Below are 57,671 nucleotides of genomic sequence, written 5' to 3' on the forward strand. Positions count from 1 at the left end.
GGCCATTGCCCAACACGGTAGATGATTTGCAAAGAGTCTTGCAACTTAACTATTCCAGCCCGGTGATGCTGGCAACGGATGCCGATAAGACTGCGCTGTTAGCCCTGTTACGCCTTCCGGCAACCAGTTCTGCGGCAGAAGTAGAATCGGGACTCCACCAACTCATCAGCGTGTGCCGCATGCTATGTAAAAATGGCTTTTCCAACACAGTATAGTTTTGAACGGGCGTTGAGAAACAGGGAAGATCAACGGGCGAAATTAGCACGGATACCCTTGCCCGATGCCCCACTACAGGCGGGCATCGGTGATCATCAGGCTGGCGATTTCACCCTGAAATCCGCAAAAAACGCTGTGGCGTATCACCCAGCAAACGGCGGAACATGGAGATAAACGCGCTGGGACTTTGATAGCCGAGCTGACTGGCAATGCGTAGTACCGGTTGTCCCTGTGCCAGTTGCACCAGCGCTTCTGATAATCGCAATTGCTGCCGCCATTGCGTAAAGGTAATACCGGTTTGATCGCGGAACAGACGCGCCAGGGTACGCGAGCTGGCCCCAACGCGATTGCCCCACTCTTCCAGCGTGTCACTACTGGCCGGAGTTTGCAGCAACTGCTGGCAAATGTTCATCAGACGACGATCGGCAGGTAACGGCAACACACAGACCGCCCCTTCGGGTGCGCGATGGATTTCATCCAGCAACAACGGTGTAATCAGTTCCACCCGCAACGGATCGGGGTTAGATTGTTGTTCCATCTCCACCAGCGTCTGCATTAACGCCTGGAGCAAGGGCGAAATCATCATGCTGCGAGCTTCCGGCCAGAAGGTGCAAGCCACCACCGGTTCCAGATACAGACTCAGGCTGCGAATATCGCTCAGTGCCGTTAACGCATGAGGTAAAGTCCCCGGCAGCCACAGCGCCCTGCCCGGTGTTAATGTCCATGATGCGCTGTGCGTCTGCACCCGCATCACTCCCTGCAAACAGAGCACCAGCTGCGCCACTTCATGGGCATGCCAGCGCTCCTCACGCCCCGCGTGATAATGCATTTCCCGTGTGGTTAATAAGGGTAAGGTCGGGCTGGCATCGGTTAGCCGTGGTTTGTTCAACACCATCACATCCAATCCTGTCAGATTGCCGATTGCTGTCCGCTTTGCGTTATTGAACCAACCAATCGCGCGAAGCCGCCAGCGCGGCGCTATCAAATAAAATAGTAATGATTATCATTTGTATCACTATTTATGGCCGTTGGACTATATCGGGGATAAAAATCTTGCGTCATCGCACTTTTCAACGCACACCACTGAACGCCTTACTGCTGGTGTTGTTCAGCAGCACACCGGCATTGGCGGCTGATAACAATAATAATTCGCATGACAATACGCTGACCGTCACCGCCAATAACGTGGATACCGATGGCGGTGATGCCGACAGCTGGAACCAGGTGGCGAAAAAAGCGGATTCTGCCACCAAAAGCAGCCGCCCGTTAATCGAAACACCTCAAAGCATCTCGGTGATCACTCAGGCGCAGATGGCTTCCCAGGGTGCACTGAACGTGGCCCAGGCGTTGCGTTATAACAGCGGCATCGGCTCCGAAGGCGGTGGCGCAGATTACCGTTTCGATGATATCTACATTCGTGGTTTCGCGGCTGACGAGTTCCTGGATGGCCTGCGTCTGCCTACGGTGACTTACTGGTCACGTCCGAGTTTCGATACTTTCCTGCTGGATCGCGTCGAAGTGGTCAAAGGCCCGGACTCAGTGACCTTTGGTCAGGCTAGCCCGGGCGGCGTGGTTAACCTGGTGAGCAAACGTCCCACCGCCGAACCTATCCACCAGATTTTTGTCAGCACCGGTAGCCATAATCTGTTTCAAACCGGGCTGGATCTCTCCGGCGCGCTGGATAATGACGAACACTGGCTGGGCCGTATTACCGGCACCTGGTCTCGTAACGACACCCAGGTCGATTACACCAAATATAAACACTATGACATCGCCCCGGCGCTGACCTGGCAGCCCAATGACGACACGCGTCTGACGCTGCTCGGGCAGTTCCGCAAAGATCCCTACGCCGGGTTTTATAACCAGATGCCGCTGGAAGGGAGCTTAATCCACCTCGCGCAGGGCAATTACTCCGACAGCTTCTACGGCGGCCAGCCGGGCTTTGATTACTATCGTCGCGAGCAGGCCAGCATCGGCTATGACTTTATGCATAAGTTCGATGACAGCTGGAGCCTGCACCAGAACCTGCGTTATCTGCACACCAGCAGCGATTACCAGATGGTCTACCCGACCAATACTGTGGTTGATGGCTCGGCGACGGTAAGCCGTGACAGCATGCGCGTGATCGAATCCTTCAATGCGTTTGATGTCGATACTAACCTGCAAGGCAATCTGTATACCGGCCCGGTTAACCATGCGGTGACGGTGGGCATGGATTATGTGCACGACGATTTACGTCAGAACAGCGGCTACGGTACTGCGTCTGATATCAGCTATCTCAACCCGGATTACAGTACGCCGGTTGCAAGCCCGTCGATTGATAACCACAGTCGTTCTTTTATGACCCAGCTGGGTTTTTACCTCCAGGACAGCATGAAGTGGAACCACTGGATCCTCAATCTCGGCGGACGTTATGACAAAGCGCAAAGCCGCGCGCAGAACTGGGTCACCGATACCCGCACCGAGCTGAACGACTACGCCACGACCGGTCGCGCCGGTCTGATGTACCATTTTGACAATGGGATTGCGCCCTATATCAGCTATGGCACATCGTTCCAGCCGCAGTCCGGCACCTCCTGGGCGGGCGATCCCTTTAAGCCGACCAAAGGCAAACAGTCGGAGGTGGGAATCAAGTATCAACCGAATGGCTTTAACGCGTTGTTCAGCGCAGCGCTCTATGACCTGCGTCAAACCAATGTCCTGACCGCCGACCCGGAGCATGCTAATTATTCGGTGCAAACCGGCGAGATCCGCTCTCAGGGATTCGAGCTGGATGCGAAAGCGAACATCACGTCACGCTGGCTGGTGAATGCCTCGTACGCGCTGACCAACCCGAAAGTGATCTCGGCTAACGATGATACCGAGGGTAAACAGCCGGTAGCGATCGCCCGGCAGACTGCCAGCCTGTGGACCGAATACGCCTTACCGGGGGTGCTTGATGGCGTCACCATCGGCGGTGGCGGACGCTACGTTGGTACCAACTACGCCACCACTGACAACAGCCTGAAAGTACCGGCGGTGATGATTTATGACGCGATGATGCGTTACCGCTGGCAGGACTGGCAGCTGGCGCTGAATCTGCAAAACCTGACCGATAAACAGTACATCAGCAACTGTAACGATCTCGGTTGCCACTTTGGCCTGCGGCGGCAATTGATCGCCACGGTAAGCTATCAGTGGTAATTAGCCGTCGGCAGGTAATCCAGGGCGCGCTGGCAGGCGCTGCCCTGTTTTCGTTTCCGTTGCTGGCCGCAACCCGGCCACGTTGGGTGATCCTCGACTGGGGATTAACCGAAATGGCGCTGCTGCTCGGCGTCACGCCGGTGGGGGTCGCCGCGCCAGATTGGTATCGCCGCTTGTTCAGCCAGCCGCCGTTGCCCTCCCAGGTGACCGACGTTGGCCTGTTGTTTCAACCCAACTATGAAACCCTGTTTGAACTGCATCCCAGCCAGTTGCTGGTCACCCCCGCACATCGTATGGCCGAAGCGCAGTTGTCACGCATCGCGCCGTTGCATTACTTCCCAATTTATAGCCCCCATCCCTGGCAGCAGGCGCAGCAGAATTTGCGTGCTATGGCACAGCTGGCGGGAGAGGGGCCCCGGGCGGACCTGGTGATGACCACCCTGCTGCAGCGGCTCGACCAGGCCCGGCAACGAGCCGCACAATTTCAGCCACGGCCCATCTACCTGCTGCATCCGCTGGATACGCTGCATGTGCTGGCGCTCGGCCCGGGGAGTTTGTTTAACGACATGCTGAGATTGCTGGGGCTGGATCATCGCCCCCCCTTCGCCGTCGGCCCACAGGGCATGGCAACGCTGGAGCTGGAACAACTGGCACAAATGCCGCCCGGCTGGCTGGTGCTGCTGCCTTCCTGGCCGGAGGTGGACCTGACACCGGTCATTCACTCCCCGCTGTGGCAGACCCTGACGCGCGTTGGCCACCGGTTGCGGGTAATGCCCGATGGATTATCCACCGAGGGCGGTGTGCTGACGGCGGTACGTTTTGCCGAGAGTCTGGTCAGCGCGTTACAGGAGGCAAACGCATGATGACACGCCATCCCGCCCTGCTCTGCACCCTGCTGTTCGCCACAGCGATGCTCCTCAGCCTGCAACAACTCGGCCAGCAGCTGGCATGGCCAGATATCTGGCAGGTGCTGCACGGTTCAGCCAATCCCAGCCTGGCGCAGCAGATCTTTAGCCAGATGTGGTTACCGCGCCAGGGAATGGCGTTGCTGTGCGGGCTGGCGCTGGGTTTTACCGGGGTGGTGATGCAACAGGCGCTGCGCAATCCGCTGGCGGAGCCCTTGACACTGGGCATCGCTTCCGGCGCCACGCTGGCGCTGTCGCTCGCTTCCCTGGCTGGCCCGGCATGGCTGCTGGCAGGACGTGAATGGATCGCGCTGAGCGGCGCATTGCTGGCCTTTGCTGTGGTGTTCCTGCTGAGTTTTCGTCAGGGTTTTACCCCGCTGGCACTGACGCTGGCGGGCATGCTGGTCAATCTGTACTGTGGCTCCGTCAATCTGCTGCTGACGATCATCTATGACCGTTCGCTGGCGGCGGTATTTATCTGGGGCGGTGGTGCCCTAACCCAGCAAAATGCCAGCCCGTTTTGGTGGCTCTTGCCGAGAGTGCTGCTGGCCGCCTTGCCGATACTGCTGATCCTGCGGCCTCTGCGGCTGCTGGCACTGGATGAGCGGGTAACCCATTCAATAGGCATGCCCGCCGGGCTGGTGCGGGGCATCGCACTGCTGTCAGCGCTGGTGATCAGCAGCCTGGTGATCAGCGTGGTCGGCGTGATTGGTTTTATTGGCCTCGCGGCACCGCATCTTGCCATGCTGGCGGGCGCAAAACATCTGCGCCAGAAACTGATTTGGTCGCCGTTGCTGGCTGCCGGGTTGCTGTGGCTGACCGATCAGGGCGTCAGCCGTCTGAACGGCATCGGTGGTTTGCTGCTGCCAACCGGTATGATGACAGCGCTGGCGGGTGGACCGTTGCTGTTGTGGTTTTTACCCCGGCTGCGTCATATCTTTCAACCCGACGTCAGTGAACCTTCTCAGGCGCCCTTTCCCACCCATCGCATGATCCTGCTGCCGGTGATCGCGCTGTTTTTTCTGCTGCTGGCGGTGTCGCTCGATTTTGCGCGTGGCATTCACGGCTGGCACTGGAACTCGCTGGCTGAACTCCATGCCCTGCTGCCATTCCGTCTGCCACGTCTGCTGGCAGCACTGTCGGCAGGCGTGCTGCTGGCGGCGGCTGGCGTAATCATCCAGCGGGTCAGCCGTAACCCGATGGCCAGCCCGGAATTACTGGGCATTGGCGCTGGCGCCTCACTGGGTATCACCGTACAACTGTTGCTCTGGCCGCTGGGTGGCATCATGCTGATGCTGGCCAGTAGCGCCATCGGCGCATTGCTGACGCTGGCGCTCACGCTGTGGCAGGCGCGCCATTACGCTCTCAATCCGCAACGCATGTTATTAAGTGGCCTGGCTATCACCGCGCTGTTTCAGTCAGTCGCCGCTATCGTAATGAGCAACAACGGCATGGCGGCAGCGATGCTGCGTCAGCTGATGACCGGTTCAACCTACTACGTCAATGCCAGTACCGCGGCAATCGCGCTGATGCTGGCGCTGCTGTTGCTGGCACTGACCCCGCTATTGCGCCGCGCATTGCTGCTGTTACCGCTGCATACGGTATCGTCCTCACTGGGACTTAACGTCATACAGGCGCGCCTGCTGCTGATGGTACTGGCGGCGGCGATGACCGGCGTGGCGACGTTAATTGTCGGCCCACTGTCCTTTATCGGCCTGCTTGGGCCACAGCTGGCACGGCAGCTGGGCGCACGCCGTCCGCTCGGGCAACTGATACTGGCGGTGCTGATTGCGGCAGTACTGATGATGCTGGCTGACTGGGCAGGCAGCAATCTACTTTATCCACGACAAATTCCGGCCGGACTGATGGCAACGCTGATCGGCGGCCCGTGGCTGGCGCTACTGCTGTGGCGTCCGTTGAATAGTACAAACTCATAGGAGATGAGGTGGCGATTTACCTGATGTTACTGCGCACCACCGGTGCGTTATTTTTTGTGGCGCTGGGCTGTAGCATAGTGGGCGGTTTAAGTAACGCGGCGCTGCTGGCCTTAATCAACCAGGGGCTGAACGCCACGGACGCGCAGCGCCTGCAACTGGCGTGGCAATTTGGTCTGCTGGCGCTGCTGATGCTCGGCACGCGAACGCTCAGTCAGTCGCTGTTTATGGCGATGGGCCAGCGCAGCAAAGCCCAGCTGCGACGCATGCTGGTGCAGCAGGTGGCGGATGCGCGCTATGCCGATCTGGAGCTGCACGGCATGCCGCGCGCACTCAGCATCCTGACCCAGGACCTGGATCAGGTAGTGATCTTTTTCGTTTCGCTCCCGGCTTTTGTCATGTCGCTGGCGGTAATCATGGGCTGCATGGCCTATCTGGGTTATCTGTCTGTCACCGTGATGGGGATTGCGATTGTTACCGTGCTGATTGGCTCCCTCGGCTACAGCTGGGTGCATCGCCGTGCGTTGCAACTGATGCGCCAGTCGCGCCAGCGGGAAGAAACCCTGACCGGCGATGTCAATGCGCTATTCAGCGGAGCCAAAGAGTTACGACTGCACGCCGCGCGCAAGCAGGCGTTTCTGCATAATCGATTGTTCACCACTATTGAGAAAGTACGCGTCGAGCGCACGCGCGGTTATGTGTTGTATTCCCTGGCGAATATCTGGGCCAGCGTTTTTTTCTTCGCGTTTATCGGTGTGGTGATGTTTCTGCTGACCCGCGTGCTGGACTTGCACGGTGCGGTGTTGTCGGGTTTCGCCATGGTGTTTCTTTATATGATTGTGCCGATTGAAAGCGCGCTATCCACCCTGCCCTCGCTGACCATGACCCAGGTTGCCCTGAAGCGCATCAATGCGATGCAGCTGCAATTGCCGCCCGAGCAAACCCACATCGACGCCGCCCCGCAGGAATTTCAGCGACTGGAGCTGCGCGATCTGATCTACCATCATGGCGCAGCGCAGGGTTTTCAGGTCGGACCGATTTCGTTGCAGTTAACCGCGGGGGAACTGGTGTATCTCACCGGCGGTAATGGCAGCGGCAAAACCACACTGGCCCGGCTGATTACCGGCTTATATCAACCTGATGGTGGCGAGTTGCTGTTGGATGGTGTTGCCATCACCGATGCCAGCCGCGCGCGCTATCGGCAGCTGTTCTCGGCGGTATTCAACGATTTCCACCTGTTCGACGATCTGCAGGGGATTGATGCCGCACGCTGGAATGATGAAGCACAACAGCTACTGGAAGCATTGCAGCTTAACCACAAAGTCACGTTACAGGATGGGGTGTTCTCCACACTGGCGCTCTCTACCGGGCAGCGCAAACGGCTGGCGTTGCTGGTAGCGTGGCTGGAAGATCGGCCATTTTATCTGTTTGACGAATGGGCAGCCGATCAGGACCCGGCGTTTCGCGAGGTGTTTTATCACCAGCTGCTGCCCGCGCTGAAAGCGCGTGGCAAAACCGTGCTGGTGATAACCCATGACGATCGCTATTTTCACCTCGCCGATCGCTGCCTGAAGCTGGAGCTGGGCCAGCTACTTAACGCTTAAGCCGCCCGGCCGCTTTTTCGCTCGCCACCCGGCGGCGGGCGATAAACTCCGCGATTTGCTGCTGCGCTTCAGTGAGTCTCTCTGCTGAAGCGCTGCGCGGTGAACCGCTGTGGAACGGCGGGGCCGGGTCGTACTCCATCTGCAACTGAATATTTTCCGCCGCTGCCCGCCCCAGCAATTCTTCCGCCACCGTCAGCGCAAAATCGATGCCGGAAGTCACCCCGGCACCAGTGATGCGGTTACGGTCGCGCACCACCCGCTCCTGCACCGGCGTTGCCCCAAACAAGCTCAATTGATCGAGCGATCCCCAATGGGATGTGGCGCGATAGCCCTGCAACAACCCCGCCGCACCCAGCACCAGCGAACCGGTGCAGACCGAGGTCACCCACTGCGCCTGTTCCGCCATGCGCCGCACAAAATCCAGCGTTTCGTCATCTTCCATCAGCGCAATTTGGCCCGGACCACCGGGGATACAGATCAGATCCAGCGGTGGGCAATCCGCAAACGTCGCCGTCGGCATGATGGCTAAACCCCGGTCGGACATCACCGGCTGGCGATCTTTCCACACCAGGTAGTTATTAACGCCAGGCATCCGCACGAAGACTTCCCACGGGCCGGTAAGGTCGAGTTGCGTCAAAGAGGGGAAAAGCAGCAGACCAATATTGAAAGGGGTGGACATCGCCATTATCAGCTCCTGTTGGGAATCATCGGCTTATCATGGACTTATTTGGGGGAAGATGCATCTGCATCCTAAGCAGCAATTGATGGGGTTGCTGCCATGTACGATACTTAGTACTATAGATAGCGTGATTGCGAGCAGGGAAGCTCTAATAAAATCAACAAGGAAAAGTTATGACAAATTACGTCTTAAAACCGTTCGACAGGAACCTTAAAGGTGCTCAAGTCGACAACGGGAAGTTATGCAAAGCTGCAAAGGAAGTTATGGCTGGTCACTATGAGGCCAATCTGGGTGGGGATGTTTATAAAAAACGTATCCCATTAACCCGGGGGAAAAGTTACGGTGCACGCGTAATCATCGCGTTTAAGTCAGGTCAGGATGTATTTTTTATGAATGGCTGGGTTAAAAGCGATGTGAAGAAGAACAGCAAGGAAATTCCGGATGATGAACTTGCGTTCTATAAAGCTATTGCATTGCAATTGATGAGTATGACGCCTGAACAGGCACTGAGAGCCATAAAGGCAGGGAAAATGAGAGAGGTTAAGTGTGATGGTGAATCATCTTAAAGACTTGCAGGAAATTGCTCACGATTTCAACGAAATCGGCGTGGTTTCTGATGAGCTGGTAAAACATATCGATGCCCGCGTCCAACTGCGAGAACTACGTGCCAGTCTGCCAGTTGTTCAGGATATGAATGGCGAAGAAATACGCTCCTTACGTGACCGTTTCCACTTAAGCCAGGCCATGCTGGCGTTGTACGTGAATATGTCAGTTGTGACCATTTCAAAATGGGAACGAGGTGAGAAAAAACCCAATGGTGCGGCGCTTCGCGTACTCAATACCATTGCAATAAAGGGGCCGGATGTCTTCGCTATCTGATTAAAAGCCCCAATAAATGGGGCTTTTTTTACCTCCGCGTTAATTCAGCACCGGTTTCCCCAGTGGCTGCGTGGGGCGTTCTGCCAGTGCAAACAACGCTTCAACCCGCGCTTTCTCTTTGGCATCCACCGGTACCAGCACGCCGCAGGCGACAAACACCAGCAGATTACCTGCCAGACCGACAATACCGCTGGTCAGCGAGCCGAGGGCCGGAATGTCATCAGGGAAGAAAACCGTCAGCACGATGGCGATGATAATGCCGGTCATCATGCCGAGCAGTGCGCCCTGCTTATTGCCAAAGCGACTGAAGATGCCAAAGAACAGAGGCACCGCCAGCTGGATAATCCCCTGGTAAGAAATCTGTGCCAGCAACTGCAAACGTGAATAGTTAAAAGTGAAATACGCCAGCAGCGCTGCCGCGACAATAAACACCACCATGCCCGATTTAGCCAGCACCGTTAACTGACGATCGCTGCGCGGTTTGTTCCAGGTGGCAAGGTCATTGGCGAATTGCGTACCGCATACCTGCACACATCCATCGACATGGCCGATGCTCGCCGCCAGCACAATCACCAACGCTAACGCCAGCAGCCACGGGCCACCCTGATCAAACAAGGCAGTGAAGAAACCGTTCTGTGGGTTGGCCTGTACATTCGGATCCTGGCTGACCGCCGTAGCAAACAACATCAGGATGGCGTAGAAACCGCCCACCAGCAGAATGGTCAGTAACGTGCCCTTCTTCACCGCCTTGATACCGCTGGCGGTGTAGATACGCTGGAAGCTCATCGGCCAGCACATCGACCCCACCACGCCGGTGAAAATCAGGCTGAACATATACCACGAACCGTAATGCGAACCTTCGGCACCCGGAATCTGTAACATGGCTGGCGGCAGCGACGATAGCTGGCCGAAGCTGTGATCGCCGTTGAACAACAGCACCACACACACCAGCGCGCCCAGGCCATAAGCGATAATACCCTGGTACATATCGGTCATGATTAATCCGCGCATCCCCATACTTACCGTCCAGTACTGGCGTACCAGAATCAGCAGTACCCCCGCGATCAAACAGGTGGTGACGCCCCAGCGACCAAAGCTGGCAAACTCCACCAGCAATGCCAGTGCCTGAATGCCCATCACTACCCACGGAAACACGCAGATGATGCCAATGATCGATGCCACACGTTTCACAGCCGGACTGTTGTAGCGCATCCCCAGCAAATCGGGCTGCGTGGTCAGGTTAAAGTGCTGACCCCATTTCCAGGCGCGGCGTGCCATCAGATACATCGCAGTGACGCCGAGCGTGGAGTATACCGCGCCGTAGAAGCCAATCACGCCGCTAACAGAGAGCGCAAAAAACGCGGTAAAGGTCGCCCCCGGCCACCAGGAGTTGGTGTAACTCATGGCGATATACCAGGGACCGTAAGAGCGCCCGCCGACCGCATAGTCAGAGAACGAGGTGCTTTTACGGTTGGTGGCATAGAGTACGGCAATCATGATCGCCAGAAATAAACCAATCATGCCAAAGGTAATTAAATAATGCGGTTCTGCGGCGCTAATTTTCATGATACTTCCTCATCCGCGGGAATTTCGCCAAATGCACATTCAGCGAGATACATCACCCATAATCCGACGCCAAGAAATACCGCAATAGCCAGCCAGTAAATAATCGGCAACGGAATACCCAGAAATAATACCCCACTACCACTGACACTTAAATATAACGGCGGACAGAGCGCCAGCAGTAATAAAGCCAGCAGATAGATGGCAAAGATTTTATTTTTAATACGAATGCGATCGCGCAATTGTTGCGCCATGATCATGGTACTCATAACCCCCTCCGGAATTTAGAATGATGGTGTTCGCACTCCTTTACCTGCTGTCAGACAGCCTTTCCCCTGTGGTGTGATTCGATAAAACTTACAATGCGCGCAACCAGTTTTCCCAGTCGGGATGATTTAATACACTGCGGGCGCGCAATTCTTTCCAGCGACCATATTTCGAGAAATCAAAATCAATATCCGCTACCTGATGTTGAATAATCGCCCAGGTTGACCACTTCATATCTGCCAGATATTTGTGGATCTGTACGCGGGCAAATATCGCGTTATCCACTTTACCGAAATAATCCTCCAGCAATTCAAGTTCAATTTGTGGTGTAAAAAACATTTCGCCAAACCATAACGCCAGTTCATAACACCGGTCATTATTCGAGGCATACTCGAAATCAACCAGACGAATTTCATCACTGGCATTCAGCATAAAATTCCCCGCCAGCGTGTCATTCATGCAGGGCACGCTATCCAGTCCCGCCGCTTCCAGCGCCTGCTGCGCACGTTGCGCCTGCTTATGCAGCCAGACGGCATCCGCCGAAAAGGGCGCTTTAAGCCCCTGTACCTGTTCAATATGTTCATTCAGCATATCGAACACGGTTTTGTTCTCGGTCAGTCGCGGCTGGTCATTAAAGCTTTTCAGCGCATGCAACGCACGGTGGCGAATGGCCGGTTGTTGAAAATCGAGGTTGGATGAAGCACGCCAGCCGTCAATAAACTCGAATATCTCCACACCTAACTCGCGCAGATAAGCCACCACCGGCACGCCATAACCGGTTTGTGCCGCCTTGACGCTGGCCTCGTGTGCGGTGTCTCGATTTATAAACCGCTCGGTGCCTTCACCGGGAATTTTGACGAAGTAAGCCGTGGGCGCGCCCGCAACCGCCACATGCCAGTTCGCGTTCGAGATTCCCCCGTGTACCGGGCGATAGTGGATGGTTTTGTTTTGCCAGCCAGGCATCGCAGCAATCGCCTGCTCAAGACGTTGCTCCTGCCAGCTTTCGGCTTGTCCGGGTTGTTTACTCATCGGGATTGCTCCGCTGTCAGGGTTAACCAACGTTCGAATCGGGGATCGCGCGCACTCTGACGGCAGCGCAGCAGCATCCACTGGCCGAGCTTGGCAAACTCCAGCCCGCGCGCGCTGGTGTGGCCGTTCAGCATTCCCCACAGCGTCCAGTGGTAATCATCCACCAGCGCGTACAGGCGGCAGCGCGCCACATCAGCTTCGCTGCATTCACCGCGCCAGGCGCGGATCGCATCGCGCCAGCGATCGTCAGTGGGTAATTGTTCATGAATTAAGGTGGCGATATCGTGCCAGGCATCCCCCTGCGCGGCGTAATCGAAATCCAGCAAACGCCAGTCACCCTTGCTGTTGACCATCCAGTTGCTGGCAATCGGGTCGCCGTGAATCAGCACCGGCGTAAATGGCGCAGCCAGCAGTGCCTGCCAGGCCAGATCCACGCATTCACCGAGCCATACCATCTCTTCCGGCAAGGCAATGTTCGCCTGCCCGATTTGCTGGCGCAGTCGCAGCATGTCCTGCTGACGCGTACGCTGTGGCAGCGGTAACGCGGCATCATGTAATCGGTCAAGGGTGCGGGTCAGGGCGTCGAACTGCGCCGGGTCGCTAAAGCTCGCCAGTTTGGCCCAGCGAAAATCGGCATCCAGCGCGGCGAAGATCAATACCCCAGCCTGTTCATCGGCATGACACAGCGCCGGGGCAATACCCAGCTCACCGGCCTGGCGACTGATTTCAGCACTGCGGCGGACATCCAGCAGCGTGCGTTGATCGTCGTATAACACTTTGGCGTAAAAGTGTTGCCCGGCGCTCTCCAGTCGGAATCCTGCCCACTCCGTCGCCAGACGATGTGGTGATGCCACCCCGGCGCAACCTGGTTCGACAACAAAGCGCTGGCCGGGTTGCCATGCCGCCAGGACCTGTTCTAAGCGCGTCATCATGCGGTTTCCTCCGGGACGGGTTGCAGGATGAGATCACTCAAAAGCGCCATCAGCAGATCCAACCCACGATGCAGATCCTCAGTGGCGGTAAATTCACGTTCGTTATGGGATAACCCGCCCGCGCTCGGTACAAACAGCAGCGCGCTGGGACAGTGATAACTCAGGCTGATGGCATCATGCCCGGCGACACTACGCAGCGGCATGGCGCTCAGGCCAAGGCGATCTGCCTGCTGTAGCGCGCGTTGTGCCAGTCCGGCATCCAGCTGTTGCCGCGCACGGAATTGCGCCCGATCGAGGCTGACATCGGTAGAAGTAGCCTGAGCAATCGATTGCATCTGCTGGCTGAAGCTGTCGCGTAATTGATGCAACAAAGCCTCATCAGCGGAGCGAAATTCGATGTAGACCGTGGCTTCAGACGTTACCACGTTGGGAGAATTGGGGGTGGTTTCGAGACGCCCCACCGAGGTGTGCAGAATTTCTCCGTGACGATCGGCCTCAGCACGCACCGCAACAATGGTCTGTGCCGCCGCCAGCAACGCATCGCGACGGCGACTCATCAATGCCGGGCCGGTATGGTTTTGCTCACCGCGAAACGTCACCTGCCATTTCAGTGCCGCCCAGGTTTCTGTCACCACGCCAATTTGCTTGCCCTGAAACTCAAGGTGCGGCCCCTGCTCCACATGCAGCTCGAGGTAAGCGCGCAACGGCAAAGCTGGTAACGTTTCACCACGATAGCCAATGTCTGCCAGCGCGGTAGCCAGCGTAATGCCATCGGCATCGGTACAGGCCAGCGCCTCATCCAGCGTTACCGCTTTAGTGAAGACCGAACTGCCAATCAGGCTCGGCTGAAAACGCGCGCCTTCTTCATTGGTCCAGTTGACCACCGCCAGGTTGCATTGCGCATCAGCGGGATGGTCCCGCAACTGCCGCGCCAGTGCGGCAAGCGTGGCGGCTGCCCCGGTGACGCCGTAAGCACCATCGAAACGACCACCGAGCGGCTGGCTGTCGAGATGCGATCCACACAGCAGCCAGGGGGCTCCCGGGCGCAGCGTCATCAGACCAAAAATATTACCGATTTCATCAATCTTTACGTCAAAACCCTGTTGGGTCAGCCAGGTGCAAAAGGCATCGCGCACCTGTTGATCTTCGGCGCTGGCCGTCAGACGATGCAAACCGCCTGCTGCCGTGGCACCAATGCGGCTGCTGGTGGCAAACAGCGCATCAAATGCCTGATAGTCGCGTGAGGTCATCCGCGGCAGTGCCGGGATGGAGGATGTTGACATGTGCGTTCTCCAGACTCGCTACAAAAGCTGCCGGTGGCGGCGCATTGGTCACTAAGGTGTCGACCGCGCTGAACGGCAGCGTATTAACAAAGGTACGCAGTCCAAATTTGCCTTCATCCGCCAGAATCACACTCTGGCGGCAATGCGTGCTCAGCACACGCCGTAATAACGCCTCCGGCTCCTCGTAGTCCATAAAGCCGTTGTCCCGATCCACCGCACCAATGCCCATAAAGGCGATGTCGTAGTGAAACTGCCGGGCAAAATCCAGCGTATGGGGGCCAATCAGTGCGTTATCGTTTCGCCGGACGCGCCCTGGTGTTAGCGTCACAGCATTCTCGCTCTGCTGCGTCAGCAGCGTGGCAATATCCAGTGAATTAGTAATAATCTTCAGTCGCGCAAAACGCGTCAGCTGCTGCGCCAGCGCCAGTGTCGAAGTGCCGGTATCGAGGAACAATGCCATCCCCTCCTCAACCAGTTCACTCGCCAGTTGCCCCATACGCACTTTGGCGCGTGGTTTGATGCGGCTGCGAATTTGCAGCGGCTGCTCTTCGCTGGGTACGGGCAAAATTGCGCCACCGTGCACCCGTCGCAGCACTCCCTGCTCCTCCAGATACTTTAAATCGCGGCGGATGGTCTCTTCCGATACCACAAACTTCTGCGCCAGTTCGGTGACGCGCACACGTTTATCGTGACTCAGTACCCGTTTGATCTCATCGAGTCGCGGCTGATTGATCATACTTACCCTTCTGTTTCTGCGGGGAAAACCGCAGTATACCTGTACCCTGACGCGGTTTTGCGCGATAAATCGCGCCGCTACAATACTGGCTGATGCTGATCCCATGGCATCAACGCTTCCAGTGCCGCGCAGAACTGCAATACATCCCCTTCGGCATAACGACGTCCGATCACCTGTAATCCCACCGGCAAACCCTCCGGGGTGAAGCCGCACGGCACCGTCGCAGCCGGATTGCCGCTCAGATTGAAAGGCCAGGTAAACGGCGTCCAGCGCGCCCATTCCACGCCACTGTCCCCCTCCTGTTGCCCTTGCGGGACGTGGCGGTCAGCGGCAAAGGGCAGAATCGGCAGCGTGGGCGTAATCAGTAAATCCACCTCGTCAAACAGCGCATGGACCTGGCTGGCAAATACAGCGCGCTGCTTTTGCGCGTTCAGGTAATCAGCCAGACCGATACGTTGCGCCCGTTCGATTAAGGCAGCGAAGCCGGGGTCCAGCTGGTCAAGTTGCTGCCGGAGTGCCGCGCCATAAGCGATACCGCGGCCTCCGCTCCACAAGGTATCGAAAGTGTCGAACGGGCTTTGCCAACTGAGCGGTTTAACGGTCAGCGCAATCGGCAGCGCATGTGCCATCTGTTCAACGGCCTGCTCAACACAGGCGGCAATGCGGGCATCAACGGGCGTATTAAACAGCGTCGGGCTGTAGTGCACCCGCAGGGGCGGCAGTGGTGCATCGCAACGTTCCAGCCAGCTTTCGGTTTTCGCCGGTAACGCCTGATGATCGCGCGCATCCGGGCCGGAGAGCAGATCAAACAGCAGCGCGCTGTCACGCACCGTGCGGGTCATCGGCCCGGCATGGCTGAGCATCTCCGTCGCGGACCACGGCCAGGTAGGAATACGACCCAGCGATGCCTTAAGGGCAAAAATGCCGCAAAACGCACCGGGAATACGTACCGAGCCACCGCCATCCGACCCCAGTGCCGCAGGCACCATACGTGCCGCCACGCTGATTGCCGAACCAGAGCTGGAGCCGCCGCTGGTCAGTGACGGATCCCACGGGTTACGACCATGACCATACACGCGAGAATAACTGGAGCCGGTCCAGCCAAATTCAGTGGTGGCGGTTTTACCGATAATGATCGCCCCCGCTGCTTTTAAGCGCGCAATAATCGGCGCGTCGCTATCCGGGACATTATCCACTGCGGTGAGGGAACCTTTGCAGGTCCGCAATCCGGCAGTGGAAAACAGATCTTTAATACCGAATGGCACACCATGCAGCGGACCGCACAATTTTCCCTGCTGGCTTTCACGGTCGCAGATCTCCGCTTCTGCTAATGCCTGCTGGTAATAGACATCACCGAAGGCATTCAATGTGGGATTGTGGTTTTTAATCTGCTGCAAACAAAACTCCACCAATGCCACACTGCTGCATTCGCCCTGACGAATCTGTGCCGCTGCGCTTAATAAATCCGGCATAACCTGCATGTTTACGCTCTATCCATCCGACCAACTGTTGAGCTGATAGTGGCATAGCTGTAGAGAGATGCAAGACCGGTTTATGTTGTTAATGTGGGATATGTTGTATTTATCCGAAGTGAGTGATAGGAAAGCGTGATGATGGGAGAGAGCATAAAATGTCAGAAAAATGACACAAGGTTGAATATTTAACTACCGGAATGACCGTTGCTGGTAGGGTCAGCAGTTTTTGCGCTGATCGAACGATGAACGCGCGGAACGTGCGACAACCCACAAATTGCCCCCTCTCCGCGCACAGTGATAACAAAATCGTTTGACCAAAAAATCGCCGTGCCCGATTACAACCAGCCAGAACGTTTCAGTCGCCACCACATAAAACCACAGATCATAAAGGTCACCAGTAGCGCTATCGGATAACCGAAGTGGGTATGCAGCTCCGGCATATCAGAGAAGTTCATGCCATACATACTAAAAATGATGGTAGGCACAATCAGCACTGCACCCCATCCGGCCAGCTTCTTGTTCACCTCACTTTGCTGCACCGATACCAGCGCCAGGTTTACCTGCATAGCGCTGGTGAGCATTTCGCGCATATCTTCGGCATCGATCATCACATGATGCGCATGGTCCTGGACATCACGCAGATAAGCGCGCAGATTTTTTGGGATCAGATTTTCGTGGAAGCGCACCAGCTGTGGGCAAATTTCGGTGACCGGCATCGCCGCATTGCGCAGCGACAGCAACTCGCGCCGCAGATGATAAACCTCTTCCAGCGTATCGCGATGAAAACGGGTGGTGAACATCTGGTCTTCCATTTCGCTGATGCGTTTACTCAGGCTGGCGGTAATTTTGGCATAGTTATCAACAATACAGTCGAGGATGCAATACATGGCGTAACCTGGCCCTTCGCTCATCATCGCCTGGTTTTTTTCTGCACGCGCGCGGATGCCGCCATAGCCATCGGTAGAACCGTGGCGCACAGTGATCAGAAAGTTTTTGCCCAGGAAGAAGTGCGTTTCACCAAAGGTGATACGTTGCTGGCCATCAAGATGCGCGGTTTTGACCACCACAAACACCGACTCACCATACTGCTCAATTTTCGGGCGCTGATGCGCCACCAGCGCATCTTCAATCGCCAGCTCATGCAGGCTGAACTCCTGTTGCAGCGTCTGCATAAAGGCGGCATCTGGCTGATATAATCCCAGCCAGACAAAGGTGTTGTCTTCTTTCAGCACCTCACTGATGTCGGCAATGTTGACATTCTCTTCACGCTTGCCGTGGCGATAGACCACGCAGTTAATCACCATCTTATCCAGATCCTTCTTTTGCTGATGTCCTGTAATCATAGTCTTAAAGGTCATATTTCATCTCAACACAGGGTAAAGCCGCACCGGCCAGCGCCGAGTGATACAGGCTTTCTTTCACCACGCTAAATCCGTGACGCAAATAGAACTCCCAGGCGTTGGGGGTTGCTGCCAGCGTCAGCTGGCGAAAACCACGCTGACGTGCTTCCCGCACAATCGCCTGCATAATGGCACTGGCATAACCTTTGCCGTGGCAGGATGGCAACGTGAAAATGGCTTCAACGCTACCATTCGCCAGATCGAGAAAACCGGTGGCGGCAACGCCATGCAAAGGGTCTTCAACCACAAAGAAAGGATTGCCGCGAATGGCTTCAAAGTATCCTTCTGGCAATGCGTCGGGGGTCCAGGCGGCAATCACATCGGCGGAATACACGGCCTGGCAACCGTGACGAATCGCGAGGTTACGAATACGCCACAGCGCGGCAGCTTCATCAGGACGAGCTAAACGAGGTGTCATGGTTTCTCCTGCTGTGCTTATAATCCAGAAACGCGATCAGGAAGATAATTAAGGTGAGTTAGATGCAACTGTTCTCGGCACGGCTGTTTTTGCGCCCGGTTGAAATGCGCGATCTGCACACTCTGTTCGCCATTTATGGCGATCCCGGCACCAACATGTTTAATCCAACCGGCCCTTTTCCTGACCTCACCTTTACAGAAGAAGTGTTAACACGCTGGCTGGCGCACTGGCAATCCTATCCGTTTGGCAATTGGGCGATTTGTCTGCGCGAGCGATCTGAACAAGTGTTGGGGTTTGGTGGCTTGACGGTGCGGGAGTTTGCCGGCAAGCCGGTGAATAATCTTGGCTACCGGCTGGCAAAAGAGGCATGGGGCAACGGTTACGCCACTGAATTTGCCCGTACGGTGATTGCCTACGCTTTTGATCGCTGCCAGCTACCGGTGGTGGATGCGGCGGTGCGCGAAGATCATCTGGCTTCTCAGCAGGTGCTGGAGAAGGCGGGTTTACGCTGTTATGACCGGGTTGAGGACATTCCCGGCGCTCCCGCCAGCCTGGTGTATGAATTGCGTGCGCAAACCTGGCGCGATCAGGAGACGCCAAGGTAACGCAGGATTGCCGTCATTAACGCCGCCCCGATGATCACCACAATCAGCGGTGCTCTGCGCCAGGCAAGGAAGACGGCAAACAGCACACCTGCGATACGGGCAATGCCCGCGAAGTGGGTGCCTTCAAACAGCGCGGTGGTGACAGCCACTGACAGCAGCAACACAGTGGCGGCATCGGACAACATGGTGCGCGCGCGTTCGGACATCTGCATGCGGCTGCCGAGACGAAATCCGGCAAAACGGATCAGATAAGTTCCACTCGCCAGCAGCACAATACCCGCAATGATTAAGCCATTTTCCATTATTTACGCTCCCGCCAGCTCAGCAAACCTAATAAAGAAAACAGCACCGGCATCCCGGCAGGAACAAACGGCGTAGCTAATACCGAGAGCAATGCCCCGAGCGAAGCCGGGAAGCGCGTGCGTCGCTGGCGCAGTGCCGGGAAGATCAGCGCAATCAGAATCGCGGGAAACACGGCGTCCAGACCAATCGCCGACACATCCGGGATAAAGCGACCAATCACCGCACCGCTGATCACGCTCAGTGGCCAGATGGCAAAAATACCCAGGCCGCAGATCCAGTAGGCGGCACGGCGCTGGGCCAGCTTCGGTTGCGAAATGCCAAACACCACACTTTCATCATTCATGATATGACAGCCAAACAGTGCACGGCTGCCCTGCCCGACCAAATCTTTAACCGCGATGCCAAACGGTAAATGCCGGGCGTTGACGAGCAACCCGGCGGCCGCAGCGGTGAGCGGACTGCCGCCACCGGCGACAATACCAATAAAGAGAAATTCGGATGCCCCCGCCAGCACCAGGGTGGATAGCGCGATCGGCACCCAGAGCGGAAAACCGTCCGCAGCCGCCAGCGATCCATAAGAAAGACCGACGATTCCATCGGCCAGACAAACGAGAAAAATCGCTTTGATCACCCCTTTATCGAGAGGTACTGCTCCCAGACGCATAATAATTTGATCTCATATCGAACAGGAAAGCCGTTATAATGAACGTCTCAATGTTGTTTTTCAAGATGAACAATTTGTTCTTTATATCGAACAGGAGTAGCTGTGACCCCGCCGATTGATATTATTGCTGCCGGACTGGTGCGTGAACGCCAGCGCGCCGGCCTTTCATTGACTGAGGTCGCTCGTCGTGCCGGAGTGGCGAAATCGACCCTGTCACAGTTGGAAGCAGGCAATGGCAATCCCAGTATTGAGACGCTATGGTCATTGTGCGTGGCGCTGAATATTCCTTTTGCGCGCCTGATGGAGCCAGAAGTGAAGCGGTTACAGGTGATTCGTAAAGGTGAAGGAATGGTGATCTCTGCCGAACTGGCGGATTATCAGGCCGCACTGCTGGCGAGTTGCCCCCCAGGCGGGCGTCGCGATCTTTATCTGATCACCAGCCAACCCGGCGCAGCGAGGGCGTCAAAGCCGCATCCGCCCGGCTCGGTTGAACATGTGATCATCGCCCAGGGACGCGCCCTGGTCGGCCCGAGCGATGCACCGGTGCTGCTCGGCCCCGGCGACTACATTTGCTATCCCGCTGACGAGCCGCACCTGTTTGAAGCGCTGGAGCCAAATACCATGGCAGTGCAGCTGTCAGAGCAGAATTGAATCAGATGCATCACTAAGTGATACAAGATCAAGTTGCAGCGGAAACAGGGGTGGTCGTTTCCTGCTGAACAGCTGGCATGGCGGCAAGCATCTCTCTCAACTTCGTCAATCTGGGCTTACTGAGTTTAATATCTCTCGAGTCGAGAATGTTTTCATTGCCTCGTAATAGCGCAAGATTTTTTGCAAGCCCGGTATCACCAAACTGGTTAAGATAATCATCAACGGCAATGCCATGGCTCTTCAAACGGTTAATTAAACGCGGAGGAAATGCTCTGACCTCATCCCCGACCATTGAAATTTCCATTTTCCGCATAAAGGCAATGGTTTGTTCCGGAGTACTGTCCGTGCCTAGTTCAGCCTCCGCTTTTAATGTCCAATATAGCCAATCCAATTCGGCTTTGGTCACGGTCCTCCATTTCAACTCTTCCAGATACCGGTTGTTATCATCAACTTCCGGACTGGCAAGTACAAATTTCCTGATATCTTCAGGCAGGTCAACTTCGCTGGTTGGATTCATTGATGTTCTGAGATCATTTAACCTCTTTATCATGCCAGAGGCCTCAGTCTTTCTTTTCTGAGCAATAATCATGTCCTCTATTTCTTTGAGTTGACCTTTATTGACATTAATTTCTGCCATATTAAGCTGATTTTCATCACTTCTTTTTTTAGCACGACTAATCGCAACTATTGTGTCTCCATTCTCCCGCAGATATTTATCAACACTCACCCCACGCGCTCTTAAAAAATGAATTAAAGAAGGAGGAAGAGTAACGCTATCACCTGATGTTGTATCACTTTCCATTTTGTGGACAAATGCAGCCAGTTCTTCATGCGTACTTTCAGGAGATAACTCAACTTCAGCTTCTAACATCCAGCGTAGCGATTTCAATTGCGAATCGCTGATATCGTTATGTCTGACATATTCCAGATAGAGCTCTCCTTCCCTTGTTGCCTGACCTTTTTTGATAAAGTCAATAATATCATGTGGCAGGCGATATCCACCATCAGGTAATTCTTTAAGGGTTTTCATTCTTTCAATCATTATCTTTATTTTATACTGCCTGATTCTTTGCTCAATTTTTATTTTGAGTAATCTGGCCCCGGCCACATCAATGTCAACCTCTTCAATATTAAGTTCGCCTGCATCGCTCATTGCCGCCTCTTTTGAAGACGGTGTACCATAATTGTGGGCAAGAGCGTCAATATTTATACCATTATCTCTCAGGGATTTAATCGTCGCCGGGTTTAAACGTCCTGGAGTTCCGCCGTTAATAAGGGATTCCACATCATCTTTGAGTACCTGCACGTTTCTCTCAAGGAGTTTAAGACGGGCCATGGCGGCCAGGTCGCCGAAATGGCTTTTATCCATGGTACGATCGGATAACCATAGATGTTGTTCTGGGTATTGATGTCCTTTTTGAAGCGCTGCCTTACGAGCAGGTCTGATGTCACCATGCACCCGGATATAATCCTTAACCTTTATTCCATGTTTCTCAAGAATTTCCTGCAACTCATGGGGTATGGTCGTCCGTTCATCACCACTTAAAGAATTTCTCATTTCATCAAGCAATTTTAGTACGCCGTTAATATCTGAAGGTTCCAGCTGTTTCGCTTTAGCTATGAATCTTAATCTTTTAAGCTCGGTGTGATTCAACCGCCCCTGTTCAGGTCTTTTCGTATATTTAGTTTCAGGATTATTATCATCATCGATAGCATTCCCTGCCATGTGACCATCTATATCAAACCCCGCATCGCGAAAGTCTTTTAATAAACTGTAAGGAATCAGGATGGTTTGATCGCCTGTTACTTTACTCTCCAGCACCTCCAGTTTGTCGCTCATTCTCTCAAGGCGCTCAGACTGTAACCATTTCTTATAAGCTTTCGAGGCTTTACCCCAAAGCTCATTCACTCCGTGCTTGTCATATACTACCTGGCTATAATCCGTAACACCGTTGGTGGTGGCGTTTTTAATGGAAGCCGGGGTACCATGCTTGTTGAGTATTTTCTTATAATCTATTCCTAATTCATCCAGGTTTTTCAGGGTGTTTGCTGATAGTTTATTATATCTGAGTTCGTCAAATCCCTTGTTAAGATCATTTGCGGTCTGGCCCCATAACATTTCCGTTCTTGACCTCTCCCCGCCGGTTCGGGAAGATGAAGTCAACGCGTCCTCTGAGGGGGCTGACGTCCGTTCAGCATTTGAAAAGGACGTGTCGGGTCTCGTGGTATCTTCTATGGTCAACCCCATCCAGTCATATGCCTGATCAGCAAATTGATTGACTACCTTGCCCATATCTCCAGACCAGCTTGTTGATTTTTGATACCACTCCATGCCTTTTTTTGACAGTTCATTAAAATCTTGTGGTAAATTATCCATCGTCTTCCCAATCGTCAAATCGGAGAATCCCCCTGTAAAGACATCTCTGATGGTTTGGTTACGGATATTATTCAACCTTTTCGTTTCATGCTCCGGTGTAATAATATATTTTGCAAACCCCTTTCCAGTGGTTATTAATGCAGAAGCAAACATTCCCATCGGCGTACTTTTCGGCAGACCAGTCATCCCCACCACCATCCCCAGATTACTCGCGACATCATCAATAGCTTTATATTTGATATCGAGCATCTCGACATCAGAGTCAGCCACCACCCGCTTAAACTCTCTATCCTGAGCATTAAGATACCGGTCTGCCAGTTTTGTGTCGTAGTTACTGGAAGGATCCATTATTACTTTTGGTTTTTTCTGAGCTGAGGCTTTTTCCCTGTCACCCACAACCAAACGGCGCGAAATAAATTGCTGCGTCTCTTCATCAGGCTCAAACGAGTAGCGGGGACTATTATTCTCGACCTCACCAAGGGTACGAGTGGCCTCAACCCGTTTGAAGTTACCATCATAATCCATCATTAATATATGTGTTTTATTCTCCGAGGCGCCTGGTATGACCAGAGCAATAACGTCCGGTACCTTCTCTCCATTATATCTCAGAGTAATAACCCCACTGGTGTTACCGTTTAAATATCCTCTTATCGTCGTTTTTTCAGTTTCGGAAAGATCATTTCCCGACGAATTAAGTGCATTAGTAAAACCAAGCTTAAATACGTTACGATAAAGTGTTGCCAGTTCAGGCATGCGTTTTCGCATCTCAGTCATATGATTCGTCCATGCCTGACGCAGTCTTGTGTAGGAACGCTGAGATTTATTTATATCATCAGGGGTAAGACGTGTAATTTCAAAAGGTTTATCCTTGTTGAATTTATACGGCTTATGTCCAAAAAGATCCTTGCGGAATTCATCTGAGGTGTCAGTTGAATCACGTCTACCCGTACTACCTTCCCACAATATTTTAACATCATCAGTAACACCATTACCCGTGTAAATATCAATCACGCGCTTTCGCTCAAAAGTGTACGGATTTGTTCCTGTATTAACGGTATCCACCCAGCTATAGGGTGAGGTGATTTTTCCATTCCCGCCCGGATGTCTGTCGATGACATCCTGAATATCTTTCTCAATAAACGTTCTGATTTTGGTGCTATTGCGGACGTCAATACCGATTTGCGTATCGTTAAATTCTTCTTCGGTCATCGTGAATTCGATGTCGTCGGTACTGTCAACAGGCGAGTTCTGGCTGGAACCTACCAGGGCATCGTCCTCTGCCTCTGCAACTGCCGCAGCCGGTGCACTTCGTTTGACCCGCCTCTCTTCCTGTGTTTTCTCCCGTGCTACCCCGGATTTCCGCTGCTGTTCCTCTATCCGGTTAGCTTCTGCCGGACGACTATTACCCACCGGAATTCTCTCCGCTTCACCCGACTTTCCTTCAGCGCTGGCGGCTGACTGTGCAGCCCTGGTTTCTGCAGCCTTATGCAGCTCATTCACTCCTGCCACTCCGGTTGCGACCATACCCTGTAAACCTAACTCGATTCCAACGTCCCCAGGCAGACCACCAGAGGTATCCTTCAACACCTTGCGGAAACCATCCTGCCTGATTTTTTGCACCAGAAAACCGCTCTTCACGGTTGTTTTCACCACCGAAGGAGTGAATAAACTCACTGTCTGTTCCAGTATCCCGTACACCAGCCGGTTTTCCACCGCATCTAAATCAGCGGCCCGAACAAACTGCGTCGGCGTATACGCACTATCCAGCCTTGCCCTGTCCGTCACAAAGCGGTCAATTTCTTTCCCTATCCTGTAGCCGAAACTCAGTATCTTCGCCCCGTGGAACATCCCCCCCAGCAGGCTCTTCGCTGTCTGACCAAACAGCGTCTGTACCATCCTTTTCGCAAACTCCCCTGACACAGCCCCGGACGACTTTTTCGTCATCTTCTGCACCCAGCCCTCCAGGTGGGCCGCCGCTTTTTCCGGCGTCTCCGCTGCCAGGTTCGCTTTCATCTCCAGCAGCACGCCTTCCCGCCTGACACGATCTATAAACGCTTTACCCTTCGGGTCCTTATCCGTTTTAAAAACGTCCCCCAGTTCATCAACCACCCTGTCGAACAGCGACAGCAGATGCGCCCGCCCCTCCGCGCTTGCTGCCTCCGGGATCTGCGCTTTACTGGCGTGCAGCACCCCGGCAATATACTTCACCAGCTTCGCATCCTTCGAAAACAGGTTAATCTGCTTCTGAGTGATTTCTGCCACTTCGGTCGATAGCTTTTTCATCGCCGCGTCGGTAGTCCGCAGGCATTTCATAATGGCTCGCTGGGCCTGTTTGTAATCTTTCTTACCGCGCAGCGCTGAGGCCGGTATCTCGCTGTTTCCTCCCGGATTAACCAGCTGCTTCATCTCCCGGCTCATCTCCGCCATCGCATCCCGGCACCGCTTTGCCGAAGCGCGGCAGAGGGTACGTATTACCCCGATGCTGTTTTGGTGCTGCCGCATGAGGAAGGTTTTCTGCATATCGCCTAGCTCACGCTCCGTCATCTCCATCACCCGCCCCAGCGTTTCTATCTGCTGCTCTGCCTCCACCCATTTCTTATCCAGCTCGGCCAGCTTTGCTTCCTGGTACTGATGCAACGTTTCCTTGCGCTGGTCCGGTGTCAGTATGCTGCCGCTATCACGCAGCTGTCTTTTCACCTGCGGCTTCTTCTCTGACGCCGCCATTGACGCTTCGGCAAGATCTTCCATCGCACGGTGAACATTCAGCATCATACCCAGCGGGCTGGATACCACCCCCCTGATTTGCGAATGAAAGTCGCTGTGCTGGGCCGGGTTCAGTCCGTGCGCCATGCCCGTTTGGGTGGCACGCCAGCCTTTCACCGTCAGATGCCCCAGCGCCGACGCCATGTCTTTCGCTTTGTCCCACTGCTTGCCCGCCTTCTTCAGCATCGACTCATGTCTCAGAACATGCAGCAAAACATGCGCCGCGCCCTCCTCCACCTTCTCTTCCTGCTTCAGGGCATTACTGCTCTTCCCCATCGCCTGCTTCACGATTTTCACCATGCCGTCCGCCTTCTTCAGTGCCTCAGCGAAGGTTGTGTGGCTGTGCCTGCTCAGGTGTTTTTCCTTCCTGGTGAAAAATCCAGGCTTCAGGCGCCCCTCCAGTTTGTCCCGGGCCTTTTCCACCTCCGTTGCCACCGTATCCAGCGCCTTTTTCGCCAGCGCCCGTAACGGATCTCCCACTTTGGTCTTTTCTGCTGCGTCTGCCACTCCGCTGATGATTGCGGCATTGCACAGCGCCGCCGACATATTTCGCAGGTCTGCGGTCGCTTTTTTTAGATCTTTCAGCGTCGTGTCGTCATTTGTTGCTGCCGCCTCTGACAGTGCATTCCCCAGCTCCACGCACACCGGTATCAGCGCCCGTGCTGCATCGCGGATTTTCGCCGACATGGGGTCCGCCCCGTCCGTATCTTTAGCTAATTCAGACAGTGCCACCTCTTCCTCTTGCAGCCCCTTCAGCTCTGAGCGTACATCCTTCAGATACGCGTCACGCGTTTTCTCCAGCGCCCTGACCACTTTCTTGCAGTCGGCCTTCATATCTGTGTAAGCCTTATCCATGCCCTTATGCAGCAGCGCCTGCTCCTCCCACGTTTTCACGTTTTCCGGCAACTCCACCGCCTGCCACAGGTAAAGAAAACGGCTTCTGTCCAGTGCCTGCAGCAGCTCACGCCGTACTGCCTCCGGCCCCTCCGAAAGTTCCGCTACGCCGCCGCTCTTACGATGTTCTGCCACGCCAGCCAGCACTGTATCGGCTTTTTTCAGCGCCTCCGCGATATCGTGCAGTGACAGCTGCGCGTTCATCATCCCCACTTTCTGAGGGCCGTCCTGCGGGGGAAATGCCGCCAGTGACTTGCTCAGTTCGCGAAGATTTACACCCGCCTGTTTCAGAGACGGCTCGGCGGGGGACCACTTGTGCTCCGACATCTCTGTCTGGATCTTTTTCATCTCCTCCATATCAACTTCAAGGTAATCCCGGAGCTTGCCCAGACGGCGGTATTCATCCAGCTTCCCACGCTCTTTCAGCAGATCCGGCAGGGCGAACGCTTCCGGCTCCATCTGATCCTCTTCCGGCTCCTCCAGGCCTTCCAGGGCATCCCCGAACAGCGTTGTCTCCAACTCGTTCAGTGTGGTTTCAACTACGGGGTTGTGTTCAACAGTAGCCACCAGAACATCCATCACCTGATCGAGTTTTTCCTTCGTTACCGGTTTTCCTTCATAGAGCAGACTCTCTGCCATAGGTTTAGGGAGGGTATTCATTTTCCGCAGTACAAGCGTCACTTCAGTCTCAGCTTGCAGAAAGGTCATAAGATCCGGCTGATCGGCAATACCGTCCAGCAGACTGTCGGTACCCGGAGTATTGATTAAAGCGTCAGAATCAAAGGACCCAAGTAAGAGGGAATCATTCAATTTCCTGGCGGATTCCTCTGGCAGACTTGGAAATCTCTTACTCCCGAAGCTGCCCGTGGTGCCGGGGGACTCTGTTGCCAGGGTGTGAATGCAGTTGGTGTTGGTTTTGAGCGCGTAGTCAGCCATGGGAATCCCTGATTCAAAGAAAGTCAAAAAATAATCAGGTAAGATTACCGGTAACAGCCCGGCAAGATTATCGGTAAAAGACCTGAAGTTATAGATTTGAGGAAGTTGCCTGCTGCAGCCGTAAGCCAATCGAGACAGTTCGGCGTTCAAAGCAGTATTGAATACTGAGGATTTAAGGCGACGATAATTCATCGCCTTTTGTTCGTGGCACAGACTACTACTGGCAGAGGAGTATCATTTGCCAGCCTCTGATGCTGGATAGGCAAAATCTAGCGTGAGCTGGTATTCATCGTGTCACTCATTTGCCGTTGAGAATCCAACATTTTTCTTAGCTTAGTGACATGCGCTTTGCTTACTCCAATATCTTCCGGATGAAGTACATTTCCATCGTTTCTTAGTTCAGCAAGTTGTTTTGCAAACTCTGTGTCTCCATTATTTTTTAGATAATTGTCGATATCAATACCATGACTTCTTAAACGGTCAATTAAGCGTGGTGGTAATGCGATGCTATCATCCGGCCCCATTGTGTTTTCTAATTCCTGCATGAAGGACAGTGTTTGTTCGCGCGTACTATCCTCTGGAAGCTCAGCTTCTGACTTCAATACCCAATGCATCCATTTAAGATCATTACTATTTACAGGCTTGGTTTTAGTCATCTCCATATAAACATCATCATCATCTATAGTTGGACTTGCCAGCACAAACTCCCGAATATCTGATGGCAGCATCATGTCACCGCCATTACCAAAGAATGTTGCAAGATCATTAGTTCGCCGCATCATCTCCTGGATTTCTGTTTTTCTATTATTAATGATCATTTCTTTGAGTTTGTTAAGTTTGTTTTCATTGAGTTCAAAACCTGTTCTTCGTCCCCCAACAGCAGAGTGACCTCCGTTTTCTGAAAGAAACGCATCAATATCAATATCTTTATCACGTAATAGTTTGATTAAATAACCCGGAAGCACTAAACGTTCACCAGCAGGCAAAGTTTCTGCCATCATCCCGACAAAGCTGGCCAGATCCTCATTGCTACTGCTTTCTGACAAGGAAAATTCAGCCTTTATCGACCAGTACACCATGCGCAATTCCTCCATGGAGATCTTATTTGTTCTAAGAATACGAATAAAGTCAACGTTAGAATGAATTGATGGATTACCCTGCAAAAATTCCCTTATATGTTCCGGCAAATAGAAAGGTCTGTTCGTACCTTTCCGCAGCCTCCCAATTTCTATCAGATCACTAAGCATATCCGTTGACTTCAACCTTCTTATTTCCCTTTCCACTGCGCGGTCAATGGCTGCTTGTCCATGTGAGTCTATTTTAATTTTTGAATAATCAACCCGAAGCGTAGTCTTATCTTTTGCTGCTAACTTCGATTGCGGCGTACCATACTCCCACAGTAGTTTCTCAATAGGCATACCCTTATCGCGTAGAAAATCAATGGTCGGCTGATCTAAGTGCATGTAATTGAGGTTTTTGAGAGTGAGTTTAAGATCAACCCAATCTTTGTCTATCTTCTTATGATTTTCAAGCGTCTCAGCCATAGCAATAATTTGTTCCACATCTTCCCGTCTCACTTGATAGTCATGCAGGTAATGGTGTGCTTGTGGATATTGATGCCCTCTTTGTATTGCAGCAATTCTGGCCGGGAAACTGTCCCCCTGAATCCTGATGTAATTCGAAACATCTATTCCCGCTTGTTCTAATATTTTTATCAATTTTTCTGGAATCGCAATAGTATCTCCCTCACTCATTGCGTCCCTTATTTCTTTAAGTAAAAGAATGGCTCCCTGAACATCGGATTTATCGAGCTGCTCGGCTTTGAGCATAAATTTTAACTTTTGCAGCCGATTACGATCTAAGCGGGAATTTTCAGCTGGAATCGTATATTTTGTAGATGGATTATTATCATCATCAATCGAATTACCAGACAGGAATTCATCAATATTTGACCCCGCCTTACGCAAGCTAATTAGCATATCATAAGGCATAATCACTTCCTGATTCTTTGGAAGCTTGCTTTCCATATATTCCAGTTCCTGGATAGCTTCATTACGACGTAGCGTCTGGTCCCATTTTTTATAAGCCTTATTAGTTTTATCAAGAATTTCATTCACCCCATCGGAGTCAAATTCTACCTGGCTGTAATCTATGACACCATCGGTTGTAGCACGAGTAATAGAGGCTGGCGAGCCATACCTCTTCAGCAATGCTTTAATATCTACACCAGCCATTTCCAGAAACCTTATGGTATCAGCGGATAATTTGTTGTCTTTATTATCTTCAAACAGTCCCTTTTTTATGTCATTCAGAGCGCGTTCCCAGAGGGTTGATGATGTAAGCATCGCCCTCGTAACATCAGGGCTTGCATTCAGTGCATCCTCGGGCCTTGATGCCTGCTCGGCATGAGGTCCTGAAAAAGAAGGCCTTTGCGGAGTCGGCGTTTCCTCTATCCCTATATATTTAAAGAGTTCAGTTACTTTCGCGGTGACCTTCTCACCTGGTTTCTCCGTCGTCTTACCTGAATCATTCGAGGCTTTCGTCGCTTGAATTAATCTGGGGTTATGAACTTCAACTTTTTCTAAAATTTTCCCACCAGTATAATCCGTAATTAAACCTGACGCCGTATCTATTGAGGCCTTGATAAGGATATTTCTTCGGGCGGCCGCGTCCGGAGTAATAATATATTTTATCACGTTCTTACCAATGTTCACGATTGCGGCGGCAATCATACCCTGGGGGGTGGTTTTGGGTGCGCCAGACATACCAATAACCACATTAATATTATCCGCAATATCATCAATCTTTTTATATGTTCTTGAAAGTTCTTCATTTTGCGGATCTTCGACCATATAATAAAAAGCGTTATTTTGTGTGGTGAGATAATTATCTACCAGTTTGCGATCGAAATTATTGCCAGAAAACTCTATAGTTATGGATGGTGTTGTTTGTTTCGCCACCTCTTCTTTATCGCGCTTAGTCATTCCTCGGGTAATAAAAGCCTGGGTCTCAGTATCTGGTTTAAAGGTGTTGCCGTTATTAATAGAACCAGCCGAAGTCCGTAGCAGATTGCCATTATAATCCATGAGCAGTAACTTTTTTTCGTTCGGATTATTGCCTGGAACTTCCAAAGCGATAATATCCGTAACTGGCTGACCATTATAGTTCAGGGTGATAACGCGGCTGTTATCCCCGCCAATAAATGCCCTGACTGTATCCCGCTCAAGCGGGGACAATTGCGCACCTGACGATTCATACAAAGTATTCTGGAAACCGACTTTAAACACGTTGCGGTAAAGGGCCGCCATCTCTGGCGTTTTCGCTCTCATTGTTGCCAGATGTTGCTCCCAGCTGCTTCTCAGTTTAGCCGCTGAGTGCGTATGTAAAGCAGTGCGTTTTTCCGCATTTGTAACCCGCTCGTAAGAGTGGGGAAATCCATCGAATGATTTATACCCCTTCTGGCCAAACAATTCTTTGCGGAAGGGCCTTGTGGTTTCGGTAGAATCCGTGGTGCCGAAATTACCAAGCCACAAGACTTCAGCGTTCCAGGGCACATTCCCAGTGTAAATATCGATTATACGCGCCCGTTTGACTTCATTGGGTGGTCCGGGGATGAGGATATTAACGTAACTGTATGGAGATGAGATCTTGCCATGTCCATCCGGGTGCTTATCTATGATTGCCTGAATCTGTCGCTCGATAAATTTGATGTGGCTTGCGCTATTCCTGGTCTCAATACCGATTTGTGTGTCTTTATATTCTTTTTCGGTCATCGAGAATCCGATATCGTCATTTATGCTGCCAGGCGCCTTCTGTGAGGCTCCCACGGCGGTATCGTCCTCGGCGACCGCATGACGTTTGATGCGTGACTTTCCGGGCTGAGTGGCTTCTGCGGTTCCCTGCGTGAGTCCTGCATTGGCCGTCTTTTGTCTCGGCTCCATGCTGGTTTTGATTTTCTCCAGTTCAGCCAGCCTGAGCTTGACGTTATCTGCTGGCGTACCCTTCAGCGACTTCACGACATCACCGATGATCCGGGTTCCTCCTGCCGCTATACCCTCAGCAACCGTTGTTATTACCAGATCTTCCTTCAGCGTCTTTACCGCTTGATCTTTCACCGCCGACCAGCCATCACGCTTTATGGCCCCCACGGTGAGGGCACCATTGACGCCCATCTGGATTTCTGACGGCACGATGAGTTTGAGACAGATTTCCACCAGTGACTTGACCATCCTGTCGCGGACAGCATCCTTATGCACGGCCAGCATGTGCTCACCCACCTCCACCGCGTCGTTGAGTTTCTTGCGCGTCTCGAAGTAGGTGGCCAGTGTGCTTGCACACTTGTACAGCGCTTTGGCTATCCTGGCGATATGTATCGCTCCGCCAAACAGCTCTGGTAGTGCCTGCCGTGCCAGCATTCTCCCCGAACGGCTAACAAAAGCCGATACCGTTTTACCGGCGGCTTTACCCATCTTCTGCTGTTCCCAGTTGTGCACAAACTTCATCACCTCCTCTGCCGTCTGGGCCCTCACCGCCGTATCTTCACGGCGTTGCCCGACCTCCTGCAGCACCCGCCCGGCAAAATCATGCCCCTCCGGGTCCTGAGGCTTGGCCAGCAGGCGCCCCATTTCAAGCGCCATCCCGCGCATCACCCGCTCTGATTCTTCCTGGCCCTCAACCGTGGGGTTATCCGGCAACAGCATCGCACCACACATATCCACGACTTCAGCACTGAACCTGACAATGCGGGAGTCATTGGAAAACAGGTCAAAACATTTACCGGTAATCAGCGCCACCTCCAGCTCAAACTCGCCCATCGCTGTGCGTATCCCGGCCAGCCCGTCGGTGATGCTGCGCTTTGCCTCCTCATAGGTCTCTTTGTCTCGCAACGCCGCAGATAGCTGCTGGCTCGCACCCTTGCCTGCCGGACTGACCAGCCGGTCCATCGCCCTGCGTATCTTCCCGGCCTCCTGCTGGCAGCGGTCCATTGACCGCTCGCACCGCGCGCGCAGCCTGCTAATCTCATTATGCTTCTCCGGTGCAGCAAAGGCCGACAGCATCCCGTCCAGATCCCTGTTCAGCCGGCCATGCACCAGCGCCAGCGTCTCTATCTCGCGTTCTGCTGTCTTCTGAGCCACCTCCAGCGCGTCCATCTTCGCCTGACGATGCTGCGCTACCCTCTCCGCAGGCTTATCCTCCCTGATTTTCCTGTTTCTGTCGGCGTGCAGACGCGTCACATCCGGCTTTTTCTCCGAGGCTTCCAGTGCGGCAAACGACAATTTCTCGGTGGCGCGGCAAACCCTCAGCATCATTCCCAGCGGGCCGCGTGCGGCTGCCCGCATCAGCACGTTGAACTCGCTGCGTTTTGCTGCGTGTGTGTAATGTGCGTAGGCATTCTGCACGCTGCGCACGCCTTTTCCTGTCAGGTGTCCCAGCGCCGACAGCACATCCGCCGTCTTGTCATCTTGTTTACCCAGCCAGCGCGCGATCCTGCTGTGGTCCAGCGCCCGCAGCAGGAATTCCAGCACATCATCTGGCAGCGGGTCTTTCATTTCATGACGGACCGTATCCATGTTACCCGCCAGCAGACCCACCGGTGTTTTCAGCTGTATCAGCGCGTCATGCATGGCTGTTTTCTCCAGCCCGGTGAACTGAACTTTTGCCAGAGGTTTCTGGTGTTTTTCCAGCTTTTTCAGCGCCTTTTTCACATCATGCATGACAGAATTCAGCGCCTTCTCCGCCAGCGCACGCGCCTCCTTCCCACCCGCTTTCCCTTCATGCACCAGTGGCCCAATGGTCACTGCATTCTGCAAGGCTGCTGAGAGGATGCACAGATCACCCGCTGACTTGCGCAGTGCCATGATGACCGCTTCCTTACTGTCGCCCGCTACAGACATCGCCTGCGCCGTCAGGTGACACATCGTCTCCAGTGCTTCTGCCGCCCTGTGGACAAAAGGGATGCTACTCCCACGGCATTCCTTCATCACTGCTTCAGCTTCTTCATGCAGCCATACCTGCTCCGCCCGCATTTCCCTCAGATAGAGCGGACGTGCATTGCTTATCGCCTGCTCCGTTATACGGCACCCGGATTCCAGCGCTGAGAAAGTGTCATCCAGCCGCTTATGCAGGGGTTCCTGTTCTGACCATGACTCTTTGTTTTTGGGTTTCTCCACGGCCTCCCAGAGTGATGCAAAACGGGTCTCTTCCCGCGCGCGCTGCAGATCTCGCAGAATGGCTTCCGGCCCGACAGGCAGTGCCAGTGCGTTTCCAGTCATCCTGAATTCCGCCACCCCGGCTAGCAGGGTATCCGCCTTTTCCAGCGCCTCAGCCAGTTTGCACAATGAATGCACCGCATTCTTCATTCCTACATTCTGATCAGGACTCTTTGGGGGTCGTGACGACAGTTCCTGGCACAGCAGCTGCAGCGATGCGCCGGCATGGAGCGTATCCGGCATCCAGACTCGCTCCGCCAGGTCCACCGTTTTCTCCTGCAGACGCGGCATATCCACTGTCAGGTATTTGCGGTTTTTCCCCAGACGGCGGAACTCCTTCAGCTTCTCCAGACCCTCTTTCCAGTTTTCCATCTCCGGAACCGCCGTCTCAGTTTCCTCCTCCCTTGGCAGACAGTTTTTCTCCAGCTTCAGCAGCGCGTCAGCCAGTGTCTTCATCTCCTTCTCCGTTAATCTTTCCTTTTGCCCGCAGAACAGTGATGCCAGTGGAGTTGCAGTACCGTTTTCCTGATGGGCAGGCTGCCTGTAGCTAAGCCCAGCTTCGGCCTGCAGCCAGTGCGCCACTTCATGCGTGCACAACGCTGCAAATGTTCCACTGATAAAGCTGTTATCAGACCAGTCGAGTTTATTATCACTGGCAAAACGTATGCTGCTGTTCAGCATGTTCAGGGCGGACTTATCGCATGGCGGATAGTACTGCTCGCTGGCCGGTGTGGATGAGCTGGCCGTGACGATCGTCGTTGCTATTGAAAGATTGCTGGTGTTGTTAACGCTGCTAACCATGGAAATCCCTGATGTTAATAAAGTCAAAAAATCAATCAGGAGAGATTACCGGTAACAACCCGGCGGGATTATCGGGGAAAAACCTGAACTATCGAATTTCGCTCAACTGACAGGCAAACCTGTTTTTTATCTGATTGGCAATAAACAGAAGAAACCAGCCAAATTCGAAAGCCCGAAAAATAAATATCGCTAGATTAGGGTTGAAGAGAGCCAGAAAAGGTTTTCCAGCAACATTCAACCACAGGCGAAATATCAGGAAACGCCTGCCACTATCTATGGAGAGAAGATTTATCGATGAAAATGTTTTTAACTCTGCCACTGGTGGCATTCACTGTCGCCAGCCATGCGTCAGAGCAAACCCAAAGCTGTGAACAAAGAGAAGCAGCGCTACAGCGCCAGATGGGTTATGCGCAGGAATATAACAACAGGCATGAAATTGCCGGGCTGGAACGCGCCATCACCGAAGTGAAAAGACATTGCCGTAATTCGGCTTCGCGTAATGGTAACGCTGAAGAAATTCGCCGCCGGGAACGTGAAGTAAAAGAACTGCGTCAGAAATTGGCCGATGCCGAGGATGCACTCGACGACGCCCGAAATAACTAACCTCAGGAGAATTAAACGGCGGAGTGATACTCCGCCGTTTAACAATTATTTGGCTGTGTACGGTTCACCACCGACATGGACTTTATAAATGCGGAAATTGGGTACCGGCGGGTTATTAAAATTCATCTCCCCTCCAACCCAGCTGTTCAGATGGTTACTGACAAAGTAGAGATCGCCATGCGGTCCCCAGCCGATAGTATCCGGCCAGGCGATGGCGTCGCTGGTCACCCAGGGAGTGACTTTGCCGCTTTTCGCATCACGTTTCATCAAACCATTGAGCATGAGGGCCGTGAGGTAAAGATTACCCTGGCGATCCGCCGTGATACCGTCGGTATTTGACGGTAACACCGTATCCACTTTTATCGCCTGCTCGATCTTCTCTTCGCTGTTATTAAAATTGCGCAGGACGGCGGTGGGCACTTTCAGCAGACGATTGCCGGTCAGATTAGTCCAGTAAAGGGTTTTCTTATCCCCAGACAGCGCAATACCATCGGCACCGGTCAGCATCGGATTGGCTTTACCGTCTTTATCCTTCAGCACTTTCTCACCGTGGATACTGAAGGTGAAACCGGGCTGATCATTGACCCATTCGGGTGCGGATAACACCCGCTTCGCCTCGCCGGTTTTCATGTTGTACACCAGCAAACCGCCTTTCAGCGGATGGCACATAATGCCGGAATCGGTGATATAAACCACTCCGGCATCGTTATCCACCGCCACGTCATTGAGGAATGAACAGGTAAAATCGACCTGATCGTTAGTGAAGGTGTAGCGCGCCACTTCTTTGTTTTTATTCAAATCCCAGGCGACCAGCTTTTCATCGCCGGGTTTATTCGGCGCACCGGCAATGTGGCCCTGGTCGAGAATCCACATCACGTTATTACGATCGATCTCAAATCCCAGCACCGCCTTTAAACCCTGCGGATTACGAACATCATTCATCGCTTCGCTGGGGAACGGCTTCAGCATCCATTGCCCATCCTTTTTCACCAGCTTCGACAACGTCGCCGGGACTTCCGGGCCGCCCCAGCGCGCCGTGCTGACATACAGGTTGCCGTGTGCATCGACTTTGACGCCATGCAGCATCGCTTTGGTGTCGTTTTTTTGCCATGCCGCAGCGGCAGCAGGGTCGCTCAGGTCATAAGGCAGGCGATTCCACTCAGCGACCACATCCAGTTTGGGTTGTGTCGCCGCCATGGCAGGTAATCCAACCCCGCCCGCCGTCAGCAACAGCAGCAGTGCAGAACGCTTTTTTAGCGGATATGAGGAAGATGCATAGAACATAATTTTACCCCTGAAGGATGGTTTTATTGTGGTTATTTGTCTATTTCTGACATGTCAGAATCTAGCATCCTCTTTTATCGGGTAAAGAGACGATTTAATGATTTTGCCTGTTACTTCACAAAATCCACGGCTGTCATCAGCTGCGGTTATGGCGGCTATCAGCGGGGATGATATGTGATCGTCACCTCTGTCCTGGCTGCTTTTAGCGCTTTTCGTGCTTTGCTTCACGCCACAAGCTCAGCATCAAATTATAACTATCTCTATGAATTTAAATTATTTATACAACTAACATGTTAGTTTTAATTTTGATTATTTTACCCCTGACTGCAAGAACTGTGCTCAAAACCCCCTTACCCGTGACGACCATCACAATCAATCGCTATTTGCTGCACTTTTTGTGATCAATTCAGCAAAGAACTAACATACGCCTAACTTTATTCCTGCCTACTGATAGATTTGTGACATGTCAGATTAAACACCCAGTGACATTCAGCGCGAAGTTAACGTAAACAGCTGGCGAGGCATTACCTCAACCTCGCCTGGCATAACCCCCACCAGGGATCGAGCGTTTTCTTTTCGCGGCTTCTCACGCTGTCATTCAATCGTATAAGAATCAGGAAAGCAGCCATGAGTACTTTGACAGAGAGTAAAACGCGCAATGCCGTGAACGACATTGAGCACATCACTATCCGCAGAATTATCACCATGCTGGTGCCACTGATGGTGGCGATGTACGTGGTGGCCTATATCGATCGCCAAAATATCAGTTTCGCCAAGTTACAGATGGTCAGCAGCCTCGGCTGGAGTGAGTCAGCTTTTGGCCTCGGAGCCTCGCTGTTCTTTATTGGTTATCTGGTTTTTAGCGTACCAGGCAACCTGATCCTGTCGAAGGTCGGTGCCAAACGTTGGTTTGCCCTCAGCCTCGCGGCCTGGGGCATCATCACTATTGCCCTCGCCTTCACACAAAGCCTGACCATGTTCTACAGCCTGCGTTTTGTTCTCGGGCTGGCGGAAGCCAGTTTCTATCCCGGCCTGATTTATTACTCAACACAGTGGTTCCCGATTAAATACCGTCCGCGTATCGTCGGTTTCCTCGTTACCGCCAGCATGTTCGCCAATATGATTGGTGCCCCACTCAACGGTGCGCTACTCAGCATGCACGGCATTATGGGTTACGAAGGCTGGCAATGGCTGTTCCTGATCACCGGCCTGCTGGCGATTGTGCTCATCGTTCCGGTGCTGTTCTGGTTCCCGGTGAGTCCGGCACACGCCACGTTCCTGTCAGCCGAACAAAAACAATGGTTATCACAACGGCTGGAGGACGAACGCCGTCAGGAAACGGATAAGTCTGTCGATACGTTGTTCAAGTCGCTGACCGATAAACGCGTGCTGGCACTGGCGCTGGTGTATGGCTTTATCTGCTTCGGCGCTTATGGCATCAGCTACTGGATGCCTACCATCGTGAAATCCTTCGGGGTTTCCGATATGACCAACGGATTCGTCAATATGATCCCCTGGGCGATGGTGATGATTATGCTGCGCTGGCTGACGCAAAAGCCGGAACGTACCAATAACCCGTTTATCAATGTCGCGCTGCCGATGTTTACCTCTGCCGCCTGCCTTATTGGTTCGGTGTGGTTTGCCAGCCAGCCGGTCATCAGTTTTGCCTTTATCTGCGGCGTGGTGTTATCGGTGTTTGCCATCCAGCCCTGCTTCTGGAATCTGACCAAATTCCTCTCCGGTGCTTCAGCGGCGGCAGGTATCGCCATCATTAATTCGCTGGCAAACCTCGGTGGTTTCTTCGCGCAAAACACTATCCCGCTGGTACGCGATCAAATGCAAAGCGCCACCGCGCCGATGGTCTATCTCAGCATCGTCATGCTGGTGGGGGGGATCTGCACCATGATGATCATCAAATGGCTGCAACGTCAGCGTGAACCGAGTGCTGCTCCAATGTCAGGGTATTAATCTAACATTTCAGAATTAATCAATAAAACATAGAAAATATCACTAATATCAGAATTTAACATTGCTGATATGGGTATAAATCGTCAAAATCAATCAAAACTAACATGTCAGTTTAAGAAGGTTTTCATGAAAAAGATTGTGGTTCTTGAGCCGGGTTACGTGCATTACCGTGAAGAAGAAGCCATTCTCGCCGCCTTTCATCCGCAGTTTGTGGTGATCCCTGCCAACACCGCGCGGGATGCACTGCTGGAACAGTTGCGGGATGCCGATGCCGTGATGCTGCGTGAAGCACGCCTCGACAGCGGCATGATCGCCGTTCTCGATAAATGCCAGGCAGTGGTGCGCTACGGCGTCGGGGTGGATAACGTCGATCTGGTCGCGGCGAAAGAAAAAGGGATTTATGTCGCCAACGTGCCGGATTACGGATCAGAAGACGTCGCCGAACACGCGCTGGCCTTGCTGCTGGCCGCCACACGGCGTATTACCTCGCGCAATCAGCAGGTCCATCGGGGCCAGTGGAACATCGGCCAGGCTGAACCCATGTTCCGCATGAGCGGCAAAGTGCTGGGCGTGGTGGGCTTTGGCCGTATCGCCCGCTGCCTTGCGGCTAAAGCTCGCGGCATCGGTTTCCGTTCGCTGCTGGTGTGCGATCCGCTGCTGGATACGCAGGCCGCTGAAGATGCCGGGGTGGTCAGCGTCTCGCTGGAAACATTGTGCCGTGAAGCCGATTTCATCTCCCTGCATGTCCCATTGTCAGAGCAAACCCGCTATCTGATCGGCGCGCAACAACTGGCGATGATGAAACCCACCAGCGTGCTGGTAAACACCTCACGCGGCGGCCTGATCGATGAAACCGCCCTGTTCCAGGCGCTGCAAAATCGTCAGCTGTTTGCTGCCGGGCTTGATGTGTTTGAGCAGGAACCGATCCGTGCCGACCATCCGCTTCTGACCTTACCTGAGGTGATTTGTACCGACCATACCGCCTGGTTCACTGAGGAATCAGTGATTGAACTGCAACGCAAAGCCGCGCAGGAAGTGCTGCGTGTCTTTGAAGGCAACACCCCCCTGAATTGGGTGAATCGATAAGCACCCACCCTGCCAAGAGGAAGAGAAGATGTATAGCCAAGAGATTATTGAAGGTTACCGTGCGATTTTTTCCACCGCTTCGATTGCGGATGCCTGCGACCAGATTGTGGGTAAAACCATGTTCCTGCCGTTTGAGGTGAAGAACCGTATCAACGACAAAAAAATTGTCGGCCCGGCGGTGACCATCCTCGAAGACGTCACCGATGAAAAATTACCGCCTCAGCACGCGCTGGATGCGATTGATGAGTCAGAAGCCGGTTCCGTGATTGTGATTGGCGGCAGCCCGGCACTGGAGAACGTCGCCGTCTGGGGTGGCCTGATGACCGCGGGCGCAGTGGCGAATAAACATGAAGGCGCAGTGCTGATGGGGGGCGTGCGCGACTTAACCGAGATCCGCCGTGATTACGATTTCCCGGTGTTTGCCAAAACCGTGACCCCTGGCACCACCCTGGGTCGCTTCAAAACTCTGGACGCCAACGTCACCTTAACCCTGGGCGAGGTGACGATTCACCCTGGTGATTTGATTGTCGGTGATATCGATGGCGTGGTGTGTGTGCCGCAAGCCTAGGTTGCAGCAGTGCTGGAACTGTCCAAATCCATCGACCAGCGCGAGCTGGAACAGGCCAAACTGATTATCCAGTCAGGATCGCTGCGTGAAGGACTGGCCAAATACGGCCGCATTTAACCGTGTAAGCGGCTGCGGCACCCCGCCGTGGCCGCCTGACAGGACCTTTAAAATGAAAGATCTGGATATTCTCTCCTTCGGTGAGCCGCTCTACGAATTCAGCCAGTTACCCGGGGCACAACAGCCGGTCAGTTATCTGAGCGGATATGGCGGTGACACCTCAAACTTTGCCGTCAGCGCCGCGCGTCAGGGAGCTAAAGTGGCAATGTTTACGCAGCTTGGCAACGATGTCTTTGGTGATAAGTTTGTCGCATTGTGGCAGCAGGAAAACGTGCGCTGCGACTGGGTACGACGCCATGCCGAGGCCCCTACCGGTATCTACTTTATTAGTCACGATGAACGTGGTCACCATTTTACCTTCTATCGTAAAGGCTCCGCCGCTGCACACCTGCGCCCCCAGGATCTGCCGGAAACGGCCATCGCAGCAGCGCGTCTGCTGCATACTTCTGCGATTACCCTGGCAATCAGCGACAGCGCCTGTGACAGCGTTTTTGCCGCACTGGAACTGGCGCGCAAACATCACACCCTCACCTCATTTGATACCAATCTACGCCTGAAGTTATGGCCGCTGGCACGAGCGCGTGCGGTGATCCACGAAGTCGCACGCCAGGTGGATATTTGCCTGCCAAGCTTCGATGAGGCACGTTTGCTGACCGGATTACAGGATGCCGATGCCATCGCCGATTTCTATCTGCATCTCGGCGTCAAACAGGTGGTACTGAAAATGGGTAGCGAAGGTGCGATGTACGCCAGCACCACTGAGCGGGTAGTCGTGGCAGGCCATAACGTAGCCACCGTCGATGCTACCGGTGCCGGGGACTGCTTCTCCGGGGCTTTTCTTACTCGCTTACTGGCAGGAGATGCCCCACAACAAGCCTTACAGTACGCCAACGCCGCTGCCGCACTGACCACCACTGGCTATGGTGCTGTAGCACCCATCCCAGGCCGCGCTCAGGTGGATACGTTTCTCCACGCGACACGTTAACTGACCAGCCTGCGCCTGAGCGCCGCAGGCTGGCATTTTCGCTACAAACTCACCTCAGCTGGCATCACGACTTTCTTCGCCTTCGGTTTCAGCCCAAATAACATTGAGGTAAAGCGTGATCGTTTTATCAGCCAATAACACAGGGTACTCACCGCAATCCCGATGGCGCAGTTAATCAGCACATAGATGATCGACAGGTTGGCCGGCAGCCAGACATCCATCAGCCACGAGAAGGTAATCACCACCGGATAATGCAACAGATAGATGACCAGAGCGGAATCCACTACCCCTGTCAGTAAACGGTTTTCTTTCAGCGGCAAACGCTCGAAGGTAAACACCAGCCAGTAAGAAAGCACAACCGACAACACACTGCCCATCAGCACCGGAAGATACTTCACAGCGCTGGCAATATGCTGATGCGCAACCACATAGAATCCCAGCCAGGTAGCCAGCGCGATAGCCGCGATCAACCACTTATTGAGCAGCCAGCAATCCGCATATGCCACAATTTTCTCTCTGTTGACATACAGCGCATAGCCAGCGGCATAATAAACCAGAAAACGCGCGGTAACCGGGATCAATTCAATAAACTCGCCCTGCCCTTTAACCAGAAACTTGAGAAAAAAACAGGCATTGGCCAACAGGATCAGGGTCGCCAGCAGCATTGGCAGCGATAATTTGCCCAATTGCCGCGAGGCGAGTTGATAAAAGCGACCCGGAATCACCATTGACATAACCGACAGTGAAACCAGAAACCACAGGTGATGCATCCATAGATAACTGTGTAACCAGCCCGTCAGGGATAAGGGCGTGCCTTTCATTTGTCCGGCAATCACATACATTAGTGGGGGAATTAGCAACCAGGCCGTGATCAGTGGCGTAAGTACCCTTTTGCGGCGATTCTCAAGGAAAATCTTTTGCCCTTTGCGTAATACAATTAATGCTGCAAACATGCCCGAAAGAAAGAAAAACACTTCCATTCTGAATGTATGAAACATGCTGAGAAAAGCAGTAAATAACTCGGATGGATCGCGCTGCGCGACATAATACCAGCCATTTTCACCAGGCAGACTTCTGGAAGCATGTAAAAGCACACCTTCCAGAATTAATCCTGCGCGCAACAGGTCGAGGCCGATATTTCGGCCAGAGAGAAATGATTGTGTATTCACGTTCACACCTTCAGCAATGAATTATTTAAAGGGGAAATGACCTCACTCAAAATAATGCTAACATTTCACTCTCTCATTGACAGTTCGTTTACACAGTTTAAGAAAATCGCTATTGCATATAATTAAAATCATGTAATATCGTTAATGTCGGGAAAAATAAACACACCAGATAAAATGAGACACCCTGATATTTTCTGGCACTTATTGGGATGAAAACTCACTCATTAAGCGAATGATTTATCGGGTATGATGCTATTTTTTCCATCCTTTAACGATCACTTCATTTATAGATATTTCGCAATGAAAATATAAAGGTAATGTAATGATTATTTAATCAAAATAAAAATAAAACCACCTTACAATGCAACAGAAAAAAATAATCAACATATTGATTTAAAACAAAATAAACACTTTACATTAATTACGCCCTGGTTCATTTTATTTTTGTTTTCTTTAGGATTGCTCTGATGGCACTTTAGCTGCTGTCATATGGCATATATACTCACAATCTTAGATTCTTTCATCTTCCGTGACTAAAGGCGCATCCGTCATGAAGCCATACTCGTTTCACATCGGAATGTTTTTCTCGTTAAGTACAGCACTTACCCCAGCGATTTCTGCCACTGGCACTGCCAATAATAATTTCATTATTGAAGCTTACGGCGGTTCCAGCACCCAGGGGGCGATGGCAGTCCGGGAAAATGGCAAAGTCCATCCTGTTTTCATAAAAAATAATGAAATAGGTCTGATCAACCAATTCCTCAAAGAAAAATACGGTGATGGTATTTCTGTGGTCAATAAAGGTGCTTCGTCATCGCAAGCGATGGACCTGTTAAATGGAAAGTATTTCTATAAAAACAATAAAAGCTGGCGTGAGGAGATGGAAAAATCGCCTGCCCGGATCATTTTGCTAAATTTTGCGACTAACGATGCACGTCATTTTCATTTTCGGGATATTGAGCCGGATTATCGTGTCAGCCCGGATAAATACACTACGGTAATGACGCAATTAGTGAATATTGCCCGCGCAGCAGGAAAAGAAGTGATTCTTCAGGAGCCTCATCCTATTTGTGGCGGCGGAGAGAAATGGCATATCGCGCCTTATGTCAGCAAACTTGATGCAGTGGCACACGCGGAATCGGTGCCACTGGTCAGGCAGTATCAACGTATTTTGCAGATGAAAGACTGGCAATCGCTGCTATCGCCAGACTGTATTCACCCCTCAGAGGAACTGTATCGCATCAAAGCGCAGGAAACGTTCTCGGTGCTGGTGGCAAATTATGGTCCTGAGTTAGCGGCCGCCGGACGACGGCATAATGCGGATGGCGGACAGATGGTTAAGCGTTAATCGGGTGTACGGAGCGGGATTTCCCTCATGTCCGAATGGCTGCATTTCTGGTATACATACTGCTCCGATTAGTGGTGGAGCAGACAGTAAAACTATGGCGCAGGATCTTCTGAAAGATGTGGTGTACAAACGAATCAAGGACATGATCGTTAATGGCTCGCTGCCAATGGGCGGTAAGCTTTCAGAATCGGCCCTCGCCACCCGCTTAGCGGCAAGCAAAGCCCCGGTCCGTGATGCCTTACGACGTTTGCAGAACGAAGGTCTGGTGCAGATTAAACCGAAGAGCGGCACCTTTGTGTTTAGCCTCAACGATCTGGAATTTAAGGATCTGCTGGAGTTTCGCTTTTATGTCGAATCGAAGGCGATGGAGCTGGCGCTGAAAAAAAATCCGAAGCAGCTGGTGCAGGAGATTTCGGCGATTCTCGATAGCATGGAATTCTGCATTAACAACGGTTCCACTGTGGAATATATCCGGCTGGATAACCTGTTCCATCAGGCGCTATTTACCTGGTGCCAGAACCCTTATCTGGAGCAGGCCTACACGCTGATTTCATCGCGCATGGCGACCATCCGTAACTATCTCGGCAGCAATGACGAGCATATGCATCGCTCCTGGAATCAGCACGTCACCATTGTGACCGCCCTGCGCAACAATGATTACGACAGTGCGCTGGTGGCTTTACAGGGTCATATCCTGCCGGAATTTGGTGCCTACTGGGGTTTGCTTTAAACCCGTCATCGCCGGGTCGTTTCCCGGCGCCTCCCCCTTCCCTTGAGTCCCCCCGAACAATCTCCCTTGTCATCTCTGGGTTATTATTGTTATGTTATAACATATCAATAAATGATTCAGAGGAAATGCTATGCCGCTCGATTCAGATTCCCGTCTCCCCGTTACCGTTCTTTCTGGTTTTCTTGGCGCGGGCAAAACCACGCTACTCAACCATATTCTCAACAACCGGGAAGGCCGCCGCGTCGCGGTGATCGTCAATGATATGTCAGAGGTGAACATTGATGCAGCGCTGGTCCGTGACGGTGGTGCAGAGCTGTCGCGCACCGATGAGAAGCTGGTGGAAATGAGTAATGGCTGCATTTGCTGCACGCTGCGTGAAGATTTGCTGCTGGAAGTAAAACGTCTGGCCCAGGAAGGTCGTTTTGACCAACTGGTAATTGAATCTACCGGGATTTCCGAACCGCTGCCGGTGGCAGAAACCTTCACCTTTGAGGATGAGGACGGCCAGAGCCTGTCACGCTTTGCCCGGCTCGATACCATGGTCACCGTGGTGGATGGCTTTAATTTCCTGCGCGACTACCGCTCAACCGATTCGCTACAGGCGCGAGGCGAGTCGCTGGGTGAGGCTGATGAACGCTCGGTCGTCGATTTGCTGGTCGATCAGATCGAGTTTTGTGATGTGCTGGTGGTGAATAAAACCGATTTAATCGACGCGGACGATCAACAAACGCTGTTTGCCATGCTGCAATCCCTCAACCCACGCGCGCATATTGTGTTTTCCCGGTTTGGTCAGGTGTCACTGAGTGAAGTGCTGGAAACCGGCCGCTTTGATTTTGATGCCGCTTCTCAGGCCCCCGGCTGGTTGCAGGAATTACGCGGCGAACATCAGCCCGAAACCGAAGAATATGGCATCCGCAGTTTTGTCTATCGCGCACGCCGCCCCTTCCATCCGCAGCGCTTCTGGCATGCCGTGAACCATCAGCTGGATGGCGTGATCCGCTCGAAAGGTTACTTCTGGCTCGCCAGCCGACCGGAATATGCGGCGATGTGGTCGCAGGCCGGAGCCGTGGCGCGTCAGGGCTATGCCGGTCACTGGTGGGCCAGCATCCCGCGCGAACGCTGGCCGCAGGATAGCGAATCGCTGGCGTTTATTGCCCAGCACTGGCAGGAAGGCATCGGCGATGCACGTCAGGAACTGGTCTTTATCGGGATTGAGATGGATGAAGACCAGGTGCGGAGCGCGCTGGATCACGCCCTGCTGACACCCGCAGAGATGGCTGAAGGCCCGGCAAACTGGGTGAAATTGCCCGATCCGGTACCGGAATGGTTCGAACGTGACCCGGTGGAAGCATAAAGGTACAGAAAGCAACAATTGGCTACGTCTTTCTGCTCATGCCAGGAGTATGCTGAATAACGCAAATTACCCTTACAGGAGAAGACGTTATGCCAGAAGTTGTCGTTTATGCCGCGGAAGGCCGCTCTGTTGAACAGAAAAAGAAACTGCTGAAAGCCATCACCACTGCCGTGTCGGAATCTTTTGAGATCGACAAGAATGCGGTTGTGGTGTCGATTGTAGAAACCCCGCTGCATATGAAATCGAAGGGCGGCATTCCCTTTGACGAGCGTTAACTGACGCTGAACTGCCTGTCCGTTTTCTGATACGGGCAGGCACTATGTTGCGTCAGATGCTGGCCGCATCCCACAGTTTCATCATCTGCGTGATGGCTCGTTCCGTTTCAGCCAGCGGAACATCATCGCGCGCCAGCGTCGATATCCCCAGCAGAAAGCTATTGAAACTTACCGCCAGCGCCAGCGTCTCCTCACCCTCTCTCAGCTCACCCGCACGTATGCCGCGCTGAACACAATTTTTTATCCCTGCACTGGTACGTTGCCGTGAATCCTTCAGCGGTTGCAGCAGATGACGGTTTTCCTCCGAACATGAGGACATCACCCCCAATGCCACCATGCAACCACGCGGATGACCGGGTTCATATTGCATGCGCGCGGAATTGAACAACGCTGTTTCCAGTGCCTGGCGCGGCGGTAGTTCCGCATCCCATAAAGATTCCGTGACCTGCGCATGGGTGCGCAGATAGCAGCCCACCGCTTCCTGAAAAAGCGCCTCTTTGGAGCCAAAGGCAGCATAAAAACTTGGCGCAGTAATCCCTTTGCCAATGGCTGCCTTGAGCTGGGCAAGCGAGGTGGACTCGTAACCATTTTCCCAGAATAGATGCATGGCATGAATCACCGCTTCGTCCCGGTCAAACTGTCTTGGTCGGCCTGTTCTCATTTTCTCTCCTCCACTAAATACATACTAATCGATACATAATTTATTGACAATCGCCGCAACCCCATCCCAATATATATACCGATCGATACATTAATTAATCACCGCTAAGGCTGTATTTATGAAGAAAAAACATCGGGCTGAACCGGCCCAGCACCTGCCCATCCTTGCCCTGCTGGCGCTCGCCATGACAGGTTTTATCTGCATTCTGACCGAAACGATTCCCGCCGGGTTGCTGCCGGAGATAAGCAGAGGGCTTCATATATCCCCCTCGCTGGCCGGGCAGATGGTTACCGCATACGCGGCCGGTTCCCTGCTGGCGGCCATCCCGCTGACCATCGTGACCCGCACCTGGTCACGTCGCCTGGTATTGCTCAGCACCGTCGGAGGGTTTCTGCTTTTTAATACGCTGACCGCCATCTCTGACAACATTGCAGTGATCATGGTTGCCCGTTTCCTTGCCGGAGCATCCGCCGGACTCGCCTGGAGCCTGCTGGCAGGCTATGCACGCAAAATGGTGGTGCCCTCTTTGCAGGGACGGGCTTTAGCGCTGGCGATGGTCGGCACGCCGATTGCGCTGTCGCTGGGCGTACCGGCGGGTACCTGGATGGGGGCGTTTTTGGGATGGCGTCTGACATTTGCGGTGATGTCGGGGTTGTCAGTGCTGTTGATTGGCTGGATCCTGCTGGCGGTGCCGGATTATCCGGGCAGCTCAGCCACGCAAAAAATGCGTATCGGTGCGGTGTTGTTGATTCCAGGGGTCCGTTCGGTACTTGGCGTGGTGCTTACCTGGATGCTGGCGCACAACATTCTTTATACCTATATCGCTCCGTTTATCACGCCTGCGGGTTTAGCCCCGAGGGTTGACGTGGTCCTGCTGATATTTGGCCTGGCGGCACTGGGCGGGATTTATATCACGGGCCGGATTATCGACAGCCACCTGCGCAATGCTGTGTTGCTGTCTCTGGCGGTGTTTGCTGCTGTGGCGTTGGTGTTTGCCATCGGAGCAGCATCCCCGGCGGTGATGCTGGTCGGGATCGGCGTCTGGGGCCTGACGTTTGGCGGCGCAGCGACCCTGTTGCAAACGGCACTGGCGGACGCGGCGGGTGAACATGCTGATGTCGCGCTTTCCATGAACGTGGTGACCTGGAACGGCGCTATCGCGCTGGGTGGTCTGGTAGGGGGATTATTGCTGGAACATGTCGGTAGCCGATCCTTTCCCTGGGCGTTGATCGTTCTATTGCTGGCGGCGTTCACCATCGCACTGCGTGCCGGAAATCATGGTTTCCCGGCAGCCAGCAGAGAGTTGACGACCAGCCAGTGATTCGCGATCTGTATCAGGATTTAAAACCTGGCTTGTTATTGGCTGTGCGCCAGGTTTTGATTTCATTCACGATATCCTGCGGTGTCAAGTCATCGTCACTCCAAAAAATGAGGTCATTACAATCAGGATAACCTGAAATCTCACATATATGGTCAATGAGTGAATCCTGATACTCCTCACCACCATCCGCAGAGAAAATTTCTTCGATGAGGTTTGTAAATTCTATTTCCGTATAATCCTGAAGTTTTCCTTTCCGTTCCATTCTAAAGACCTTTTCGACATAACCAGATTACTTATTGTTAGTAAAAGGGCCGGAATGAAAATCACATTCCGGCCATACATACCTAAATTTCAGCGAATAAATTTATAAGTCAGGATCTAAAGCTTGATTTATTGTTATCCGCGCGCCAGTTTTTAATTTCCTCTACGACTTTCCTGGGCGTAATATTCTCATCTTGATTGTAATAAATCAGATCAGAACCATTCGGATGTTCCGATACTGCAATAAAATTCTCAAGCAGCTCATCCTGATATGCTTCACTACCTTCAACTGTAAAGATTTCAGTTACAAGCTGAGTGAATTCAGCTTCCGTGTAATCTTCATATTTATTTTTGAGTTCCATGCAGCACCTTACTTGTTTGAGTGGGTATTGATATGATGTTTTGGTGTCATTACCTTAATGTTTTCAACATTATAAACTTCACCGCCGAGCGAGATAAGTTCAGTGTGATGAAGCTCAAAGGAGCGACGACCGCCAACACCCTCTTTCATTGAAACTCGTGGAGCAGAACCCTTTCTCATACGGCCAACATTTTGCGCTGTAAACTGCGCTGCCAGCTCCGGATCTGCTGCCACCTCCTGCCAAAACGCCTTACGAAACGCATCGAAACTGCTAAATTCGCGGTCGCGCAGCCGATCAGCGATACGTGTTGGTACCGGGGAGCCTAAACCCTCACTCGCTCCGGCTAACCATGTTCCTTCCACATCAGCCCCGGTTCCTGTGACTTTACCCGGCAGATCGCGGCCGCTTTGCAGCATGACGTAGGCAGGATCCAGCCCAGAGTCTGCCGGGAAGATAAGTATAGCGTCGCGAAAATCCAGATCATCGGCTTGCGGAAAACTTTCCACCGCTGGGCTAGCCGCGCCAGGATCGGTGTTGCCGGTATTATCGGGCACCGCTTCGTTGTGCACGGGCGTAGCCAGTGGCGGCAATCCCTGATATCCCGGTGCACCTTCTGGCGAGACCAGAATGGTACGCGAAGGCAGCCCGCTCTCCGCCGGAATTGTGACGCTATATAAGCCCGTCACTGCATCCACCGTCGCGCTCAATACCCGGACCCGACTCGGATTGATCGTGCGGACCAGATAGGTTTTTAACAGGCCATCGCTAAAGTAAACGCGCCCGCGCACCGACATCTCAACCGTGCCATCTGCCGCAGCGGCAGCCAGCAACTCATGCTCTGCAGGCAGGTTAATGGCATCACCGGGCATTGCCGACAGGAACATATTGATATCGTCACGGCCCGGCACCTGGTCGCTGCCCTCGCCCGCGCCCGGAATATAGGTGACTGAGGCGATAAGCGCACCTACACCACTCCCGGCCAGGACTGTACCGAGCAAATCCGCGAGAACCGCCCGGACAGTGCCCCAGGCAGCGGCGGCGGCCGCCTCACCGAGCGCGTAACCACCCAATCCGGTTTCAGCAAACGTCAGGGGGGCAACCGCAGCAGCAGCAGCCGGAAATCCAGCAAAACCAAAAACATTGGGTTCTTCGAGTTTAGAGCGTGCGGCTTCAAGCGCAGCTGCTTTAGACGAGGCTTCGGCCTCTGCCTGTGCTCGTGCCTCCGCTTCGGCTCTGGCACGTTCTGCCGCCTCGCGCTCGGCCTGAACACGCGCTTCCTCGGCGGCCTGCCGGGCGAGTTCTTCCTGACGCTTAGCTTCCGCATCAGCCTGTGCCTGTTGCAAACGGCTTTGCGCCTCCTGCAACTGCTGATTAGCGCTGTTAAGCGTTGCCGTCTGGTTGGCAACATCCTGACTTAACGCGTTATTTTGCGCCTGAAAGGACTCAACGGCACTTTGCAGCGGCTCCCTTTCATTGAGTCGCGGATCAATCTGCGCTTTATGGAACTGATTAGCGCGGACCGTATCACCCGCCTTCATCATCGAAGCCCAGACTTCACGCAACTGGGCAATTTCGCCATTCAGCTGATCCAATCTGGGTTGACGCGCGTTGATCTCCGCATTGTTGCTGTTGATCTGTGCATTATCAGCGTTGATTTGGTTGCTGGCGGCAGTTGCGGCGGCTGATGCGTTGTTAACATCCCGCTGCGCAGCTTCGACGGGATGTGCGGCGTCCCACTCAGCCTGACGACGTCTTTCCTCTTCTTCGGCCTGCCGCTGTGCCTCTGCGGCAGCGGCTGCTTCTGCTGCTTTACGTGCAGCTTCCGCCTCCATCGCTTTCTTCAGGTTAATCTGTTCCTGAGCCAGTGTTTTCGCCTGCTCCTGACGTGCGGATTCTCCTTTCATCCATTCCTGTCGGCTGGAATTCAGTGGACGAGAATAGAGGCTGACGTTGACGATATCGTCATTACCGTCCACGGATACCATATAGATATAACCATCGACCGCAGCACGATAACCGGAAGGGACTTTTGCTGTGACGTTAGTGCGTAAGTTGTCATTACTACTACCGCCTTCATTACCGTCAGACCAGTGAAGATGATCATCACTGACCCAACTCCAGCCACCGGTTATTTGAATGCGTTGTTCACCATTGACCATGATCATCTCAGGTGTACCAGGATTATATGACCAATAGCCATAGCCCCTGTCACCCGCATTTCCAGACCCGGCGTTACCGCCACCCGTATTAACACCGCCGGTTGGCCCGCGATCGCCATCACCGAATTGATTGTTGTGGGCGTTATCAAATCCATTACCCATAAAATATCCTCTTAAATTAAGATTATCTCAAAGTGATTTATTCACACCTGCAGCATCCACATCCGCCATCTTTAAATTACGGATGAAAAGTTGCGTTGAATATCATTGGATAGAAAAACAACCCTCACAATAAGGAAAAATTAAAATAAGCAATCAATAATATAATTATCATGCCGCAGTGGTTTTGATAATAAAAAATCACATCGGTTAATTTCATTACCCAAAAGAGTAAGGTGATTAATCAGAAGAACAACCGAGGAAATTAATTAGTAGATGTCGTAAGTTTTAGCGGATGCACATCACAAACAATGTCAACATCTTGATACTACCAACATGTCAAATAAGTGAATTATTAAAGTGAGGGTCCATTGCGCATCCGGTCAGGAGATCGTACTTTACACAGCGGGACAAATGTGCGTCCGCTAAAGGAGAAAAATGTGTTTATAATCATTGATGATTATTGTAAATCAATTTACTTCAAACGGAAGGAGTTATTAATGACAAAGATGGAATTTTCTTATTATTGTCTGCTTGCCCAACACAAAGGAAGGCTAGTCCCTGCCAATCTGGTTATCGAACACGTCTGGCCCGGTAGAGAAGCGGTGACATCGCAGAACAACCTTTCTCAACTTACCTTTAAAGTTAAAAAGAAAGTGCTCGAAGCCGATGGGGAAGTGATATTAAGATCATCACTTAGAGAAGGGTGTATGCTTTCGCACGGCAGACGAACGCTAACATTATCCGTCAAATCCAGATTGATGTCCAGGATATGCAGACTCGTCCTTATAAGGAAGCCGCATTAACCGAATGATATGTTCCATTAATCTTCATAAGATAAATAGATTTTTAAAATAGTCACTTCATTACACCAGGGATACAACACAAAAAACTCATTATCGGGACATTAATAATGTCAATCACATCAAATTAATTAAATCCCGGCAAAGATAATTCGTTATTAACACTGCTCACATCTATCATTTTTCTTCCCGTTAACCTGAATACACAGGCCAGGTGTGATATGAAACCAACTTTGTTTTTAGCGATTGCTGCATCCATGGTATTCCTGACAGGAGGTTGTCAGAACAACTCCCCGATTTACGGGAATTACTCTTCTGAAGTCTGTCTGCAAATCGGGCAGAATCATGATTCGAACTGCTCAAATTCCGGCGATAAGTGGAAAGATAAATCCGCAGATGAATTACCGGTCATGAGCGATAATAATGGCCCTCAATGATTCATATTCATAAAACTTCAGGTGCGGCTTGTCTGCCTGTCAGATAACACCGCACCCTTCCACCCGCATAACGACGCTTTAGCACTGCAAATCCGCTTCGCAGCCATCGAATTTTCAGTATCATAGCCCGATCTGCGGTTTTCTGGATTGCGTATGACCAATCAACATACTTCCCTGTTTGCCCGGCTTGCCTCCATCCTGGCGGATGAGAGCCGTACGCCTCTGTACAAGCGCTTTGCTTCCGCGATTAAAGATGCCGTGCGTGAGGGCATGCTGGTCCATGAGGAGATCCTGCCCGGTGAGCGCGAGTTCAGCCAGTCGCTGGGGATCTCGCGCATTACGGTGCGTAAAGCAATGGACGAGCTGGAAAAAGAGGGCGTGGTATTTCGCTCACGCGGTTATGGCACGCAAATTTGCAGCCAGTTCGAATATTCACTCAAGGAACCCAAGGGGCTCTCGCAGCAGGCGGTGTTGCGTGGCAAAAAACCCGATACCGTGTGGATCAACAAAAGCAAAATTCGTTGCACCGCCGAGATTGCAGAGAAATTGGGCCTGAGCAGCGGCAGCGATGTCTGGCAGCTGAAGCGCATTCGCTATGTCGATCAGCAGGCGGTGTCCGTGGAGGAATCCTGGGTCTCGACGCAGTTGATTGCCGATGCGGATGATATCAGCATCTCGCTGTACGATTACTTTCGTGAGCAGCAAATTCTGCCGGTAAAATCCCAGAGCCGCGTCAGCGCACGTATGCCGGATGAAGCGTTGCAACAGCAAATCGCCCTGCCCGCCAATGTGCCGGTGCTGGTGATTAAGCAGCTGGCACTCGACGCGCAAGGCAATCCGCTGGAGTACAGCATCAGCTACTGCCGCAGCGATATGTACGTGTTTATTGCTGAGTAAGCCGCTGCTGCCAGTAAGTCGCCAGCGCCGCGCGGTCCGGCGCACAATCACCGCCGCGCTGCGACACCACATAAGACGCGACTGCATTACCGAGCGCAACGCTATCAGCCAGTGACCAGCCGGAAGCCAGCCCGGCCAGTAAACCGCCTGCATGGCTGTCGCCTGCGCCAATGGTGTCTACCACGGTAGTGGCCAGTGCCGGAATCCAGCCCTGCGTCATCCCATCGCTATAGCCCGCGCCGTCACTGTCGAGCCGCACCACCATCGCACTGCCAAACCGTTGTTCCCAGCGCGATAGCAGGCTATGCGCATCAAAGGTTTCCGTTGCATCAAGGCGCTCCCGCCACAGCAGTTCCGCCTCCTGCCTGTTCACTGTAATCAGTGGTTTCAGTGCCATGATGCGCGAAAAATCGGCATCCGCGATATCCGCCAGCCGCGGGCCGAAATCTACCAGCAGCTGATAAGGTGTCGTCTGGCGTTCCAGCCAGTTAATCAACACCTCGCCACTTTTGCTGGTGAGCTGATACCCCGACAGATAGATCCAGCGATGCTCCGGTTGTGGCAAGGCATCGAGCAGCGCCGCGTCCCACTGATTCTCTACGCCACTGACCGAAAGAAAGGTACGTTCCCCATCCGGTTCCACCAGCGCCAGGCACCAGCCGTTATCACCGGACGCAGTTTCGAGCACACTTTCGATGCCATATCCTGCCAGCTTCTGGCGCACAATCCCGGCCCACACCCCCTTGCCCAACGGCAAGGCATTGACTGAAGGAATACCGAGACGATGCAGGGCAATCGCCACGTTCAGGGCACACCCCCCCACATTGACGCCCTGTTGCTGCAACTCAATATCGCTGCCACGATGCGGCAGCGAATAAGCATCGGCAATCACGTCAACCACCGCCGCACCGATGACGCAGACCGGCAGACGAGCTGTCAGCCGGGCGAGACAATCAGGCGTCAGCATAGGCCGCCTCACGCTGCTGACGGAAGCGGCTGAACGCGCTGCTGTAGCGAGTGAAATCGAGGTTATTGGCCGCATCAAGCTCGGCTTTTAATGCCGGATCGATCGCCTCAATCCCCTGCAATGCCCCACAAATCGCCACTGCCATCGCGCCAATGGTGTCGGTATCGCCGCCCAGATTGGCGCAGAGAATGGCACACCGGTTGGGATCACAGGCGGCCAGCTCCACCATTGCAATGGCGGCTGGCACCGATTCGATGGTGCTGGTACCGGTGCCCACCAGATCATAAATCTGCTGCATGGTTGATTCGATTCCCCTGCCCTGCGCCACCACCTGCAATGCCAGCTCAATACGCGCGGCAATTGACGCACTGAAGGTGGTCACACGCTTCTCCTGTGCAGCGCGAGCAATGGACGGCAACTCATCGCGAATGGTTGCCCAGCTCGCACCATCAATCGCCCGCGAGACGGCCCAGGCAATCGCCGTGGCACCGGCAATCGCCACGTCGGACTTGTGCGTGGGGCTGGAAGCCAGCGCCACCGCATCAATAAAGCCAGCCAGGTCGCGCGCCGGTAACAGGCAGCCCAGCGGTGAAACACGCATCGCCGCACCGTTGGTCATGCCGTTATTTTCCAGCTGTGCCACCGGTGTACCGGCCTTCAGTGCATTGAGTGCGATTTTTGACGTCGGCCCCAGCACATTTTTATTGAAGGCATCGAACGCTTCCGCCCAGCGCAAAATATTGGCACCAATGGTTTCCGCATTGATGTCACCATCATGGGTGATGATGGCGTCAGCCAACGCCAGCGCCATGGAGGTGTCGTCGGTAAAGGCCGCCCGGCCAAAATAGCAGGCGGCGTTATTTTCAGCCGGACCGGGCAGAAAGCGATCGATCCAGCCAAAATGCTGTTTCACGCGGCTGCGCGGCCAAAGTTCCGACGGCATACCCATTGCATCGCCCAGAGCCTGACCATAAAAGGCGCCCAAAATCCGTTTTTCCTGGTGTGTCATTGTCATCTTCACTTCTCTTATTTATGGCTTTCAGCGGTTGCTGAAGTATCAAAAGCGGTTAATTCTTCACTGCGTTTTTTGCCATCGCGGAACAGCGTGATAAATGCGAGGGTGATAATCACAATCATCACGCTACCGAACATCCACATCCCGGCCCAGTTAAATGTCAAACCATTTTGCGGTTTGTCGTAAGCAAACATCTCCTGCATCAGATAACCCCCGAGGCGATAGCCCAGCAGGCTGCCGATACCCTGACAAGCCAGCGTGATCAGCCCCTGTGCCGCGTTACGCATCGCCACTGGCGCTTTCTTGTCCACGTAAATGTAGGCGGTGATGAAGTAGAAGTCATAGCTGACGCCGTGCAGCAGGATGCCCATAAACAGCAGGCCGTAAGTCAGCAGGTTCTGATCGCCGCCAAACACAAAGAACACATAGCGTAAGGCGGCGGTCACCAGCCCCAGCAGCAGCACTTTGCCGATGCCGAAACGCTTGATAAAGAACGGCAGCGCCAGCAGGAAAAAGATTTCCGAAACCTGGCCGAGCGTCATCCAGCCAGTTGCGTGTGGCAGCCCCACTTCTGTCAGGTAGCCTTCGGCGAAGATGTAATAGAAAGCCAGCGGCATGCTGAACAGGAACGAACAAACGAAGAATACGAGGAAGCTGCGATCTTTCAGCAGATGTAGCGCATCGAGGCCGAGTGCTACGCGCAGGCTGAACTTACCGGTGCTCTTAGGTTCGGTAGCAGGCAGCATCAACGCGAAAATCCCCAGTACCAGCGAGCTGGCGGCGGTGATCAGCAAGGGCACGTTGCTCGCCGAGATATCGCCGAAACCAAGCAGCGGCGGCAGGAAACCACAGGCGATACCGGACGCGATCCAGCCAATAGTGCCCATCACACGCACGCGGGGGTAATCACGCTCCACATCGCCGACATGAGAGAAGGCAATGCTGTTGGTTAAGGCGATGGTCGGCATATAGGTCAGCGCATAAAGCAGCAGCAGCGGGAAAAAGCTGGCAAAGTGCGTCTGCTGCGCGGCGAAGAACATCAGGACCGCCCCGGCTATCATCAGCAGCGCCAGCACCTTCTGCGCCTGGAAGAAGCGGTCGGCCAGTGAGCCCACCAGAATCGGTGACAGAATGGCAGCGATGGAGGTGCAGGCATAGCACCAGGCAATCTCCATCGGCGTAAAACCGTTTTTGCTAAGAAAGGCCCAGAGCGGCACAAACCATGCCCCCCAGATAAACCATTCGAGAAACATTATGTCCTGATGAGTAAACTATATGATTTGTTTGATTTAATTAATGTGAATCAATAATCATACCGTCTTGCATACCGTCACCAGAGGGAAGTGACTATTTTTCAGGCGGGTTTTTGCCGTTGATAATCAGCCACCAGTTGCTGATGATCTGCTGGGCTGCGGCGAGTTGTCTGGCCGTGTCGTCGGCACGCTGGGCGAAGCGAACAAGAAACTCGACATCTGCGTCTGAAAGTCCACAGTCACCGGCTGCATCACGGACGGATCCGGCGCTGGCAGTGTAGGACAAAGACCTGGAGACACACTGTAACCCGTCGAAGCGCTTTTGCAACCTGAGATTAGCAGCACGATAACCGGCAATAGTTTGATCAGCAGTCGCCTTTCCATCTTTCACCCCGTTGACATAGTTTGTGGCCGCAAGCGTCTGAGCCGCTGACAACCTGTTGCTTTGTTCTGTGGCACGCTGGCGCTGTTCTTTCTCATCTTTAAGGTCAGCTACATCGCGCTTGTCCCACTTATCCTGCCAGGTGGCATCAGCAGAAGAATACCCTGAGGAATACCCCAGATGATGTGCCAACCAGAAAGCAGCAATAACAAAGAGCAGAGCAGCCAGAGGCTTCCAGTACGCTTTCAGAAAGTCGTATATCATGCTGCTATCCCACCTGCTTTAATGTAAGCAGCCAGTAGTGTGTCAATTTTGTGTTCATGCTGGCCATAGCCAGCACCTGGCAAACTTGCCCATCGTGACTTGCATTTATTTATTGCTGATTCAATTTTCCCCGCATTGATATCATCAATGGCTTTGCACTCGCGTATCATTTGAATCGCTATTAAATCCTGTGATAAGGGAGAAAAATCAGGGAGGTTGAGTTGTTTTTTATATACATCAAAATATCGGGCAAGAATTTGATAACGGCCTGCTGCAGTAGATTTGATACCTAATGCCGAAAGCGTTATCAAAGTACGGGGATGGTCGGAGTAACCTTTAAAGATACTGCCGCCAACAATGACATCATATCCGCGATCATTGGTTTTTTGCTTCCCGTTATCTGTTCCCTCACTGAAAGCGATCATATCCAGAAATGCACAAATTGATTTCCCGCCAGCTTTCACTGCATTAATTTCTGACATCTTTCTTTCCCCGGTTCGCTATAGTGAAAAGCTGCATGACATTGCCGCGCGTTTT

General features: G+C 53.0%; 47 protein-coding genes and 1 pseudogene (2 of these 48 cut by a window edge). 21 read left to right on the forward strand and 27 right to left on the reverse strand.

Features of this window, described 5'->3' with window-relative positions:
* A protein-coding gene (locus AC6I8X_RS22625) for a hypothetical protein (protein ID WP_497841183.1) crosses the window boundary here: on the forward strand, nucleotides 1-215 show its 3' portion. Its footprint begins 139 nt before the window's first position; the window shows 215 of its 354 coding nt (coding positions 140-354); its start codon lies off the left edge, out of view; its stop codon occupies nucleotides 213-215.
* A gap of 110 nt (nucleotides 216-325) precedes the next feature.
* Here AC6I8X_RS22625 and AC6I8X_RS22630 read toward each other — a convergent pair whose 3' ends face one another.
* The gene (locus AC6I8X_RS22630) at nucleotides 326-1,111 is read right to left on the reverse strand and encodes an AraC family transcriptional regulator (RefSeq protein ID WP_497841184.1); all 786 of its coding nucleotides are present in this window, start codon (nucleotides 1,109-1,111) and stop codon (nucleotides 326-328) included.
* Between the two features lie 158 nt (nucleotides 1,112-1,269).
* Between AC6I8X_RS22630 and AC6I8X_RS22635 the strand changes: the two genes are divergently transcribed.
* Genes AC6I8X_RS22635 through AC6I8X_RS22650 form a run of 4 tightly spaced genes read left to right on the forward strand, consistent with a single transcriptional unit; the run spans nucleotide 1,270 to nucleotide 7,842 of the window.
* Nucleotides 1,270-3,399, forward strand: coding sequence for a TonB-dependent siderophore receptor (locus tag AC6I8X_RS22635; RefSeq protein WP_497841185.1), 2,130 nt, complete (start codon nucleotides 1,270-1,272; stop codon nucleotides 3,397-3,399).
* On the forward strand, nucleotides 3,393-4,262 hold the full coding sequence (locus tag AC6I8X_RS22640) for an ABC transporter substrate-binding protein (RefSeq protein WP_497841186.1): 870 nt from the start codon (nucleotides 3,393-3,395) through the stop codon (nucleotides 4,260-4,262). The genes AC6I8X_RS22635 and AC6I8X_RS22640 overlap by 7 nt, the downstream gene beginning before the upstream one ends.
* Complete coding sequence (fhuB, locus tag AC6I8X_RS22645) at nucleotides 4,259-6,241, forward strand: Fe(3+)-hydroxamate ABC transporter permease FhuB (protein WP_497841187.1); 1,983 nt, start codon at nucleotides 4,259-4,261, stop codon at nucleotides 6,239-6,241. Before AC6I8X_RS22640 ends, fhuB begins: the two co-directional genes overlap by 4 nt.
* Nucleotides 6,242-6,249: 8 nt before the next feature.
* Nucleotides 6,250-7,842, forward strand: coding sequence for a cyclic peptide export ABC transporter (locus tag AC6I8X_RS22650; RefSeq protein WP_497841188.1), 1,593 nt, complete (start codon nucleotides 6,250-6,252; stop codon nucleotides 7,840-7,842).
* Here AC6I8X_RS22650 and AC6I8X_RS22655 read toward each other — a convergent pair.
* Complete coding sequence (locus tag AC6I8X_RS22655) at nucleotides 7,832-8,521, reverse strand: DJ-1/PfpI family protein (RefSeq protein WP_084881203.1); 690 nt, start codon at nucleotides 8,519-8,521, stop codon at nucleotides 7,832-7,834. The two genes, AC6I8X_RS22650 and AC6I8X_RS22655, sit on opposite strands and share 11 nt — an antisense overlap.
* A 173-nt stretch (nucleotides 8,522-8,694) precedes the next feature.
* Between AC6I8X_RS22655 and AC6I8X_RS22660 the strand changes: the two genes are divergently transcribed.
* Nucleotides 8,695-9,087 carry a type II toxin-antitoxin system RelE/ParE family toxin gene (locus tag AC6I8X_RS22660; protein ID WP_497841189.1) on the forward strand — a complete coding sequence of 131 codons (393 nt, stop codon included), beginning with the start codon at nucleotides 8,695-8,697 and terminating at the stop codon, nucleotides 9,085-9,087.
* On the forward strand, nucleotides 9,071-9,400 hold the full coding sequence (locus AC6I8X_RS22665; protein WP_313686168.1) for a helix-turn-helix domain-containing protein: 330 nt from the start codon (nucleotides 9,071-9,073) through the stop codon (nucleotides 9,398-9,400). Before AC6I8X_RS22660 ends, AC6I8X_RS22665 begins: the two co-directional genes overlap by 17 nt.
* A 39-nt stretch (nucleotides 9,401-9,439) precedes the next feature.
* On the opposite strand, the gene AC6I8X_RS22670 is transcribed toward AC6I8X_RS22665, so the two are convergent.
* From AC6I8X_RS22670 to AC6I8X_RS22710, 9 genes are all read right to left on the reverse strand, one after another.
* Nucleotides 9,440-10,966 (reverse strand): sodium:solute symporter family protein, encoded by a 1,527-nt coding sequence (locus AC6I8X_RS22670; RefSeq protein ID WP_299450536.1) that lies wholly within the window; start codon nucleotides 10,964-10,966, stop codon nucleotides 9,440-9,442.
* A complete protein-coding gene (locus AC6I8X_RS22675) occupies nucleotides 10,963-11,232 on the reverse strand; it encodes a hypothetical protein (RefSeq protein WP_313686169.1) in 270 nt (89 codons plus the stop codon). Before AC6I8X_RS22675 ends, AC6I8X_RS22670 begins: the two co-directional genes overlap by 4 nt.
* Nucleotides 11,233-11,320: 88 nt before the next feature.
* Nucleotides 11,321-12,259, reverse strand: a complete 939-nt coding sequence (locus AC6I8X_RS22680) for a phosphotransferase (RefSeq protein ID WP_416413483.1) — start codon at nucleotides 12,257-12,259, stop codon at nucleotides 11,321-11,323.
* Nucleotides 12,256-13,191, reverse strand: coding sequence for a phosphotransferase (locus AC6I8X_RS22685; protein WP_497841190.1), 936 nt, complete (start codon nucleotides 13,189-13,191; stop codon nucleotides 12,256-12,258). The genes AC6I8X_RS22680 and AC6I8X_RS22685 overlap by 4 nt, the downstream gene beginning before the upstream one ends.
* Entirely contained in the window at nucleotides 13,188-14,474 is a 1,287-nt protein-coding gene (locus AC6I8X_RS22690; protein ID WP_497841191.1) for a Zn-dependent hydrolase, read from the reverse strand. The genes AC6I8X_RS22685 and AC6I8X_RS22690 overlap by 4 nt, the downstream gene beginning before the upstream one ends.
* Nucleotides 14,413-15,210, reverse strand: a complete 798-nt coding sequence (locus AC6I8X_RS22695; RefSeq protein ID WP_084880369.1) for a DeoR/GlpR family DNA-binding transcription regulator — start codon at nucleotides 15,208-15,210, stop codon at nucleotides 14,413-14,415. The genes AC6I8X_RS22690 and AC6I8X_RS22695 overlap by 62 nt, the downstream gene beginning before the upstream one ends.
* A 77-nt stretch (nucleotides 15,211-15,287) precedes the next feature.
* On the reverse strand, nucleotides 15,288-16,682 hold the full coding sequence (locus AC6I8X_RS22700) for an amidase (protein WP_497841415.1): 1,395 nt from the start codon (nucleotides 16,680-16,682) through the stop codon (nucleotides 15,288-15,290).
* Nucleotides 16,683-17,020: 338 nt separating this feature from the next.
* Nucleotides 17,021-17,989: a magnesium/cobalt transporter CorA gene (gene corA, locus AC6I8X_RS22705; RefSeq protein ID WP_299451113.1), complete on the reverse strand. Its 969-nt coding sequence runs from the start codon at nucleotides 17,987-17,989 to the stop codon at nucleotides 17,021-17,023.
* 43 nt (nucleotides 17,990-18,032) lie between these two features.
* Entirely contained in the window at nucleotides 18,033-18,503 is a 471-nt protein-coding gene (locus tag AC6I8X_RS22710) for a GNAT family N-acetyltransferase (protein WP_313686178.1), read from the reverse strand.
* A gap of 62 nt (nucleotides 18,504-18,565) precedes the next feature.
* Here AC6I8X_RS22710 and AC6I8X_RS22715 point away from each other — a divergent pair, with 62 nt between their 5' ends.
* Nucleotides 18,566-19,108, forward strand: a complete 543-nt coding sequence (locus AC6I8X_RS22715) for a GNAT family N-acetyltransferase (RefSeq protein ID WP_497841192.1) — start codon at nucleotides 18,566-18,568, stop codon at nucleotides 19,106-19,108.
* Here AC6I8X_RS22715 and AC6I8X_RS22720 read toward each other — a convergent pair.
* Entirely contained in the window at nucleotides 19,090-19,410 is a 321-nt protein-coding gene (locus AC6I8X_RS22720) for an AzlD domain-containing protein (protein WP_497841193.1), read from the reverse strand. The genes AC6I8X_RS22715 and AC6I8X_RS22720 overlap by 19 nt on opposite strands.
* Nucleotides 19,410-20,075 carry an AzlC family ABC transporter permease gene (locus AC6I8X_RS22725; RefSeq protein ID WP_497841194.1) on the reverse strand — a complete coding sequence of 222 codons (666 nt, stop codon included), beginning with the start codon at nucleotides 20,073-20,075 and terminating at the stop codon, nucleotides 19,410-19,412. Before AC6I8X_RS22725 ends, AC6I8X_RS22720 begins: the two co-directional genes overlap by 1 nt.
* A gap of 102 nt (nucleotides 20,076-20,177) precedes the next feature.
* Between AC6I8X_RS22725 and AC6I8X_RS22730 the strand changes: the two genes are divergently transcribed.
* Nucleotides 20,178-20,726, forward strand: a complete 549-nt coding sequence (locus AC6I8X_RS22730; protein ID WP_084880352.1) for a helix-turn-helix domain-containing protein — start codon at nucleotides 20,178-20,180, stop codon at nucleotides 20,724-20,726.
* Between the two features lie 28 nt (nucleotides 20,727-20,754).
* Here AC6I8X_RS22730 and AC6I8X_RS22735 read toward each other — a convergent pair whose 3' ends face one another.
* Together AC6I8X_RS22735 and AC6I8X_RS22740 are read right to left on the reverse strand one after the other, a co-directional pair.
* On the reverse strand, nucleotides 20,755-27,888 hold the full coding sequence (locus AC6I8X_RS22735; protein ID WP_497841195.1) for a hypothetical protein: 7,134 nt from the start codon (nucleotides 27,886-27,888) through the stop codon (nucleotides 20,755-20,757).
* Nucleotides 27,889-27,965: 77 nt separating this feature from the next.
* Nucleotides 27,966-34,733 carry a hypothetical protein gene (locus AC6I8X_RS22740; RefSeq protein WP_497841196.1) on the reverse strand — a complete coding sequence of 2,256 codons (6,768 nt, stop codon included), beginning with the start codon at nucleotides 34,731-34,733 and terminating at the stop codon, nucleotides 27,966-27,968.
* Nucleotides 34,734-35,000: 267 nt separating this feature from the next.
* On the opposite strand from AC6I8X_RS22740, the gene AC6I8X_RS22745 reads away from it, so the two are divergent.
* On the forward strand, nucleotides 35,001-35,309 hold the full coding sequence (locus tag AC6I8X_RS22745) for a DUF1090 family protein (protein ID WP_332670657.1): 309 nt from the start codon (nucleotides 35,001-35,003) through the stop codon (nucleotides 35,307-35,309).
* A gap of 45 nt (nucleotides 35,310-35,354) precedes the next feature.
* Here the strand turns inward: AC6I8X_RS22745 and AC6I8X_RS22750 are convergent, their stop codons facing one another.
* Nucleotides 35,355-36,593, reverse strand: a complete 1,239-nt coding sequence (locus AC6I8X_RS22750) for an L-dopachrome tautomerase-related protein (RefSeq protein ID WP_497841197.1) — start codon at nucleotides 36,591-36,593, stop codon at nucleotides 35,355-35,357.
* Nucleotides 36,594-37,220: 627 nt separating this feature from the next.
* Here AC6I8X_RS22750 and AC6I8X_RS22755 point away from each other — a divergent pair.
* The 4 genes and pseudogenes from AC6I8X_RS22755 to AC6I8X_RS22770 all read left to right on the forward strand — a co-directional run bounded on the left by AC6I8X_RS22755 (nucleotide 37,221) and on the right by AC6I8X_RS22770 (nucleotide 41,317).
* Nucleotides 37,221-38,561 carry an MFS transporter gene (locus AC6I8X_RS22755; RefSeq protein WP_313683198.1) on the forward strand — a complete coding sequence of 447 codons (1,341 nt, stop codon included), beginning with the start codon at nucleotides 37,221-37,223 and terminating at the stop codon, nucleotides 38,559-38,561.
* A gap of 126 nt (nucleotides 38,562-38,687) precedes the next feature.
* On the forward strand, nucleotides 38,688-39,647 hold the full coding sequence (locus tag AC6I8X_RS22760; RefSeq protein WP_313683197.1) for a C-terminal binding protein: 960 nt from the start codon (nucleotides 38,688-38,690) through the stop codon (nucleotides 39,645-39,647).
* Nucleotides 39,648-39,675: 28 nt separating this feature from the next.
* Nucleotides 39,676-40,332: pseudogene (locus tag AC6I8X_RS22765) on the forward strand (RraA family protein).
* A 52-nt stretch (nucleotides 40,333-40,384) separates the two neighbouring features.
* Nucleotides 40,385-41,317: a sugar kinase gene (locus tag AC6I8X_RS22770; RefSeq protein WP_313683195.1), complete on the forward strand. Its 933-nt coding sequence runs from the start codon at nucleotides 40,385-40,387 to the stop codon at nucleotides 41,315-41,317.
* 41 nt (nucleotides 41,318-41,358) lie between these two features.
* Here the strand turns inward: AC6I8X_RS22770 and AC6I8X_RS22775 are convergent, their stop codons facing one another.
* Nucleotides 41,359-42,486 carry an acyltransferase family protein gene (locus tag AC6I8X_RS22775; RefSeq protein WP_313683194.1) on the reverse strand — a complete coding sequence of 376 codons (1,128 nt, stop codon included), beginning with the start codon at nucleotides 42,484-42,486 and terminating at the stop codon, nucleotides 41,359-41,361.
* 529 nt (nucleotides 42,487-43,015) lie between these two features.
* On the opposite strand from AC6I8X_RS22775, the gene AC6I8X_RS22780 reads away from it, so the two are divergent.
* The 4 genes from AC6I8X_RS22780 to AC6I8X_RS22795 all read left to right on the forward strand — a co-directional run bounded on the left by AC6I8X_RS22780 (nucleotide 43,016) and on the right by AC6I8X_RS22795 (nucleotide 46,193).
* Entirely contained in the window at nucleotides 43,016-43,834 is an 819-nt protein-coding gene (locus AC6I8X_RS22780) for an SGNH/GDSL hydrolase family protein (RefSeq protein WP_497841198.1), read from the forward strand.
* A 94-nt stretch (nucleotides 43,835-43,928) separates the two neighbouring features.
* Nucleotides 43,929-44,564, forward strand: coding sequence for a GntR family transcriptional regulator (locus AC6I8X_RS22785; protein WP_497841199.1), 636 nt, complete (start codon nucleotides 43,929-43,931; stop codon nucleotides 44,562-44,564).
* A gap of 130 nt (nucleotides 44,565-44,694) precedes the next feature.
* On the forward strand, nucleotides 44,695-45,918 hold the full coding sequence (zigA, locus tag AC6I8X_RS22790) for a zinc metallochaperone GTPase ZigA (RefSeq protein WP_497841200.1): 1,224 nt from the start codon (nucleotides 44,695-44,697) through the stop codon (nucleotides 45,916-45,918).
* 89 nt (nucleotides 45,919-46,007) lie between these two features.
* On the forward strand, nucleotides 46,008-46,193 hold the full coding sequence (locus AC6I8X_RS22795) for a tautomerase family protein (RefSeq protein ID WP_299451110.1): 186 nt from the start codon (nucleotides 46,008-46,010) through the stop codon (nucleotides 46,191-46,193).
* 52 nt (nucleotides 46,194-46,245) lie between these two features.
* Here the strand turns inward: AC6I8X_RS22795 and AC6I8X_RS22800 are convergent, their stop codons facing one another.
* Nucleotides 46,246-46,854 (reverse strand): TetR/AcrR family transcriptional regulator, encoded by a 609-nt coding sequence (locus AC6I8X_RS22800; protein WP_313683190.1) that lies wholly within the window; start codon nucleotides 46,852-46,854, stop codon nucleotides 46,246-46,248.
* Nucleotides 46,855-46,972: 118 nt separating this feature from the next.
* On the opposite strand from AC6I8X_RS22800, the gene AC6I8X_RS22805 reads away from it, so the two are divergent.
* The gene (locus AC6I8X_RS22805) at nucleotides 46,973-48,175 is read left to right on the forward strand and encodes an MFS transporter (protein ID WP_497841201.1); all 1,203 of its coding nucleotides are present in this window, start codon (nucleotides 46,973-46,975) and stop codon (nucleotides 48,173-48,175) included.
* Between the two features lie 13 nt (nucleotides 48,176-48,188).
* Here the strand turns inward: AC6I8X_RS22805 and AC6I8X_RS22810 are convergent, their stop codons facing one another.
* The 3 genes from AC6I8X_RS22810 to AC6I8X_RS22820 all read right to left on the reverse strand — a co-directional run bounded on the left by AC6I8X_RS22810 (nucleotide 48,189) and on the right by AC6I8X_RS22820 (nucleotide 51,119).
* Nucleotides 48,189-48,437: a bacteriocin immunity protein gene (locus AC6I8X_RS22810; RefSeq protein ID WP_299450499.1), complete on the reverse strand. Its 249-nt coding sequence runs from the start codon at nucleotides 48,435-48,437 to the stop codon at nucleotides 48,189-48,191.
* A gap of 109 nt (nucleotides 48,438-48,546) precedes the next feature.
* On the reverse strand, nucleotides 48,547-48,798 hold the full coding sequence (locus AC6I8X_RS22815) for a bacteriocin immunity protein (RefSeq protein ID WP_299450497.1): 252 nt from the start codon (nucleotides 48,796-48,798) through the stop codon (nucleotides 48,547-48,549).
* Nucleotides 48,799-48,806: 8 nt separating this feature from the next.
* The gene (locus AC6I8X_RS22820; RefSeq protein WP_497841202.1) at nucleotides 48,807-51,119 is read right to left on the reverse strand and encodes a pyocin-S2/colicin E7-DNase domain-containing protein; all 2,313 of its coding nucleotides are present in this window, start codon (nucleotides 51,117-51,119) and stop codon (nucleotides 48,807-48,809) included.
* A gap of 1,021 nt (nucleotides 51,120-52,140) precedes the next feature.
* Between AC6I8X_RS22820 and AC6I8X_RS22825 the strand changes: the two genes are divergently transcribed.
* Both AC6I8X_RS22825 and AC6I8X_RS22830 read left to right on the forward strand, forming a co-directional pair.
* Nucleotides 52,141-52,356, forward strand: a complete 216-nt coding sequence (locus AC6I8X_RS22825; RefSeq protein WP_299450491.1) for a hypothetical protein — start codon at nucleotides 52,141-52,143, stop codon at nucleotides 52,354-52,356.
* Between the two features lie 153 nt (nucleotides 52,357-52,509).
* On the forward strand, nucleotides 52,510-53,253 hold the full coding sequence (locus AC6I8X_RS22830) for a GntR family transcriptional regulator (RefSeq protein WP_497841203.1): 744 nt from the start codon (nucleotides 52,510-52,512) through the stop codon (nucleotides 53,251-53,253).
* Here the strand turns inward: AC6I8X_RS22830 and AC6I8X_RS22835 are convergent.
* From AC6I8X_RS22835 to AC6I8X_RS22860, 6 genes are all read right to left on the reverse strand, one after another.
* A complete protein-coding gene (locus AC6I8X_RS22835; RefSeq protein WP_497841204.1) occupies nucleotides 53,240-54,220 on the reverse strand; it encodes a PfkB family carbohydrate kinase in 981 nt (326 codons plus the stop codon). The two genes, AC6I8X_RS22830 and AC6I8X_RS22835, sit on opposite strands and share 14 nt — an antisense overlap.
* Nucleotides 54,207-55,229 (reverse strand): ADP-ribosylglycohydrolase family protein, encoded by a 1,023-nt coding sequence (locus AC6I8X_RS22840; RefSeq protein ID WP_313683205.1) that lies wholly within the window; start codon nucleotides 55,227-55,229, stop codon nucleotides 54,207-54,209. The genes AC6I8X_RS22835 and AC6I8X_RS22840 overlap by 14 nt, the downstream gene beginning before the upstream one ends.
* Nucleotides 55,230-55,246: 17 nt before the next feature.
* Nucleotides 55,247-56,488 carry a nucleoside permease gene (locus AC6I8X_RS22845; protein ID WP_497841205.1) on the reverse strand — a complete coding sequence of 414 codons (1,242 nt, stop codon included), beginning with the start codon at nucleotides 56,486-56,488 and terminating at the stop codon, nucleotides 55,247-55,249.
* A 94-nt stretch (nucleotides 56,489-56,582) separates the two neighbouring features.
* Complete coding sequence (locus AC6I8X_RS22850) at nucleotides 56,583-57,134, reverse strand: DUF2514 family protein (RefSeq protein WP_497841206.1); 552 nt, start codon at nucleotides 57,132-57,134, stop codon at nucleotides 56,583-56,585.
* Entirely contained in the window at nucleotides 57,131-57,616 is a 486-nt protein-coding gene (locus AC6I8X_RS22855) for a glycoside hydrolase family 24 protein (RefSeq protein WP_497841207.1), read from the reverse strand. Before AC6I8X_RS22855 ends, AC6I8X_RS22850 begins: the two co-directional genes overlap by 4 nt.
* Nucleotides 57,603-57,671, reverse strand: the final stretch of a protein-coding gene (locus tag AC6I8X_RS22860; protein ID WP_497841208.1) for a phage holin family protein. It continues 237 nt past the right edge of the window; the window shows 69 of its 306 coding nt (coding positions 238-306); its start codon lies off the right edge, out of view; its stop codon occupies nucleotides 57,603-57,605. Before AC6I8X_RS22860 ends, AC6I8X_RS22855 begins: the two co-directional genes overlap by 14 nt.

It is taken from the genome of Pantoea sp. X-Soil-TKNS-1280 (assembly GCF_059730475.1).

Bases quoted from the DNA above. Each gene is read 5' to 3' on its own strand.
- AC6I8X_RS22630 (WP_497841184.1), bottom strand. From the start codon at position 1,111: ATGGTGTTGAACAAACCACGGCTAACCGATGCCAGCCCGACCTTACCC.
- fhuB (WP_497841187.1), top strand. From the start codon at position 4,259: ATGATGACACGCCATCCCGCCCTGCTCTGCACCCTGCTGTTCGCCACA.
- AC6I8X_RS22655 (WP_084881203.1), bottom strand. From the start codon at position 8,521: ATGTCCACCCCTTTCAATATTGGTCTGCTGCTTTTCCCCTCTTTGACG.
- AC6I8X_RS22660 (WP_497841189.1), top strand. From the start codon at position 8,695: ATGACAAATTACGTCTTAAAACCGTTCGACAGGAACCTTAAAGGTGCT.
- AC6I8X_RS22665 (WP_313686168.1), top strand. From the start codon at position 9,071: ATGGTGAATCATCTTAAAGACTTGCAGGAAATTGCTCACGATTTCAAC.
- AC6I8X_RS22670 (WP_299450536.1), bottom strand. From the start codon at position 10,966: ATGAAAATTAGCGCCGCAGAACCGCATTATTTAATTACCTTTGGCATG.
- AC6I8X_RS22675 (WP_313686169.1), bottom strand. From the start codon at position 11,232: ATGAGTACCATGATCATGGCGCAACAATTGCGCGATCGCATTCGTATT.
- AC6I8X_RS22680 (WP_416413483.1), bottom strand. From the start codon at position 12,259: ATGAGTAAACAACCCGGACAAGCCGAAAGCTGGCAGGAGCAACGTCTT.
- AC6I8X_RS22685 (WP_497841190.1), bottom strand. From the start codon at position 13,191: ATGATGACGCGCTTAGAACAGGTCCTGGCGGCATGGCAACCCGGCCAG.
- AC6I8X_RS22690 (WP_497841191.1), bottom strand. From the start codon at position 14,474: ATGTCAACATCCTCCATCCCGGCACTGCCGCGGATGACCTCACGCGAC.
- AC6I8X_RS22695 (WP_084880369.1), bottom strand. From the start codon at position 15,210: ATGATCAATCAGCCGCGACTCGATGAGATCAAACGGGTACTGAGTCAC.
- AC6I8X_RS22700 (WP_497841415.1), bottom strand. From the start codon at position 16,682: ATGCCGGATTTATTAAGCGCAGCGGCACAGATTCGTCAGGGCGAATGC.
- corA (WP_299451113.1), bottom strand. From the start codon at position 17,989: ATGGTGATTAACTGCGTGGTCTATCGCCACGGCAAGCGTGAAGAGAAT.
- AC6I8X_RS22710 (WP_313686178.1), bottom strand. From the start codon at position 18,503: ATGACACCTCGTTTAGCTCGTCCTGATGAAGCTGCCGCGCTGTGGCGT.
- AC6I8X_RS22715 (WP_497841192.1), top strand. From the start codon at position 18,566: ATGCAACTGTTCTCGGCACGGCTGTTTTTGCGCCCGGTTGAAATGCGC.
- AC6I8X_RS22720 (WP_497841193.1), bottom strand. From the start codon at position 19,410: ATGGAAAATGGCTTAATCATTGCGGGTATTGTGCTGCTGGCGAGTGGA.
- AC6I8X_RS22725 (WP_497841194.1), bottom strand. From the start codon at position 20,075: ATGCGTCTGGGAGCAGTACCTCTCGATAAAGGGGTGATCAAAGCGATT.
- AC6I8X_RS22735 (WP_497841195.1), bottom strand. From the start codon at position 27,888: ATGAATTATCGTCGCCTTAAATCCTCAGTATTCAATACTGCTTTGAAC.
- AC6I8X_RS22745 (WP_332670657.1), top strand. From the start codon at position 35,001: ATGAAAATGTTTTTAACTCTGCCACTGGTGGCATTCACTGTCGCCAGC.
- AC6I8X_RS22750 (WP_497841197.1), bottom strand. From the start codon at position 36,593: ATGTTCTATGCATCTTCCTCATATCCGCTAAAAAAGCGTTCTGCACTG.
- AC6I8X_RS22755 (WP_313683198.1), top strand. From the start codon at position 37,221: ATGAGTACTTTGACAGAGAGTAAAACGCGCAATGCCGTGAACGACATT.
- AC6I8X_RS22760 (WP_313683197.1), top strand. From the start codon at position 38,688: ATGAAAAAGATTGTGGTTCTTGAGCCGGGTTACGTGCATTACCGTGAA.
- AC6I8X_RS22770 (WP_313683195.1), top strand. From the start codon at position 40,385: ATGAAAGATCTGGATATTCTCTCCTTCGGTGAGCCGCTCTACGAATTC.
- AC6I8X_RS22785 (WP_497841199.1), top strand. From the start codon at position 43,929: ATGGCGCAGGATCTTCTGAAAGATGTGGTGTACAAACGAATCAAGGAC.
- zigA (WP_497841200.1), top strand. From the start codon at position 44,695: ATGCCGCTCGATTCAGATTCCCGTCTCCCCGTTACCGTTCTTTCTGGT.
- AC6I8X_RS22795 (WP_299451110.1), top strand. From the start codon at position 46,008: ATGCCAGAAGTTGTCGTTTATGCCGCGGAAGGCCGCTCTGTTGAACAG.
- AC6I8X_RS22800 (WP_313683190.1), bottom strand. From the start codon at position 46,854: ATGAGAACAGGCCGACCAAGACAGTTTGACCGGGACGAAGCGGTGATT.
- AC6I8X_RS22805 (WP_497841201.1), top strand. From the start codon at position 46,973: ATGAAGAAAAAACATCGGGCTGAACCGGCCCAGCACCTGCCCATCCTT.
- AC6I8X_RS22810 (WP_299450499.1), bottom strand. From the start codon at position 48,437: ATGGAACGGAAAGGAAAACTTCAGGATTATACGGAAATAGAATTTACA.
- AC6I8X_RS22815 (WP_299450497.1), bottom strand. From the start codon at position 48,798: ATGGAACTCAAAAATAAATATGAAGATTACACGGAAGCTGAATTCACT.
- AC6I8X_RS22820 (WP_497841202.1), bottom strand. From the start codon at position 51,119: ATGGGTAATGGATTTGATAACGCCCACAACAATCAATTCGGTGATGGC.
- AC6I8X_RS22825 (WP_299450491.1), top strand. From the start codon at position 52,141: ATGAAACCAACTTTGTTTTTAGCGATTGCTGCATCCATGGTATTCCTG.
- AC6I8X_RS22830 (WP_497841203.1), top strand. From the start codon at position 52,510: ATGACCAATCAACATACTTCCCTGTTTGCCCGGCTTGCCTCCATCCTG.
- AC6I8X_RS22835 (WP_497841204.1), bottom strand. From the start codon at position 54,220: ATGCTGACGCCTGATTGTCTCGCCCGGCTGACAGCTCGTCTGCCGGTC.
- AC6I8X_RS22840 (WP_313683205.1), bottom strand. From the start codon at position 55,229: ATGACACACCAGGAAAAACGGATTTTGGGCGCCTTTTATGGTCAGGCT.
- AC6I8X_RS22845 (WP_497841205.1), bottom strand. From the start codon at position 56,488: ATGTTTCTCGAATGGTTTATCTGGGGGGCATGGTTTGTGCCGCTCTGG.
- AC6I8X_RS22850 (WP_497841206.1), bottom strand. From the start codon at position 57,134: ATGATATACGACTTTCTGAAAGCGTACTGGAAGCCTCTGGCTGCTCTG.
- AC6I8X_RS22855 (WP_497841207.1), bottom strand. From the start codon at position 57,616: ATGTCAGAAATTAATGCAGTGAAAGCTGGCGGGAAATCAATTTGTGCA.